Below are 44153 nucleotides of genomic sequence, written 5' to 3'. Positions count from 1 at the left end.
GGCGGCGTCCCGTACTTCACGGTGGCGGCGAAGAACGGCAGCCCGGTGCTGCGCGCCGCCTACAGCGAGGGGAAGCAGTTCATCAGCGCCAAGGGTGACGGCGGGCATGCCTTCAACGCGGGCGACCCGTCCAGGGCCGACAGCTACACCGTCGGCGCGGCCGGGACGATAACCAACCGCTACATCCAGGGCGGCGAGCGGTTCGAGGAGATCACGCTGACCTCCGCCGGCTCGGTCACGCTCAGCGCGGTCGGCATCCGGTTCAGCGCCTACCGCGCGACGGCAAACGAGTACCAGGGGTACTTCCTGTCCAGCTCCGACCAGCTGAACAAGATCTGGTACGCCGGCGCCTACACCACCCAGCTCAGCATGCTGCCCGCGGGGGTGGGGGCGTCAACCAGCTGCCGCTGATCCTGGACGGGGCCAAGCGGGATCGCAACGTCTGGATCGGTGACATCAACATCGAGGGCCCGACGGTCTACGACAGCCTGGGCGCCAACGGAAACGACTACCTCAAGCAATCCATCCGGCTGCTCGGCAGCTACCAGCTCAGCAGCGGCTTCGTCACCGGATGCCTGGCGCCGCAGTCCCCGGTGCATACCGGGCCGCCGATCCCTGGCACGACCGCGTGTTATTCGACCAGCTACTCCATGTACTTCACCCCCGACCTGGCCGACTACTACCGCGCCACCGGCGACCTCGCCTTCGCCCGGCAGGAGTTCCCGATCGTACAGCGGGAGCTCGCCTGGAACGCCTCGCGGGTCAACTCGCTGGGACTGCTGGTCACCGACACCAGCGACGGCCAGGATTGGGACTGGTACGACGGTATCAAGACCGGTGCCGTGACCGAGTACAACGCGCTGTACTACCTGAACCTGATCGAGGGTGCATACCTGGCGCGGGAGACGGGCCAGGCCGATCTCGCGACGCAGTACACGAACAAGGCGGCGGCCCTGCGCACTGCGATCAACACCAACCTTTTCAACTCCCGCACCGGCGTCTACGACCTCAGCGACAAAGTCCGCGGCACCGTCGCCCAGGACGCCAACGCCGACGCGGTCCTGTTCGGCGTCGCGCCCGCTGGCGCCGGTCCCGGCATCCTGGCCAAGCTGAAGTCCGCGCTGTGGGGCACGCACGGCCCGCGGCCCTTCACCGGCACCGGCTACTCCACGCTGATCAGCCCGTTCGTCTCCGGCTACGAACTGCGGGCGCGGCTGGCCGCTGGCGACGACACCGGCGCGATGCAGCTGTTGAGTGACGTCTGGGGTCAGATGGTCACGCCAGGTCCCGATTTCACCGGCGCGATGTGGGAGAACCTGAACTCCGACGGCAGCATCCAGAAGGGCAGCACGAGCCTGGCCCATGGCTGGTCGTCCGGTCCCACCTCGGCCCTGACCGGCTACGTGCTCGGCGCTCGGCCGGTTGGAGCCGGGTATGCGACCTGGATCGTCCAGCCGCAGCCCGGATCGTTGAGCTGGACCGTAGGGCAGGTCCCCACCCCACACGGGCCACTGGCGGTCAAGTGGGGCCGCGCGAGTGGCGGCGAGTTCGATGTGGACGTCACCGCCCCGGACGGGACCAGCGGCGCCATCGCCGTCCCGGCCTCCGGCCCGAACACGGCAATCACCGTGAACGGAACAACCGTCTGGGACCACGGCACATTCTCCGCCGGGGCCGGCGTCACCAGCGCGGACAGCGACGGGTCCTACGTCTACCTGTCCGTCAGCGCCTCAGGCGACTACCGCGTGGCGGCCCGATGACGGTTCAACCGGCGTACCTGGTGGCACGTCATCGCAGCAGGTACCAGCTGCCGCAACAACACTCTCGCCTGGGCATCCGCGAACCCTGGCTGCAAATCGGCGCCGTCCCCGTCATGGAGGAAAGATGAGATCAACCGGACGCCGGCCGTGGCCTGCCGCCTCGATCGGCCTGGTTCTCGCCCTGGTGCTGGGATGCCTCGGCATCCAGGCCGCCACCGGTCCGTCGGCGCACGCCGCCACCAACCAGTTCCACGGGGTGAACTGGGCCGACTACCGGGACAACTACCTGACCGACCCGAACGTCCCGATCGGACTGTCCACATCGGACAACTATTCGACCACCTATGCGAAGGCGACGTCCATTCTCACGGGCTTCCAGAGGCTGGGCGCCAACACGATCCGGGTCGGCATCAACCCGGAGACCACCTCGTCGTCCTGGTGGCGCAGCCTCGTGGCGGCCTACGACGCGGCCGACGCGCTGGGCATGAACGTCATGATCGCCCCCTGGACCCAGCCGGGCAGCGGCCGGATCACGAACATGAACGCGTTCTACACGATGTGGGACGCCGTCATCGCCACGTACGGCGCCAACAGCCACTTCTACTTCGACATGCTCAACGAGCCCTGGGGGTACAGCGCCACCGAACTGACCGACCTCGCCGCCGCCTGGCTGGGGCACTATCGCACCGTGCCCCGTGGCCGGATGGTCATTCCCGGCCTGTGGTCGGACATCGACCTGTGCGCGGTGGGCGCCGACTCGCGGCTCAACGGCACCCTGTTGTCGATCCACAGCTACACCCTGGGCGGGGAGACCCACCCCACCGAGGCCGACTGGATCGCCAGCTTCAAGGGGCGCCTGTGCGGCCACGCCGACCGGGCCGTGCTCACCGAGTTCGGCGTGCCGATGACCACCGGCGTCAACTACAACGGCCCCCGCGACGGCAACAACAACGTCTCCTACTACTACGCGCTCACCGACACCGTGCGCAGTCTGGGCATGGGGTCGTTGCTGTGGACGGGGGTCAAGCGGGCCGACCAGAAGACCGGCCCGGGCCCGTGTTTCAACGCCTCGTGCGCGATCACCTCGCTCACCGGCAGCGGCACCAACCTTTCGCTGACCGTCACCAACCAGTCCGGGCTCGACCGGCTCCGCCACGGCTGGGGACTGAATGCCACCCACGGCGGCAGCGCGCCCGCAGCACGGCCGCGTGCCACCTGAGAAGTACGAACTACCGGCTCTGCAACGTCATCAAGCCTGCTACTGCCTCCAGGCAGACATATCTCGACATCGAGTTCGCGATCACGCGATCGCACCGCGTGGTGAGCATTCCGGCGCACCGCTTCCGTCCAGATTCGCTCAACGACGCGCGGAGACGTACCCGTCGCCGTCCGCAAATCCGGGAGACCCATGAAATTCGGCCCACATATCTCGACCAGCGACACGCGCGCTCCGTCGCATTCGCTGTGCCGGCGGGCGACGTTGCTGATCGCCGCCACGCTGGCCGCCCTGACGGCCGCCGCCACGATGACGACTGTCCCGGCGTCCGCGGCCGCCTCCCAGGCCGCCCCGGCCGCCTCGACCACCGGATGCGGCAAGGCCCCGGGGCTGAGCAGTGGCACGCACACCATCCTCAGCGGCGGCACCAACCGTAGCTACATCCTGACCCTGCCCGGCAACTACGACCGCAACCACCCGTACCGGCTCGTCTTCGCCTTCCACTGGCTCGGCGGCACCGCCACTGACGTGGCCACCGGCCGCAGCGGGCGGCCCTACTACGGCCTGCAGGACCTGTCCAAAGACACGACGATCTTCGTCGCGCCGCAGGGCATCAGCAACGGCTGGGCCAACTCCAACGGCCGCGATGTGGCCTTCGTCGACGCCATGCTCAATCAGTTCGAGGCGGGGCTCTGCGTCGACACCACCCGGATCTTCTCCGCGGGCTTCAGCTACGGCGCCGCCATGACCTACGGGCTCGCGTGCTCGCGCGCCACGGTCTTCCGCGCCGTCGCTGCCTACTCCGCCGGGCTGCTGAGCGGATGCAGCGGCGGCACGCTGCCGATCGCTTACCTCGCTTCGCATGGCATCAGCGACCCGACGCTCAGTTACTCCGGCGGTCTGGCGCTGGCCGACCGCTTCGTGCGCAACAACGGCTGCACGATGCAGACCCCACCGGCGCCGGCGAAGGGCAGCGGCGCGCACACCGTGACCGACTTCAAGAACTGCTCGGCCGGGCACCCGGTCGAGTGGATCGCGTTCGACGGCCGGCACACCGAACTGCTGTCGTACCTTCCGGGCCTGACGTGGCGGTTCTTCACCCAGTTCTGAGTCGACGGCCGCTGGCCGGGTAGCGAACCATGCCGGAGCTGGGCTGACCAGACAGTCTCCGCAGATGTCCCACCATCAGCGAGCGAAGCATGGCATTCCATCTGAGCCGCCGTCAGTTGCTGAAAGCGGGTGCCGTGGGCGTGGCCGCCTCCTGCCGTTCACCTTGCCCGCCACGTCAGCGGCCGCGGACACCGTCCCGGCGAAGATGGACACCCTTCACCGGATGTCTCCGCGCGTGGCGTAGATCGGGCACGGTGGTGACCGGATGTGGTCCGTGGCCGAGGCCGATGGTGTCCGCTTTCGGTTCAACCGTGGGTAGTTATCCACACCTTGTCCCCAGATGCGGATAACTCGAACGTGTGTGCGAGCGCCTGCTAGGGTAGCGCGCCATGGACGACTTGGACGCCAGCCGCCAATCCGACGGCATCCTGCGTTACCGCCGTGACGCCAACGGCACCCACGTCGGGATCATGCCCGCGACCTGCAAGAGCTGTGGCGGTTCGCTTCACCAGGTCGGCTTCCGAGCGGCGGCCGCCCGGGCCACCCGATCGGCTGCGGTGGCCTTGCATTGGTAGAAGCTGGGCCGGGCGATACCGATGACCTGGCACAACCGCTTCACGCCGTAGCGGCGGTGGTGGTCGGCGACGAACTGGAAGCGGTTCACCAGCGCGTCTCCCCGGCGAAATACTTGGCCGCCTTGCGCAGGATCTCGCGTTCTCCTCCAACTCGCGGCGTCCCGGCCGATCCGGGTGTGTGTCAGGTGTCCAACATTCGGGGTCAAGTCAGAACGCCACGTAGTCACGAAGATGCTCGGGCTGGACGCGACGGGGGCAAACTGCGTCACACTGCCTCGGGTCGATCTCGACCAAGCTCAGCCGGTAGTCTCACCAGCCGGTTGTCGGCCGACCTCACCGTGGGGCGGAACGGCGCCGGTAGGAGCGTTTGGCATGGCGCAAGGCAGTGTGAAGTGGTTCAACGGTGAGAAGGGTTTCGGGTTCATCGCCCAGGATGGCGGCGGACCCGATGTCTTTGTCCACTACTCGGAGATCCAGGGCAGCGGCTTCAAGTCCCTCGACGAGGGTCAGCGGGTCGAGTTCGAGATCGGCCAAGGACAGAAGGGACCGCAGGCCCAGGGCGTGCGCGCCATCTGAGTCCTGAGGCAGCGGCGTACCCGTGCCCGTCATTCACGGGCACGGGTATGGCTACGTTTCGCCAGGAGGGCGGTACGGCTGCTTAGCAGCGGTCGGGCGAGCGTCTTGCCGGCGATCTCGACGACCATGCCGCGGCACCGGCCACGTGGTGTTCTCGCCCGCAGTGGCGCACAGCAGGACACTCCAGATCGAACCCGGCCGGTCCATTGCGGAAGGTTCGCCGCAGAGCGGTCACGGGGGTGATCCCAGCAGCGTGTAATCGGGTTGGTTCGACGACGGACGGGGCTGCCCGTGATGAGCGTCGAGATCACGGTGTGTCTCAATGCCACGTGAGGTTCGCCCCGACCATCAGCTTGGTGACCGCCTCGCTCAGGCGGCGGTGGCCGACGGCGTCGTGGTTCGAGTGCCGTGTGTTGCGGTCTGGGGGTCCCACCGGCAACCGGTGGTGATGACAGCATGCAGGTGGCGCAGGATGCTCGCGACGATCGCGGCTTGTGCCTGGGTCGGGGTGAGCGTGTTGTCGGCGCGGCTGGTCAGGTGCTGGTAGTGGGCGGCGTAGACGGCATTGGCGCGCTGGGCGCCCTAGACCGCGCGCCACGCCGCCAAGCGCAGACGAGGCCTACTTGCGTCCGTGGGCGACGTGTTCGCGTACTGCGGGGATCGTTTCAGCGGCGAAGCGTTCGAGTACATCCCGCTCGTCGCTGGCCAGGATGAAGATGCTGACGCCGTCCTCGAGCGTCATCTGGGCCAGGGCTTCCGCGGTCTGCTGGCCTGGGAAGATGTTGAGCAGACGGGCAATGTCGCGGGGGTCGCGGCCTGCAGCGCGTGCGGCGTCGTCGATGATGGCGTTTCCCTTGGGCAAGCCGCCAGATTCCATGACCGGCAGGGACGGCAGCCAGCCATCGGCCTTGCGTCCGACCAGGTCCTGCATCTTCGGCTTGTGGGCGCCGAGCCAGATCGGGATGTGGTGTGCGGGTGTGGGTCCCCGCTCGGCGCCGTGGACCTTGTAGAACTCGCCCTCGACAGTGAGCGCGCCGGGCACGTCGGCGTCCCAAACCCCGCGGATCACGTCGATTGCCTCGCTCAGGGCCGTCACGCCCTGCAGCGGGGTTAGCCGCCGCCCGCCGATCGCTTGCACGGCATCCCAGTAGAAGCCGGCCCCGAGCCCGAGGCTCGTTCGTCCACCGGAGAGCAGGTCCAGGCTGGCCATCGCGCGGGCGAGCACGGCAGGGGGGCGTAGCGGCAGGTTCAGCACGTTGCCGGACAGACCGATGCGCTCGGTCCGCGCGGCCGCCCAGCTCAGCAGAGTCCAGGTGTCGAGGAAGTCGGCCTTGTAGGGATGATCCTGGAAGGTGACGAAATCGAAACCGAGCCGCTCACTGAGCTGCGCTAATTCGACTGGAGCGTGAGTTGGGGAGTTGGCGGGAGAGATGAACGTGGCGAAACGCAGAGGATGACCATAGTCGGGCATCGGTGTCTCCTTCAGTCATTCGTGTGCGACCAGCCACGACAAACGTCGCCGACGACCTGGTCTCGGCTTGCCCGGCGGTTACGGTGCCGGGCGAGACGCGGCACGTGAATTCGAGGTCGTTCCCGGCTGGGGCGCGAATGAAGACCGGGTGAGTCAACCGTTCTTGACTAGGTCGTTGACAGCCTGGGTGTCTTTGTAGAAGGCGTCCGCGCCGTAGATCTTCCCGTCATGGACCCGATAGTGCTCCACAACTGTCATTGGCAGTTGTCGCCCGCTCTTGCGAGAGGTGAAAACGGCGTCGAGCCGCAACTCCACCACGTCGCCTGCCCGGACGATCTCGTGCCCGCGTGCGGTGAGCTCTGCCAGCACGTCGATCTCACGGGTCAGACGTGAGAACCCGTCCGGCCCTCGCCATTCCCCACCCCAGGGCAAGCTCTCCGCCTCCCGCCAGACGGCGTTCTCGTCGACCATCGCAAGAGCCCCCTCTCCGCCGCGGACGAAGTCCTCCAGCGTGGCCACGTCGTCGCGGACTGGCGCGGTGACGTCGGGGAAGTAGTGGCCGTTGTCCAGATCGGCGAGCAGGCCGGGCTGGTTGGGTTCCCAGCCCAAGGTGCGGCGGGTGATGAGGTTGGACGCCGGGTAGCTCTGGGTGGCGATGTTCGCGAGAAAGCCGAAGTATCCCGGCGTCATCAGTTCGTCCGCGGGGATGCTCACGACGGGCAGGTCCAAACGGCTGCCGATGGCCTCTGCGATCTCGCGGAAGGAAACACCCCCGTCCTCGACCGCGTGCCAGTAGCTGCCGGCCGGTCCTTTCTCCAGCGCCAGGCGGAATAGTGAGGCGAGATCGCGAACGTGTACCGCGTTCCACAGGTTCGCGCCGTCTCCGGGGTGACCGGCGAAACCCTTCTCCTTCGCCAGTGCGATGAGCAGGGGAAGGAATCCGGCACTATCGGTGGTGTCGTGCACGATGTTCGCGATCCGCACGACCGACGACCGGACCCCTCGTTCGGCGAGGTCGATCACGGCCCTTTCCACGGCGTTGCGAGCCCGCAAGGTGCCCATGTGCTCATCGCCGCTGGGCAGGGCCGGGTCCTGCTCGACGATCGGTCGTCCGAGGTTGCCGGGTGATCCGATGCTCCCGGCCACGACCAGCGGCTTGCCGGTGCCCGCGAGCGCCTCACCGTAGGCGTGCATGATCGGAAGCTCCGCCGCGGCCACGGCGCTCATCCCGCCGGTGGGCAGCAGGTCCTGCCGGTGGGCGACGTGGACGACGCCGTCGGAGTCCGCGGCCGCTTCCTTGAGCTCGTCGAGGTCCTCGAGGCCGCCGCGCCGCACCGTCGCGCCGAGCGCGGTCAACGCGGCGGCGGCCGTGTCCGATCGGGCCAAGCCCGTGACCTCGTGGCCGGCGGCGATCAGCTCGGGGATGATGAACGACCCAGAATGGCCGGTTCCGCCGGTGACGAAGACGCGCATCAGTACTCCCTGTCAGGGTAGGCGGATTTGCCGTTCTCCCCGAGCCGTCGACCGGCTGTGGTGATGTCGCCGGGGGAAGTGGGCAGTGTGGGCGCGGTCAGCCGAGGAGCTCGGCGCCGAGGGCGATGTCGAAACCAGCGCCGCTGCGGGCCAGGCCCATCATCAGCAGGCCCGCTCCTTCCAGCCAGTGCGCCATCTCCAGGCCACCGACATCCAGCGGCCGCAGGCCCAGACTCTCGATGAACGCCGCCACGCTCGCCTTGGCCGCCGGGTCGTCGCCGGCGAAGAACACATCCAGTTGGCCGCCCCGGGCCAGGACGTGCCCGAAGACGGTGTTGAACGCCTTGACCACGTGCGCGCTCGCCGGCAGGGCGGCAGCGATCTGTTGCGCGCCGGACGTGCCCTCCGGGGTGACCAGGTTGGTGTCATCAGCGCCGACGAACGTGTTGGAGATGTCGACGACGACCTTGCCGGCCAACGCGTCCCCGTACTGGCTGACGACCGCTACGCCGCCCCCGTGTGGCACAGCGAGGATGACGATGTCACCGGCAGGGGTGGCGCCGAAGGCCCCCGTTGTGGCGCCGAGCGCAGCGGCGACCTCCTCGGCCTTGGCCGGGTCGCGGCCGATGACCTCGACTGCGTGGCCGCCGGCGAGCGCCCGCTCGGCCAGAGCGCGGGCCATGCCCCCGAGACCGATGATGCTGATGCTGCTCATGGTGTGTCTGCTTTCTGCGCCAGGTGAGAGGCCCGTTTCCCATCGCGTCCGACGCGCGATGCAGGGCGTTCACCACCTGACGTTGCCACCGGCCCGGGTGGGAGTCCAAGACCTCTTTCGATCACGGCGATACCCTGGGAGCATCGCCGCACGAGGAGGCTCCATGGATCTGGACCTGCGTAAACTGCGCTACTTCGTCGCCGTGGCCAACCGGTTGCACTTCGGCCGTGCCGCCGACGACCTGCACATCGCCCAGCCGGTGCTCAGCAGGCAGATCCGCGCACTCGAGCACGACCTCGGAGCCGCTCTGCTGACGAGGGACAGCCACGGAGTGACCTTGACCGACGCCGGCGAGCAGCTACTGGCCGACGCCGGCCCGTTGCTGGCCTCCGCCGACGCGGCCCGCCGTCGGGTGACCCTCGCCGCCCGCGGCGGCCGGCGACTCATGGTCGGCTTCCGGGCCGGCGTCGCGGTCACCCCGGCGATCCAACAGTTCGCCGACCAGCACCCGGACGTGGTCGTGGACGTGCAACGGATCGAAGGCGACGATCAGGCCACGAAGCTGCTCGACGGCCGCATCGACATCGGCTACGTACGGCTGCCCATCGATGAGACCGGGCTGCGCGTGATCCCGGTGTACACCGAGCCGCGGGTAGCGGTCCTGCCCACCGGCCACCGGTTGGCCGGCAAGGAACAGATCACCGAAGCCGACCTGGCTGGCGAGCCTCTGTTGTGGGACTCCGACTCAAGCACACAACCCACGCGCCTCGCGCATCCCAACGCCGGATATCTGGTGCGCGGGGTGGACGAGACGCTCGAGCACGTCGCGGCCGGCCGCGGCATCTCGTTCCTGGCGCGTTCGGCGACCGTGTTCTACTCGCACCCGAACATCAGCTACGTACCCGTCTCGGACATCGCGCCCGACCAGGTGTGCCTGGCCGTGGCGGCATCGCGCGCCTCGACGGTGGTCGACGACTTCGTCGCCGCGGCCCAAGCCACGGCCGCGATCACCGCAGAGTGTGGCAACTATGAGATGTGGCAACGTCAAGGCCTGCGATAACACGTCTACGAGGCCGCCGCGGACCCTCACATCGCCCTCGCTGAGCCGGTGGGCGACGCCCGAGGCCGCTCCTTGGTCCGCAACCGACCGACCGAAGGATCCGGATGCAGGACGCCTCGACGAGATCGACGAGAAGCTTGCGGCGCGGGTGCGGGTGTTCGCCACCGGCCAGGGCCGCAAGACCGACCCGGTCGACGCCCACTCGGTAGCCGTGGTCGCATTACACACCAAGGATTTGCAGCACGTCCAGATCGATGACGCGACCGTGGCGTTGCGGTTGCTGGTCGATCACCGAGACGAACTGGGCCATGGCCGCACCCAGACGGTCAACCGCCTGCACAGCCTGCTGCTGGAACTACTTCCCGGCGGAGCGAAGTAGTTCCTGTCCGCCGCGCAGGCCCGCGCCCTGCTGGCGTCGGTGCGGCCGCGGGATGTCGTGGGCCGCACCCGCCGGCGGCTGGCCGCGGACCTGGTCACCGAACTGGACCGGATCGACACGCGGATCAAGGCCGCCAACGTCGAGCTGCGTGAGCTGGTCATCGCGAGTGGCAGCACGCTGATGGAGTTGACCGGGATCGGCCCGTCCAGCGCCGCCCGCCTGGTCGGTGACATCGGCGATATCGGCCGGTTCAGCGACAAGGGCCGGTTCGCGTCCTGGAACGGCACGGCGCCGCTTGAGGCGTCGTCTGGTGATCAACGCCGGCGCCGGCTGTCGCGGGCGGGCAACCGCAGGATCAACCGGGTGCTGCATGTGATGGCCATTGTCTGACTCCGTCGCGAGACGCCTGGTCGTGCCTACTACCGGCGGAGACTGGCTGACGGCAAGACCAGCATGGAGGCCATGCGCGTGGGGGCGACTCCTGACTCCAGCGCGGCTGACCTGGACCCCATGGCCAGCACTTCGGATCAGTCACTTCTCGAACCCGCCAAATCCCAAGGACAGAACGAGGCCTCCTCGACTGCTTGTCACAGAGGTAAGCCCCGTCATCCAGCAAATCCGTCCATAGTGGACCTGCCGCGATCGATCCCGACCGCGGCTGGTCGCACCGGGCCGTCACCCGTGTGCTGGCGCGCCAGTTCGTCACGGCGGAGGTGGATGTCCTCGCCTGCGCGGCGTAGCGCGGCGACCACGGCGGCGGCTTCGGCGCCAGGGGCCCGTGCGGTGAGGGCAACGACCATCCGGCCCAGCCAGCTCGGGTCGTCGACGCCGATGCTGACCACACCGGCCGGGATGGACAGGGCAGCGACCTCGGGCACCAGGCACAGGCCCAGTCCCGCGGCGACCAAGCCCAGCCGTGCGGGCCACCCACGCACGGCGTGGCCGATGACCGGATCGGCGAGTGTGGGCCAGGCCCCGAACTGCGGCTCCCCACCCAAGCCCTCGCCGGCGATCCAGATCTCGCCGGCCAGCTCGGCCACCGGGACGATGCCGGCGCCGGCCAGCCGGTGCTCGGCGGGCACCGCCACGCACAGGCCACCAGCGAACACGATCTGCCGGTCGAAGTCGGCCAGGTCGTAGTCCGGCAACCCCGCGCCGACCCCGATGACGGCCACCGCCAGCCGCCCTGCCCGCAACTGCCGCAGCAGGGTGGGTGTCGGCGCCTCGGCCAGGGACACCTCCAGGCGTGGATGATCGACACGCAGTCGGGCCAGCGCCCGAGGCGCCAGCACTGCGGTCGCCGATGGGAAGGCGCCCAGTGTGATCCGGCCGGCCAATCGGTCGCCCAGAGCGGCCAGGTCCTGCCGCAGCGTCTCCACCCCGGCCAGGATCCGGCCCGCGTGCTCCACCACGACGGCGCCGGCCGGACTGACCCGCACGCCGCGGCCCTCGCGAATGAACAGCGGGGACCCCGCCGCCGCCTCCATCGAGGCCACCTGGCGCGAGATCGTCGGCTGTGTGTAGCCCAGTAGCCGCGCCGCCGCGGTGAACGATCCAGTCAGCGCGATCTCCCGCACGACGCGCAGCCCGGTCAGGGTCAGCTCAGTCACGCGCGGATCATACCCATGCGGAACACGTATCACTGGGATCCAGAACTCTCATTGGACGTATGGATTCTTGGTGGCCAGTATGGAAGTTGCCGATAACAGATGAGCGGAAGGCATTCCGTACAGTGAGGAGAAACTGATCATGACGAGGACCTGGTTCGTGACCGGCGCTTCCCGTGGCATGGGTCGCGAACTCGTCGAGCAGGCACTCGCCCGCGGCGACCGGGCCGCGGCCACCCTGCGTCGTCCGGAGCAACTCGATGACCTGATGACGCGCTTCGGTGACCGGCTGTGGGTCCGCGCGCTGGACGTCACGGACACCGCGCGGCTACACGCCGTGGTCGGCGAGGCATTCGCCGCGCACGAACGCATCGATGTCGTCGTGTCCAACGCCGGCTACGGCGTGTTCGCCACCGCGGAAGACCTGACCGACACGCAGATCGACCAGATGATCGCGACTAATCTGACCGGCTCGATCCACCTCGCCCGCGCGGTGCTGCCGCACCTGCGGACCCAGGGCGGCGGGCTGCTGATGCAGATGTCGAGCATGGGCGGCCAGCTCACTTTTCCCGGGTTCTCGCTGTACCACGTGACCAAGTGGGGAATTGAGGGCTTCTTCGACGCGCTGGCCGCTGAGGTGGAGCCGTTCGGGGTCCGCACCACACTGATCGAACCGGGCATGGTCCGCACCGGTTTCTTCGACGCGGCCACCCGGGTGCCAGTCAGCGCTCCGTACCGGGGCGGGCCGGCCGACCAGGAGCCGATCCCGGTCGAGGAGATGCCCGACAGCCAGGAGAACACGGTCGCGGCCATCATCCGCGCCGCAGAGTCACCGAACCCGCCGCACCGCCTCGTACTGGGCTCGGACGCCTGGCAGTTGATGACTGACACCCTGCGCCGGCGACTGGCTGACATCGACGCCCAACGCGACAAGGCCGCCGCCGCCGACATTCGGCACGCAGCCAACCGGACCTGACCACTGGGCGCACCCGCGCGAGATCGCCGAGTACGGCCGAGGATCAGCGGGATACTTGAGTGGTGTCCGACGTCGGCCCGTTGTTGACACACTGGCGGAGCGCCCGGCGGCTGAGCCAACTGGCGCTGGCCGCCGAGGCGGCCGTCTCGATCCGCCACCTGTGCTTCCTGGAGACCGGTCGCGCGAAACCCAGCCGGGCCATGGTGCTCAAGCTCGCGGAGGTGCTCGATGTGCCCTTTCGTGAACGGAACACGATGCTGCTCAAGGCCGGCTTCGCACCGGAGTGCCCGGAGTCCGAACTGGACGCTGTCCGCCGGTTCCTCGCCCCGGACGGGCAGCCGAAAACCGCTCCCGGACCGGCGAACGTGCTGCGGCGGATGTTCCACCCCGACGGTGTCCGCCGGCACGTGACGAACTGGCCGGAGGTCGCCGAGGCCCTGGTCCGCCGCGCGCGTCGGGAGGCGATCGGACTCGTCACCGACGAGCGAGCCCAGCGGATCCTCGACGAGGTGCTGGCCTGTCCCGGCGTGCCCGCGTCGTTGCGGTCGCTCGACCCGGAGACGCCAGTGCCGCCGATCGTGCCGATCCGGCACGCGCGCGGCGACCGGCGGTTCGACTACTTCTCCACCGTGACCACCCTCGGCACACCGCAGGACGTGACCCAGCAGGAACTCCGCATCGAATGCTTCTTCCCGATAACAACGAAACCCGGGGCACGCGCGTCAGTTGGCCGAGACTGCGCGCTCCTGACCGGACCCACTGACTTCCGGGACCTACGGCCTGCCGAGTTCCTGCAAGGCACTGTGGACATGGTCTCGGAGCCAACGGTGCGCCTTGTCGTTCTCGTAGCGCTGATGCCAGCAACCCACGAGCGGCACCGGGGGAGTGGGCATCGGCAGCGGCACGGTCACCAGGCCCAGGGCCTCGATCATGCCCGCGCACATGTTTTCGGGCACGGCCGTGACGAACTTCCCCAGCCGGACAACGCTGAGCGCCGCCGTGCTGGTCGGTGTGGTCGCGACGACCTGGCGCTCAAGACCGTGCTCGGACAGCACATCATCCATCGGATCGTGGAGACGTCCCCTCCTCGTGATCCGGACGTGCGATGCGTCGGCGTACCGGCGCATGGTCGGTTTCCTGCTGGCAAAGGGATGGGTCGGTGCGACCGCGAGGACGAGCCGATCCTCGAAGAAGGTTTCCGACCGGATCTCGGGTGAATCCGGGGCGGCACTGCCGAATTCGAGATCGACCTGCCCTCGGCGCAGCTCGGGAGTGTCCACACTGGACTCCGCGAGCAGCCGCAACCGGACGTTCGGCGCCTCACGATGGACCGCCGCGATGAGCCGAGGGCCCAACGCCGTCGTGATCGCGTCGTGACAGATCAGCGTGAAGACGCGGTCGAGCGCGGCGAGGTTGAGTTCCCGCTCGGGAGCGAGCACGCTTTCGGCCTGCTCCACCAGGTCGTGGACCTGGGCCCGGATCGCGAGCGCGTACGGCGTCGGGGTCATCGTCCGGCCGGTCCGGACCAGGATCTGATCACCGGTGACCCGCCGGATCCGGCCGAGCGCCCGGCTCATCGCCGGCGAGGACAGGTGCAGGCGATCGGCGGCCGCGCCCACGCTGGCCTCCTCGAGCAACGCGTCCAGCGCCGTCAGGAGGTTCAGGTCCAGATGCATGCCGCGATCGTACGGGCGTCGGAGGCGTGACCGGGTGCCGAGGAGTTCTCCGGTGTGCCGTCCCCGTTGCGTCTGAGTAAATGAAGAAGTGCAAAGCGTTCATTTGAGTCAATCGGTATTGCTGTCTACGGTCGAAGGCACAGCAACTTCGCTTCACAGAACAGGAACACCATGAGCAGTGCGGTGCCTATTTCGCAGACGATGACCGAGGACGCCGCGGTGCTGACGGCTGTCGTGGACGCCGTGCGCGACGCCGGCCGTCGCCTGCTCGCCCGCTACTCCACCGACGCGCGGCCGGTCGACCGTGCCGATCTCCGCGCCGCGATCGACGAGAACGAAAGAAGCTCGGTCGACGACCTCCGCATCGCCCTCGCCGCGGCCCGGCCTGACGCGGGATGGGTGACCGAGGAGATGGAAACGGCCGTGTTGCCGCCGGGTGAGTGGTGGGCGGTGGACGCGGTCGAGGGCAACGTCAACCACGTGCACGGGCTGCCGGAGTGGTGTGTCGGCGCGACGCTGCTCCGGGACAACCTCCCGGTGCTGACGGCCGTGTACCAGCCGGTCGGCAACGTCGTGCACAGCGCGACCCGCGGTGGCGGCGCGTTCGCGGACGGCCGGCGCCTGCGCGTGTCCGCCAAGTCCGATCTCGGCGTCGCCATCGCCACCACCGGCCAGGCGGAGGCCGGCCAGAGCGACACCTACCGGCGCATCGGCGATTCGATCACGACGATGCTCGGCAGTGCCCTGCTGGTCCGTGCGACGGTGCCGTCGACGTTCCCGATGCTGCTCGTCGCCGCCGGACACGCTGACCTCTTCTGGCAGTACCGGCCCACGCTGCCCGCGGCCGCCGCCGGCGCGCTGCTCGTCGCCGAGGCAGGCGGGATCGTGACCGACCTCGCCGGCGAACCGTGGCGGCCCGGCAGCATCGACGTCATCGCCAGCGCCCCGGCACTCCACGCCGCGGCACTGGCCGCGTTGTCCACAGTGGACTAAAAGACTCGGGGAGATCAGTATGGACATCACCGTTCTCGGCGCCACCGGTGCCACCGGAGCCGAGATAACCCGCCAGGCGCTGGAGCGCGGGCACGCCGTCACCGCCGTCGCGCGCAACCCGGACCGGATCACGCCGCCGACGTCCGAGGGCCTGACGCGCGTGGCCGGCGACGTCCTCGACCCGGAGTCCATCGGCCGGGCGCTCAAAGGCGCGAGGATCGTCCTTTCCGGACTCGGGATCAGCGGCGGGGACGCTCCCGGTGCGCTCACCGCGGGCGCCCGTGCTGCGGTCGACGCCGAGCCGGACTTCATCGTCTGGCTTGCGGCCTTCGGCACCGGTGATTCGGCGCCGCACGCCGGTGTGTTCACCAGAGGGTTGCTGAAGATGTTCATGAAGAGTGAGATGGCGGACCGCACCACCGCGGACGCGATCGTTCGTGGCGATGGCGGCGCCGTCTTCCACGCCGGTCCGCTGTCCAACGGGGAACTCAGTCCGACCTGGCGCACGGTGCCGCTCGACTCGGCTCCGCGGCGGTTCTTCCCGGCCCGCGTCAGCCGGGCCACGGTGGCGGCGGCGATGCTCGACGAGGCCGAACAGCAGCAGTACGGCGGCCGCATCGCGGTCCCGCTCGAGCGATGACCGTTCGGTCGGGCGTCGAGTCGCGCCCTGCGCGGGCGCGCACGCCCCCGGTGGCCATTGACCCCCGCGTACCGCAAAACCGTCCTCACCCTGCACGTCCTCGCCGCCAGTGCCTGGATCGGGATCGACGTGCTCACCGCCGTGTTGGTCGGGACCGGGCTGCTGAGCGGTGACGGCATCCGCACAACCGCAGTGTACGGCGCCCTCGGTCGGTACGTCCTTGTCCCCGCCCTCGCCGCCGCCGTGGTAGCCGGGTTGGTCAGCCTGGCCAGCGGCGTCCTATTGGGTATGGGCACCAAATGGGGCCTGCTGCGGTACTGGTGGGTGGCGGTGAAGTTCGGCCTCAACGTGGTGCTCTGCGTGGCGGTTGTGGTCATCCTGATCCCGGTCGGCCAGATCGCGTCCGGCGAACGCGGCCCGGGCGACGTGATGCCGCTGTTCACCATCGCCCTGATCGCCTTGGTGTTGTTGGTCTTCGCCGACGTGCTGTCGGTCTTCAAACCCTGGGGACGCGTGCGGCGGTAGCGCCAGTATCCGGCTCGCGGCCGAATGCCGCCCTACCAGAAGGAATCCTTTGTGGACATCGAACTCTTCGACTACGACCCCATCATCGGCCGCGCGCCGGTGCGCTGGCCCGGTGGCGCTCGTGTGGCGTTCTACGTGGGGCTCAACATCGAGCACTTCTCCGTCGATCGGCCGACGCTGAGCTGGCACGAAGCGCTGGGCAAGCTGGTGCCGGACGTGACGAGCTACGGATGGCGTGACTACGGCCCCCGGGTCGGCATCTGGCGGCTCATCGACATCCTGGACCGGCAAGGAGTCCGGGCCACCGCCATGCTGAACTCGGACGCGGGCGAGCGTTATCCGCAGATCGTGGAAGCGGGCCGGAAACGGGATTGGGCCTGGCTGGCCCACGGGAGGTCGACGTCGATCCCGCAGGTGGGCATGAGCGAAGACGACGAGCGTGCCTATCTCACCGAAGTCTTCGACAGCATCGAGAAGACCACCGGGCAACGTCCGCGCGGGTGGCTCTCGCCGGGACTGACCGAGACGTTCAACACCCCGCGCCTGCTCGCCGAACTCGGCATCGACTACCTGCTCGACTGGGCCAACGACGACCAGCCGTACCGGCTGAAGGTCCCGGGCCTGCTCAGCGTGCCCTACACCCTCGAACTCGTGGACGTGCAGATCTTCCACATGAAGAGCTTCACGGGCGCGGACTACCTGCAGATGGTCAAGGACGCCTTCGACCAGCTCCACGAGGACTCGGCGGACAGTGGGCGCGTCATGAGCCTGTCGTTGCACCCCTTCATCGCGGGCCAGCCGTTCCGGGCGAAGTACGTCGAGAAAGCGATCGAGTACATCGTCAACCACCCGGGCGCCTGGGTGACCACCAGCGACGAGATCGCCGCGCACTCCAGGACGAGGGCCTACAGCGACTCGCTGTAGGACCTCGTGGCTGGAGCGCCGTTACCGAGGCACGGCCAGTGACAGTCCGAACGGCGCCATGCCGTGCTTGCGGGCGAGGAAAGGGACGTACAGCATGAATGACTCCGGGCCGCGGGCGGAGGCGATGCCGCCGAGGTCTTCGATCCACTCGTCCGGCCAGCCGAGGTCGTGGAGCAGTCCACGGGTGACCGTTTTGGCCGTGTCGTCGTCGCCGGAGAGGAAGGCGGTCGGCGGGTTCGCGGTGTCGGCGTCGGCCGGGTTGGTCATCAGCAGGAACAGCATGGTGTTGAGGGTCTTGACGACGTGGGTGTCCGGCAGCGCCTGCTGGAGGTGTTCCCCGAGGCTGCTTTCCGGGTAGAGCAGCCGGGTCGTCCCGTCCGGCGCGCGCTCGGTGGCATTGGCGACGTCCACGAGGACTCGTCCGGCCAGCTCCTCCCGTAACGGTGTCAGCAGTTCGAGCGTGGTCGTGCCCGGTGTCGTGTTGACGACCACGGCCGCGTCCCGCACGGCGTCGACCGTGGTGGTGAACCGCACCTCCGGGTCCACCCAGCGGCCGCGGACGGTCTCCGGGGCGCGGCTGCCGAAAGTGACGTAGTGGCCTTTGGCGCCCAGCTTAGCGCCCAAGGCGCTGCCCACCCGGCCGGTGCCGAGCACCGCGATTCGTGTCATTGTTCTGGCCCTTCCCTGTGTGGTGACTAGTTTGCGGACAGCGCGTCGAGTACGGCGGGGTGCAGGCCCGGCGGGGCCACGACCACGTCGGCGCTGTCGGCCTGCCACGGCTCCCCCAGGGAGTCGGTCGCGACCGCACCGGCCTCCGTGGCGAGCAGGACGCCGGGAGCCAGGGCGGGCAGGTCCGGGCCGAACCGCCAGTAGACGTCGAAATGCCCCGCGGCGACGGCCAGCAGCGGAAACGTGCTGGGCACCGTCTGACGCACGAGCAGCGCGCGCCCGAACATGACGTCGATGGACCCGGCCGTCCGGCGATTGAGCTCCGGGCCGCCGCCGGCCTGACTTGTCGTGGCGATCGCCGCGGAAAGCTCGACTTTGGCCGAGACTGTCAACGGCGTGCCGTTGAGGCTGGCGCCGCCCCCGCGGACAGCGGTGTAGGTGAGCTCGCCGATCGGCTGGTACACGACGGCGGCAACCGGGACGTTGTCGCGTACCAACGTGATGTTTATGGCCCATTCGGGCAGGCCGTGCAGGAAGTTCACGGCGCCTTCGACGCCGTCCACGACCCACCACTCGTCCGCCATGTGCTGGCGAGTGCGGTGCGCTTCGGGGTTGTCGTCGAGCCAGTGGGCCGCCGGACGCAGCACGGTCAGGGCCTCGCGCATGCCTTCGGCGCCGGCCTTCTCGACTCGCTGGTTGCCGGCGTACAGGTCATTCCGGCTGGCCGGCCGGGCGAAGGGGGAGAAGATCTCCCGGACGCGCCGGCCGGCCTGCTGCGCGACGTCGACGAGTTGGGGAAGCAGAGCCAGGTCTTCGGCAGTCACGGTGTCCATCGGATTTCCCTCGGTGGAAACGGATTGGTGATGACCATGCAACCCCGAGTGGAGAAGTGCGTCAAATGCACAGTAATCAAGCAACGATTTACCGGCACGCAATTGCCGTGAGTGGACCTGGCTTCGAACTGTTTACCGGCCGGGGTCCGCGTCGTCCAAGAAGTGCCGCACCGCGAGCACGCGTCGGTTGGCGCTGTCGGTCGGCGGGAGGCCGAGCTTGGCGAAGATCCGGTTGATGTACTTGTTGACCGCGCCTTCGGTGACGACGATTTCGCCGTCGATCGCGGAGTTGGATAGCCCACGAGCCATGAGCCCGAGGACGTCCCGCTCGCGCGGCGTCAGCCCGGCGAGCCGCTCCGTGCTGGCCAGGCGGCTCACCAACGAGGTAGTCACCTGCGGGTCGAGCTCGATGCCGCCGGTCGCGACGGTCCGCAGGGCGGTGCGGAACTCGATCGCGTCGTAGTGGTCGACGGCGGCCAGCACCGTGCAGTCAGCTCGGTCAGCAGCCGGATGAGCCCCTCTCACAACAACAGGTCCTCGGCGATCACGACGCGCATGGCAACTCCAGGTGCAGCACGGTAGGCCCGCCGTCCGAGCTGACGAGCGTCAGGCTGCCGTCGAGCGCCGCCGCAGGCCGGGAAGTCCGTCGCCGCGCATTTCGTCGGCGCCGCCGCGGCCGTCAGCTCGGACGTCGACGCGAATGTGCTCGCCGTCGACGCGCAAGTCCCTCCGCGACCACGAAGTACACAGTGGACTTCAGGGCTGCCGGCAACCGTTGCGGCACATCGACAGTGACCACGACGGTCGGCCCTGCCAGCTCGGCCAGTGACTCGATGGCGCGGGCCAGCCCCCGATCGGCCAGGATCGGCGGGTAGACACCGCGGACGGGATCCCACAGCTCCTGGAGCGCCACGCCGATGTCGGCACGTGCCTGCCCCAGCAGCCTGCGATTGTCGTCCGGCAGCCGGCCGACCTTCAACTCCAACAGGCCGAGCAGCATGCCGACCGACACGAGCCTGGCCTGTGCACCGTCGTGCAGATCCCGCTCGATCCGGCGCAGCTCGGCGGCCTGTACCTCGAGCGCGCCGGTTCGGGACGCGGTCAGCACGGCGATCCGCCGGTTCAGCCGGCTCGTGCCCGACCCCGCCAGCAGCATCCGGCTCGCGCGCAGGTGCCCGCGTGGCATTCCGTGGCCGCACCCGGCGGCGACCAACACGAGGAACAGGCCGCCCAGCACCCCGCCGAAGGAACTGCGGACGCCGGTGACCGGCACGAACACCAGACTCGGCGAATCCTGGGGCAGCAGCCACGACCACAGCGGCGTGCTGATCGCGATCGCCGCGATCAGCCACATCGCTGCGGTCGCGTCGTGGCTGTGCGCGGCGGCAAGGTCGTGCAGACGTTCACCATGCCCGAGCAGCCTGGCGGTATCGAGACGATCGGCGACACCGTGGCCATGGTCGATGTGCGCGACGCGACGTTGACGGCCTACGACGCCGACAAGCTCACGCAGCTCGGCTCCGTGCCGGCCGGCAACGGCCCCACCCACATCGTCGCCGACAACGAGGGCCGTTTTGTTGTCGTGGACACGCGGGGCAACGCGCTGCTGGCCTTCAAGGATCTCAAGCCGGCTGGCTCGCTTTTGTTGCCTGGCACCCCGTATGGCGCGGCTTTCGACCGGGCCCGTGACCGGATGTGGGTCACGCTGACCGGCGCCAACGAGGTGGTCGGCGTCGACCTGGCCGGCGCGCAGTTGAAGATCGCGGCCCGGTTTCCGACGGTCCGCCAGCCCAACACGGTCGCGGTGGACAGCGGCACCGGCCGGGTTTTCGTCGCTGGGGCCGCTGACGGTGTCGTGGAGATCATCGATCCGTGACAACCGCTCGCATGGGCGTGCTGGATGGCCGCGGCCGAGTCGTGGTCGGTCAACGACGTGGTGTCCTGGGCCGGTTTCCGGACCTACGGCTGGACGGGCGCGGTCGAGTTGCGTACCACCAGTTCGGTGGCGAGTTCGATGTGATGGGACTCGATTTTCTCGCCGTCGGCCAGGCGAAGCGCGGTCCGCAGGGCGACGCCGCCCATCTCCCGCAGCGGCTGTCGTACGGTGGTCAGCGGCGGTGAGGCCATCCGGGCGAGGAGCGTGTCGTCGAAGCCGACCACGCTCAGGTCTTCCGGAATGCGCAGGCCGCGGGTACGGGCGGTCTCGATTACGCCCAGCGCGATCTCGTCATTGCCGGCGAAGATCGCCGTCGGTGGCTCTGTGAGGTCCAGCAGCGCCTCGGTGCCGAGCAGACCGGTCTGGTAGGTGAATTCTCCCGGCCGGACGTAGGAGCGGGGCACCGGTGTCTTTTCCGCCTCCATGGCGGCCCGGTAGCCGTGCATGCGTGCCTGATTGCAGACGGCGCTCGCCGGCCCGCCAAGGTAGGCGACGCGGCGGTGGCCGAGGGACAGCAGGTGTCGAGTCGCGGCCAGGCCGCCGGCGAAGTTGGTCGACCCGACACTGTGGACGTCGCTGTGCGGCAGGTGCAGCGGGTCGAGAACGACCAACGGCAGCCCGGCCCGGGTCAAGGCGTCCAGGTGCGCGGCGGTGTACACGCTGGTGACCGCGATGACGGCGCGGCGGCCCGCGGCGACCAGGTCCCTGGCCCAGTGCGGGGCGCGGTCCGGCTTGCTGATCACGACCGAGACTGCATGCTCGGCGGCGGCGTCGACGATGCCGTCCAGGGCCTCGGCCGTGTATGACCTGAGGTCGCCGGCGAACTGCACCTCGATGGTCGGGCGCGCGCCGGCCTCGGTGCGGCGGAGCGCGGGCGCGACGTAGTCGTGCTGGTGTAGCAGTTCCTGCACCCGCGAGCGGGTCTGTGGCGCGACGTCGCTGCGTCCGTTGACCACTTTGGACACGGTCGCGACGGAGACCCCCGCCAGACGCGCGACGGTCGCCAACGTCGTACGGTTAGCGTTGACCGGCATCGGCCTCATCCTGCCGCACGTCCACCGGCGTGGTCAGCCGCCGGTCATGGCCCACCACGCGGGTGACACCGGTCAGCCGTACGGTGATCCGGCAGGGGAGTTCGGTCGACGAGGTGCCGACGAGCACCTCGATTTCCCCGGGCTCGACGATGCGCCGCAGATCCCGACCGGTGAATGCGGTCCGGTCGGCGTGCACGGTGAACCGGACCCGTGCGCTCGCGCCCGGCTCGAGTCGGACCTTGGCGAAACCGGCCAACTGTCGGACCGGTCGGGTCACCTGGGCGAGGATGTCGTGCAGGTACAGCTGGACGACCTCGTGGCCGGGCCGGCCGCCGGTGTTGCGCACCCGTACCGACACGGCGAACTCGCCGTCGGTGGCGATCTCGGTCGCGCTCGCGCGGAGGTCGTCGACCTCGAAGGCGGTGTACGACCTGCCGTACCCGAAGGGGAACAGCGGCGTCGGGTCGATGCTGCTGATGCCGTGGGTGTTCGCACCGAGTGGTGGCTGCAGGTACGTGCCCGGCTGACCGCCCGGCCGGCGGGGAACCTGAACCGGCAGCTTGCCCGCGGGCTGGACCCGGCCGGACAGCACACCGGCGATCGCCGCCGCGCCTTCCTGGCCGGGCATGAACGCCTGCACCAGACCGGCGGCGCGCGGCTGCACGTCGCCAAGAGCGTACGGACGACCGGAGACCACCACCACGACCACCGGTGTCCCGGTGGCGAAGAGCTCCGCGAGCAGATCTGCCTGCACGCCCGGCAACCGCAGATCCTCGGCGTCGCAACCTTCGCCGGAGGTGCCGTTGCCGAACATGCCAGCACGATCGCCCACCACGGCGACGCACAGGTCTGCCTCGCGGGCCGCGGCCGTCGCCGCCGCGAAGCCGGACCGGTCCTCGTCACGCACGTCGCATCCCGGCTCGTGGACGAGCACGGTGTCCGGCAGTTCGGCGCGCAGTGCGTCCACGACGGTCGGCACCGTCACGCCGAGGGCCATGCCGGGATGGCGGGGCATGACGTGGTTGGGAAAGGCGTAACAGCCCATCAGAGTGCGCGAGTCCGCGGCGCACGGCCCGACCACCGCTACTCGGCGCGGCGCGGGACGACCGGCGTCGAGCAGCGGCAGTGCGCTGCCCGCATCGAGCAGCACGACGGACTGCTCGGCCAGTTCCAGAGCCAGCGCCCGGTTGGCCGGTGAGTCCAGATCGACTTCGGCCGCGGCGGCGACCGACGCCTCGGGTGTCCAGTCGGGATCGAGCAGTCCACACTGAATCTTCTGGGTGAGGAGCCTGCGCGCCGCCTGGTCCACTGTGGACTCGGGTAGCTCGCCTCGGTGGACCCGTTGCGTGAGATGTTGGCCGAAGCCGAGCGTGTCGGGCAGCTCCACGTCGATGCCGGCGCTGAGCGCCTGCACGCCGGCCTGATCGGTGTCGGCCGCCACCCCATGCATGGTGGCGAGGAACGCGACCGCCCCGTAGTCGGAGACCACTGTGCCGGCGAACCCCCAGTCGTCGCGCAGCAGGTCGCTGAGCAACCACGAGTCGACGCCGGCCGGAACACCGTCCACATCGGAGTACGCGTTCATCACCGAACGAGCCCCGCCCACCGCGATCGCCGTCTCGAACGGCGGCAGGATGATGTCCATCAGCTCGCGACGACCGATCGGCGCCGGTGCGTGGTTTCGGGCGGCCCGCGATGCGGAGTACCCGGCGAAGTGCTTGACAGTGGCGATGACACCGGCGCCTTCCAGGCCGCGGACGTAGGCGGCACCGAGCATCGCGACCAGGCAGGGGTCCTCGCCCATGGTCTCCTCGACCCGGCCCCACCGGTAGTCTCGGACCACGTCGAGGACCGGGGCGAGCCCCTGGTGCACGCCGACCGCCCGCATGTCCCGCCCGATCGCGGCGCCCATCCGCCGCACCAGGTCCGGGTCGAAGGTCGCGGCCCAGGCGATGGCCGCGGGATAGACCGTGGCGCCGTATGCGGTGAACCCGGTCAGGCACTCCTCATGGACCAGCGCCGGGATGCCGAGTCGTGAGCCTCTCAGAACCGTGTGCTGCGAAGCGACCAGTTCGGCGGCGCCCTCCGCCACGGTCACCGGCCGGCTGCCGTACACCCGGGTCAGGTGGCCCAGCCCGTGCCGGCTGGCCTCCGCGAGCGGCACGCTCCCGGGTTGCGCGAACGCGTCCTGCATGGGCGCCACCTGTGGGCTCTCGGCCGGCTCGGCCATGTGGTTGCCGACCCAGCGGCTGCCGAGTTGCCCGACTTTCTCCGCCGGCGTCATCTCGGCCAGGAGGGCGTCGACCCGTTCCGGCACGGGCAGCGTCGGGTCCTGCCAGCGCCGCCTGACCCGGTCCGCCGACGGCGACCGATCGTCCGTCGTCATCGCGTCCTCCTCCATTCCGAAGCGATTCTTTTCGAAATGTTTCGATCTCGGCCAGCATACGTAGGACACGTTATTACAGCAACAGCCGCGGTCGGCCCTTGACATGAACCGGCGCGAATTCTAGCTTCGGTAGGCCTACTGCTTTCGAAAGTTTTCGAAGGCGGCTCGGGGAGCCGCGAGTCTCGGGAACGGAGAACTCAGCGTGGAAACTCCACTCTCTCGTCGTACCGTCCTGGGCCTCGCGCTCGGCGTGCCGGTCTCGATGGCCCTCGCCGCCTGTGGCACTGCCGGCCCCGGCACCGGCGGCGCCACGTACTGGTACCTGAACGGGCAGCCCCAGGAAGGCGTCCGGACCGGTGCCGTCGACCGGTTCAACAAGGCCAACCCCGACAGCCAGATCACCCCGACCACCTTCCAGAACGACGCCTACAAGACGAAGATCAAGACCGCCATCGGCGCCGGACAGGCCCCCACCGTCATCTGGGGGTGGGGCGGCGGGACGCTGCGCACCTACGTCAAGGCCGGCCAGGTCGAGGACCTCACCTCGTGGTTCGACCAGAACGCCGCTGTGAAGGACCGGCTGTTCCCGACCGCGTTCGACGCCGCGACCGTCGACGGCAGGATTTACGCGATGCCGTGCGAGGCCGTGCAGCCGATCGTCCTGTACTACAACAAGAAGGTCTTCGCGGCCGTCGGCGCGCAACCGCCGCAGAGCTGGGGCGACATCATGGCCCTGGTGCCCAAGTTCAACGCCAAGGGCATCGCGCCGTTCGCCCTCGGCGGCCAGTCCCGGTGGACGAACATGATGTGGCTGGAGTTCCTGTTCGATCGCCTCGGCGGCCCCGAGGTGTTCCAGGCCATTCTCGCCGGCGAGAAGAACGCCTGGTCCAACCCGGTCGCCATCGCCGCGCTGACCAGGGTGCAGGACCTGGTCAAGGCCGACGGGTTCATCAAGGGCTTCTCCTCGATCACCGCGGACTCCAACGCCGACCAGGCACTGCTGTACACCGGCCGGGCCGCCATGATGCTGCACGGCGCGTGGTCCTACGGCATCCAGCAGGCCAACGGCGGCGACTTCGTCCCGAGCGGCGGGCTCGGCTTCATGAACTTCCCACCGATCGAGGGCGGCAAGGGCGACCCGAGCGACACCGTGGGCAACCCGGCGCAGTACCTGTCCATCTCCTCGAAGGCCACCGCCGAGCAGAAGACGGTCGCCAAGAAGTTCTTCGCCACGGGCGTCCTCGACGACGAGGAGGTGAAGCAGTGGATCGGCACCGGCGGGGTCCCGGTGCTGAAGGGCACACAGAAGCTGCTGGCCGCCGACAAGAACGCCGAATTCCTCGGCTTCACCTACGACATCGCCAGCAAAGCCAAGAACTTCGCCCAGTCCTGGGACCAGGCGCTCAGCCCGACCGCGGCCGAGCCGCTGTTGGACAACATCGCGAAGCTGTTCCAGCTGTCCATCTCGCCGCAGCAGTTCGCCGACAACCTCAACGCGGTCATCGGCCAGTGACCACGTCCACCGGTCACCGGCAGCGGCGCGGCCAAGGCGGCAACCTGGTGTGGTTGGCCGCGCCGGCGCTGGTGTTCTTCGTCGGCTTCGCCGTCATCCCCGTCGTCGGCGTGTTCGCGCTGAGCTTCACGACCTGGGACGGAATCGGCGAGATCCAGTTCTCCGGACTGACCAGTTGGCGTGCCGTGCTCACCGACCCCGGGCTGCCGCACGCCATCTGGGTCACGTTCCTCGTGATGGTCGCGTCCTGGGCGGTCCAGACCCCGCTGAGCATCCTGCTCGGCACGTTCCTGGCCGGCCCGCAGCGCTACCGCGCGATGCTGTCGGTGGTGTACTTCATCCCGCTGCTGCTGAGCTCCGCGGCGATCGCGATCGCGTACAAGGCGTTGCTGGACCCGAACTTCGGGCTCGGCGCCGGGCTGGGCATCGCGTTTCTCAGCCAGGACTGGCTGGGCCGCCCAGGGCTCGCGTTCGGCCTCGTCATCTTCGTCGTCTCCTGGCAGTTCATCCCGTTCCACTCGTTGATCTACCAGGGCGGTGTCCGGCAGATTCCGCGGTCCATGTACGAAGCCGCGCAACTGGACGGCGCCGGGCGGGTCCGCCAGTTCTTCAGCGTCACGCTGCCCCAGCTGAAACACACTGTCATCACCTCGTCGACGCTCATGGTGGTCGGGTCGCTGACGTTCTTCGACCTCATCTTCGTGTTGACCGAGGGCGGTCCGGGGGATGCCACCCGGGTGCTCGCGCTGGACATGTACAAACGGGGTTTCCAGGCCAACCTGATGGGGCCGGCCAGCGTCATCGCCGTCACCCTCGTCCTGGTGGGCCTCGTTCTCGCCCTGCTGCTGCGCCGGCTCGGCGGCCGCGACGCCGGTGAGAGCCAGTTGGAGGGCGTCTGACATGAGCGCCACGCTGACCAAGCCACGGCATCAGGCGGATTCCCGCCGAGTGCGGCAACGCGGCACCGGCCCGGCCCATCGGCGCAATTGGCTCGGTGGCCTGGCCGGTTGGCTGTGGCTGGCCGTCGTCGTCGTGCCCGTCTACTGGGTTCTGATCACCAGTTTCAAGGCCCAGAGCGGCTACTACTCGAGCAACCCGATGGTCCCGCCGAGCAAGCCCACGCTGGACAACTACCTGTTCGTCATCCAGTCCGACTTCGTCACGTACTTCGTCAACAGTGTCGTGGTCACGGCCGGCGCGGTGGTGCCGGCCGTGACGTTCTCGTTCATGGCGGCCTACGCCATCGTGCGGGGCTGGCCCAGCCGGTTCCTGCGCATGGTGAACGGCCTGTTCCTGATGGGCCTCGCCATCCCGCTGCAGGCAACGGTCATCCCCATCTATCTGATCATCATCAGGCTGCGTCTCTACGACAGCCTGCTGGCGCTGATACTCCCGTCGATCGCGTTCGCCATCCCGCTGTCCGTGCTGGTGCTGGCCAACTTCATCCGTGACGTGCCCAAGGAACTGTTCGAGTCCATGCGAATCGACGGCGCCACCGAGTGGATGACGTTGTGGCGGCTGGCGGCGCCGCTCACCCGGCCGGCCATCGTGACCGTGACGATCTACAACGCGCTGACCATCTGGAACGGATTCCTGCTGCCGCTGATCCTCACCCAGAGCCCCACCCGGCGGACCCTGCCGCTGGCACTGTGGACCTTCCAGGGCCAGTTCAGCGTCAACGTCCCCGCCGTCGTCGCCGCCATCGTCCTCACCACGCTGCCCATACTGGCCCTGTACGTGTTCGGCCGCCGCCAACTGCTCGGCGGCCTCGCCGCCGGCTTCAGCCGGTGACTCGCCGGCGTCCCGGACCGGAGCCGAATGGTGGTGGAAACGCCGAACGGGTGGTCGATCTGGGCCGATTGCCGCCGTGAAGGTGTCAGGTCGCTAACGGCCGGACCCATTCCGGCGGGCGAGCCGCGGTATTCGACCGTAGCGTCATGCACCATGACGAACCCACAGGATCCGTATCCGGGACAACAACCCGGCCAGTTCGGCTCGTATCAGCCGAACCAGAACCCGATGGCCGCACCGCCGCTGAGCCAGAGCGAGCTGGGCGGCCCCCAGAACCTGCCGGCGCCGCAGCCGGTGCAGATCTCGTTCTGGATCTGGGTGGCCACCGCCGTGCTCGGCGTCATCGGCGCCGTGGTCGGATTCACCCAGCGCGATGCCGCCATCGCCGCGCTGCGCGGCTCCGCGAGCGTACGCGGCCTGACCGAGGCGCAGATCCAGGCCGCTGCCACGGTCGGTGTCGTCGTCGCCGCCGTCTTCGCGATCGTCTTCGCCGGCTTGTACGTGCTGTTCGCATTCAAGGCGCGGGCCGGGCGCAACTGGGCCCGCATCGTGCTGACGGTGCTGACCGTGCTCGATGTGCTGTCGCTGGCCACCGGGTTCTCGGTGCTCGCCGGCATCTCCGCGCTCGCCGCCGTCGTCGCCCTGGTGCTGCTCTACCTGCCCGCGTCGAGCCAGTTCTACGCCGCGTCGAAGCGGGTCCGGTAAGCACATTCGGTCGACCGTGAGGGGAGTGGCCGTGATCGAGGCAGTGCAACTCACCAAAAAGTAGAAACGGCGTTCGGGCTGCTCTACCCTGCCCGCGTCGAGCCAGTCCTACGCGCGTCGAAGCGGGTCCGGTAAGCACATTTCGGTCGACCGTGAGGGGAGTGGCCCGTGATCGAGGCAGTGCAACTCACCAAGCGCTACGGGCAGACGCTGGCCGTGGACAACCTGTCGTTCACCGTGCAACCCGGCCGGGTCACCGGGTTCCTCGGGCCGAACGGCGCGGGCAAGTCGACGACGATGAGGATGATCCTCGGCCTGGACAATCCGACCGCTGGCAGCGTGCGCATCGACGGCAGGACGTACCGGGAGCTCGACCGTCCACTACGGACGGTCGGCGCCCTGATGGACGCGAAGTGGTTGCACCCCAACAGGTCCGCCTATTCCCATCTGCTGTGGCTGGCCAGGTCCAACCGGCTGCCCGCGCGTCGGGTGAACGAGGTGCTGGACCTGGTCGGCCTGACCGCGGTCGCCAAGCGGCGGGCCGGCGGGTTCTCGCTGGGCATGTCGCAACGGCTGGGCATCGCGGCGGCGCTGCTGGGCGATCCCGGTGTGCTGCTGTTCGACGAGCCGGTGAACGGCCTTGACCCGGAGGGCATCGTCTGGATCCGCCGGTTCATGCAGAGCCTGGCCGCCGAGGGCCGCACGGTGCTGGTCTCCAGCCACCTGTTGTCCGAGATGGCGCTGACGGCGGAGGACCTCGTCGTGATCGGCCGCGGCAGGCTGATCTCACAGGGCAGCGCCGCCGAGTTCATCGAGCGGTCGTCGACCTCGACGGTGTTCGTCCGCAGCCCGCAGCTGGCCAAGCTGGAGGCCGCCTTGGTGGACAAGGGATTCCCGGTGGTGACCGAGGGGGAGGGGCTCCAGGTCAGCGGCGCGAGAACCGAGGTGATCGGTGACGTGGCCGCCGCCATCGGCGCCGTGGTGCACGAGCTGAGCCCGCAGCGCGGCTCGCTGGAACAGGCGTTCATGCGGCTGACCGAGGACTCGGTCGAGTACCACACCGGGCTCGGCGACGCCGTTGTGCCGGAAGGGAAGTGAACCGATGGCTCTGCTGGACGTCGAACGCATCAAGCTGTTCTCCACCCGCGCGCCGTGGTGGTGCATGGTGCTGGCCGCCGCGCTGACGGTCGGCTTCACGGTCCTGTTGGTGGCCAACGCGGGGACCACGTTCCCGCTCGCCGTGAGCACCACGCAGTTCGCCTACAACTTCGGCCTGATGGTCGTGATGGTGATGGCCGCGCTGGCGATCACCACCGAATACCGCTTCGGCACCATCAAGTCCACCTTCCAGGCGGTGCCCAACCGGACCGCCGTGCTGGTGTCCAAGACCGTTGTCGTCGCGCTGCTGGCCGGCGTCGTCGGCGAGATCATCGCTTTCGCCTGCTGGGGCGTGGCGCGGCTGATGAAGCCGGACGCCGACCTGGCGATCCGGACCGCGTCGGACTGGCGCAACGTCGCGGGCGTCGGGCCCGTCTACTTCGGCGGCGCGATTCTCGCCCTTGGCGTCGGCATGCTGATCCGGCAGACCGCCGGCGCGGTGTCGATCATCCTGGTCTGGTCGCTGCTGGCCGAGAGTCTCGTCGGGCTCGTTCCGACGATCGGCGTCAAGATCCAGGCCTGGCTGCCGTTCAACGTCGCCGGGCACTTCGTCAACGGGGACGAGCCGGCGACGGGCGGCGTGCAGGGACGCGGCGCAGGCATCGACTTCGCGATGAGCCCGTGGGTGTCCCTGCTCTACTTCATGGGCGTTGCGGTGGCCCTGCTCGTCATCGGCATAGTGGTGGTGAACAAGAGGGACGCGTGACGTGAGGATCTCGACGACCCTCTCGCGGTCGGTCATGCGCAATGGCCGCCAATTCTTTGACAAGAACCGTCGGATTCTGTGAATTGTTGGGAGGAGCTGTTATGTCTGGTGTGCATTTATCGTGCCGACGCGTAATTGCCGGCCTCGCCACGGTTTTCCTGTTCGGGGTGTTCGCCCTGGTGGCACCGGCCGCGCACGCGGTCACCACGACGGCCTGTGGGGCCGGGTTCCAGATCGGTGCGCCCGGAGAGATCAGGATGGGATCCAGCTGCGCCGGCTTCGTCGACAACGGTGGGCCATACGTGTTCACCATCGCCCGACTGACTGTTCTGGTGCCCAACCCCCTCGGCCTTCCGGAGTTCCGCACCTACGACCATGCCGTGGCGACGTGCGGCGGTTACGACTACTACGGCGGTGACGGTGAGCTTGCCGCTCTGCAGTGCCTGAACGTCCAGCACTGACGGTACGTCGCAGCGACCGGGCGCGCCCTGGGGAATGACATGTCGCGCCCGGCCTCGCGCTCTCAGCATGGTGACCGACACCTTTCATTCTGGACCTGTGACGCTCCCGTAGAGTCTCGCCTCTCCTGACATGTCGATCGTGCTTGACCGGGACGTTCTTGGTTGTCTCACTGTGACGTCACCATGATCGGTCTCAAGTACAAGGGCTGGTTCGGCGACGTGACGCTGGGCGGCGTGCAGTTCGGCTTCGAGATCGCCGCGACCGGCCAGGCGCTGGACTTCACCTCCAACAGCTTCTCCGTGTTGCCCTCGTGACGGTGTCGCCTTCCTGACCGGGGGTCGGCGGGGCATCCCGGCTCCCCGTCGGTGTTTCGATTGGATTTCGGATACTTGACGGGCTGGCTCTGACTGCGTAGACATGACTGCGCAGTCAGAGCCCTGAACTGCACAGACAGCAGTCGAGCCCGGTAGGAGATGTCATGGCCCGGAACGCGGACAGCCCCGCGCTCCCGCGCAGCGTGGACGTGGCGCGGCTGGCCGAGGTGTCGCAGAAGACGGTGTCTCGGGTCTTCAACAACGAGCCGTACGTCTCCGAGGAGGTGCGCCGCCGCGTCCTCGCCGCCGCCGACCAGCTCGGCTACCGGCTGAACAACGCGGCCCGGGTGCTGGCCTCCGGCCGGTCGCGCTCCATCGGCGTGGTGACCCTGGGGACCGCCCTGTACGGTCCCACCTCCCTGCTGATCGGCATCGAGCGCGCGGTCCGCGACGTCGGATACACGCTGCGCGTGGCCACCACGGTCGAGGGCGACACCGGGGGTGTCGCCGGCGCTGTGGAGTCGCTGCTGGACCAGGGCGTGGATGGCGTCATCATCTCCGAGCCGATCGACGACGGCGCCGGTCCCGTGCAGATCGGCGTGCCGGTGCTCGTGCTCGGCGCTCCGCCGGCGTTCGCCGGCCCGCACGTGGTCGCCACCGGCGTCCGGTCCGATCTGCTGGCGCGGGTGGCCACTGAGCACCTGCTCGACCTCGGCCACCGGACCGTCCATCACGTCGCCGGGCCGCAGCGGTGGTTCTCGGCCCGTGACCGGCTGGACGGTTGGCGGACCGCGCTGCGGGCCCGCGGCTGTCCGGAGCCGACGGTCGTGGAAGGCGACTGGTCGGCCGCGTCCGGCTACCTCGCCGGCCGGCAGCTGGCCACCGACGACACCGTCACCGCGGTGTTCGCCGCCAACGACGACATGGCCATCGGCCTGATCCGCGGGCTGATGGAAGCCGGCCTGCGCGTCCCCGAGGACGTCAGCGTGGTCGGCTTCGACGACATCCCGCTGGCCGGCTACGTGACGCCGCCGCTGACCACCGCGCGACAGCCGTTCGACGTCGTCGCCCGAGAGGGCCTCACATAGATGGTGCGGGCGATCGAGCAGCCCGACGCCCCCGTTGTCCCCGCGGCCGAGCCGCCGGTCGAGTTGGTCGTCCGGCGATCGACCGCGCCGCCGCGTGACCGCGGCGCCGCCACCCGAACCGAATAGCCCGACAAGCCGGCCGAGGACTTCGGGGCGCACCGGCTTTCTCCCTCGTCGCACGCCGCCGCCCGGTGTGTCGATCACACCTGCCCACCGACTGGAGATCCGCCATGTCCCAGTTCTCCCTGAGCCGTCGCTCCTTCCTCGCCGCCGCCGGTGCCGTGTCGCTGGGCACAGCGCTGGCCGCCTGCGGCGGTGACGGCGGCGGGTCCACCTCCGCCCAGGCCGTCGGCCAGTCCGATGTGGACAAGGCGATGGCCACGCCGACCGAGCTGACGTTCTGGACCTGGGTGCCCGACATCGACCAGGAAGTCGCGCTGTTCCGGAAGAAGTACCCGGCGATCAAGGTCAACGTGGTCAACGCCGGCCAGGGCACGCCGCAGTACACCAAGCTGCGGACGGCGTTGCAGGCCGGCACCGGCGCCCCGGACCTGGTGCAGATCGAGTACCAGTACATCCCGACCTTCACCATCACCGACAGCCTGCTCGACCTGCAGCCCTACGGCGCGTCGGCGCTCAAGAGCAGATTCGTGGACTGGACCTGGGGCCAGGTCACCGGGGCCGGCGGCGAGATCTGGGCCATGCCGCAGGACACCGGCCCGATGGGTCTGCTGTACCGGCAGGACATCTTCGACCAGCACGGGATCGCGGTGCCCAAGACGTGGGACGAGTTCGCCGACGCCGCGCACAAGCTGCACGCCGCCGACCCGAACGTCTACCTGACCAACATGGCCGCGAACCAGGCCGCGGCCTGGCACGGGCTGCTCTGGCAGGCCGGCGCCAAACCGTACGTCAGCTCGGGCAAGAGCGACATCGCCATTAGTGTTAGCGATAACATAGGCAAGAAGCTGGCGGCGTACTGGGGCGGGCTGGCCAAGGACGGCGTGATCGGCACCGAACCGGACTTCACCGACGCCTGGTACGGCGCGCTCAACAACGGCAAGTACGCCACCTGGATCACGGCCGCCTGGGGGCCCGTGTTCCTGTCCGGCTCGGCCAAGGCCACGGCCGGCAAGTGGCGCGCGGCCCCGCTGCCGCAGTGGGACTCCGGATCCCAGCACTCGGGCAACTGGGGCGGCTCCACCACGGCCGTGATCAAGACGTCCAAGAACCCGATCGCCGCGGCGACGTTCGCGCAGTTCCTCAACACCGACCCCGAGACCACGAAGCTGTTCGCCACCAAGCAGTTCCTCTTCCCGTCGTCCAAGGCGCTGCTGACCGACCCGTCGTTCGCCGGCGACAAGCCCGACTTCTACGGCGGCCAGCCGGTCAACCAGGTCTTCGCCGGCATCGGCGACACCATCGACCCGTCCTTCCAGTGGCCGCCGTTCCTGGACCAGGTGGTCACCGACTGGACCGAGACGGTCGGCAAGTCGTTGGCAGACAAGACCGACAGCGTCGCCGCGCTGGACCAGTGGCAGTCCCGGATCACGGCGTTCGCCAAGAACCAGGGCTTCACCGTCGGGGGACGGTGAGCGATGAGTGTCGTCTCCGCCGGACCGCGCCGGGCGGGCCTGCTGTTCGTCACCCCGTTCATGGTGCTGTTCCTGCTGCTCTTCCTGACCCCGCTCGGCTACGCCGCGTACCTCAGCCTGTTCCAGCACAAGCTGATCGGCGGCACGACGTTCGTAGGCCTGGACAACTACGCGAAGGCCGTCACCGATCCGCAGTTCCTGCGTGGAGTCCTGCGCGTGGCCACGTTCTTCGTCATCCAGGTGCCGCTGATGCTGGTGCTGGCGCTGCTGTTCGCGCTGGCGCTGGACTCCGGCCTGATGCGGCTGGCGCGCGTGGTCCGGCTGGGCATCTTCGTCCCGTACGCGGTGCCGAGCGTGGTGGCCGCGCTGATGTGGGGCTATCTCTACGGTCCCGACTACGGCCCGTTCGCCCAGCTGGGACGGCTCCTGCACGTGCCGGTGCCACGTTTCCTCAGTGAAACCTGGATGTTGGGCAGCCTGTCCAACGTCGTCAGCTGGGAGTTCGTCGGCTACAACATGATCATCCTGTACGCCGCGCTGCGCAGCGTCTCCCCGGAGCTGTACGAGGCGGCCGCGGTCGACGGGGCCGGGGCCTGGCGCATCGCCTGGTCGATCAAGCTGCCCGCGCTGCGCCCGGCGCTGGTGCTGACCCTGCTGTTCTCGGTGATCGGCAGCTTCCAGCTGTTCAACGAGCCGAAGCTGTTGCAGCCGCTGGCCCCGGACGTGATCGACAGCGGCTTCACGGCCAATCTCTACGCCTACTCGCTCGCCTTCACCGGCCAGCAGGTCAACTACGCGGCCACCGTGTCGTTCCTGCTGGGCCTGGTGATCGTGGCGGTGTCGTACGGCTTCCTGTTCGCCTCGAACCGCCGGAGGGCAGTGTGACCGTCACGATCCCGGCCGCGACGGCCGCCCCGGTCGCCGGCCCGCCGGCGCCGGTCCGCAGGCGGCGGCCCCGGCGCAGCACCCCGCTGACCATCGCCATGTTCGCGGCGCTGGCCTACTTCCTGCTGCCGCTGTTCTGGCTGCTCGTCTCGTCGACCAAGAACACCCAGGACCTGTTCACCACCTTCGGGCTCTGGTTCTCGCATTCGCCGCAGCTGCTGGCCAACATCGAGGCGGCGGTGACCTACGACGGCGGCGTGTTCGTGCGCTGGCTGCTCAACACGCTGCTGTACGCGGTGGTGAGCGCGGTCGGGGCGGCGCTGCTGGCCGCCGCGGCGGGCTACGGCTTCGCCAAGTTCCGGTTCCGCGGCAGCACCGCCTGGTTCAATCTGGTCATCGGCGCGGTGATGGTGCCGACCACGGCGCTGGCCATCCCGACCTACCTGCTGTTCGCACAGGTGGGCCTGGTCAACACGGCGTGGGCGGTCATCCTGCCCTCGCTGGTCAACCCGTTCGGCCTGTTCCTGATGAGGGTCTACGCCCAGGACGCGGTGCCCGACCAGGTGATCGAGGCGGCCCGCATCGACGGCGCGGGCGAGCTGCGGATCTTCGCCGGGATCGCGCTGCGCATGCTGGCCCCGGGCCTGGTCACGGTGGTGCTGTTCACGCTCGTCGCGACGTGGAACAACTACTTCCTGCCGTTGATCATGCTCAACGACCCGAAGCTGTACCCCGTGACGGTCGGGCTCGCCTCCTGGGCCGCCCAGGCCCAGAACGGCGGCGCCGGCGCCAGCAGCGAGATGCTGCCGCTGGTGGTCACCGGGTCCCTGCTCTCGATCGTGCCCCTCGTCATCGCTTTCCTGTTGCTGCAACGGTATTGGCAGAGCGGCCTGGCCGCCGGCAGCGTCAAGCAGTGACCCGTCCACTGGGAGGTTCGTCCATGGCGGTTCTGCCCGCCCGCGTGCTGTTCGGCGCCGCGTACTACCACGAGTACCAGCCGACCGACCGGATCAAGACCGACCTGGACCTGATGGTCGAGGCGCGGTTCACCGTGATCCGGGTCGGCGAGTCGGTCTGGTCGACGTGGGAGCCGGAGAACGGCCGGTTCGACCTGGACTGGCTCCAGCCGGTGCTGGACGGGGCGCACGAGCGCGGGCTGGCGGTCGTGCTGGGCACGCCGACCTACGCCGTGCCGCCGTGGCTGGCCCGCCAGTACCCGGAGATCGCGGGCGAGCGGGCCACCGGCAGGCGCATCGGCTGGGGCGCGCGCCAGGAGGTGGACTTCACCCATCCCGCGTTCCGCTTCCACGCCGAGCGGGTCATCCGGCGGATCGTCGGCCGCTACGCCGGGCACCCGGCGGTGATCGGGTTCCAGGTGGACAACGAGCCGGGCCTGGAACTGCTGCACAACCACGGCGTGTTCCAGCGCTTCGTGGACCACCTGCGCGCCACGTATGGCGATGTGGAGACGCTGAACCGGGAGTGGGGTCTGGTCTACTGGTCGCACCGGCTGTCCACGTGGGCCGATCTGTGGACGCCGGACGGCAACGCCCAGCCGCAGTACGACGTGGCCTGGCGGGCGTTCCAGGCCAGGCAGGTCAATGAGTTCATCGCCTGGCAGGCCGAGATCGTCCGGGAGTACGCGCGGCCCGAGCAGTTCGTCACCACGTGCATCTCCTACACGCGGCAGGCCGTCGAGGACGACCAGATGACCGACAGTCTGGACATCGCCGCCGGCAACCCGTACTACGACATGCAGGACGGCCTCGCGCTGCCCGACCCCACCCCGGACGACCACGAGCAGAAGTGGAAGACCACCGGGGTGTGGGCGCTGTACGAGACGGCCGACCAGATGTTCTCCTCGCTCCAGGCGCCGTTCCTGGTCACCGAGACCAATGCCGGCGGCATCGGCTTCGCGTGGGACAACCGGCCGGCCTTCGACGGCCAGTGGCGGCAGGCCGCGTGGGCACTGGTCGGCCGGGGCGCGCGGATGATCGAGTACTGGCAGTGGCAGACGCTGCACTTCGGCGCTGAGACCTACTGGGGCGGGATCCTCCCGCACAGCGGGCAGCCCGGCCGCACGTACGCCGAGCTGGCGCGGCTGGGGGCCGAGTTCGAGGCGGCCGGGTCGCTGGTAGCCGGCCTTGAGCCGGACGCCGACATCACGATGGTCTACTCGACGGCGAGCAAGTGGCTGATGCAGAAGTATCCGCCACTGTCCACTGCGGACGGTGAGCCCGACTATGCCGCGTACCACCGGATCTTCGACCCGTTCTACCGCGGCGCGTTCGACGCCCGGCGTCAGGTCCGCATCGTGCACGCCCGCCAGCTGCACGACCTGCCGCCCGAGGAAGCGTCGCGGCAGCGCCCGGTCCTGGTCGTGCCGGCGCTGTACGTCGTCGACGACGCCACCATCGACTGGCTCGCCGCCTACGCGCAGGCCGGCGGTCACCTCGTTCTCGGCGTGCGCACCGCGTACGCCGACCACGAGGCGCGAGCGCGCCGCGAGCCCGCGCCGGCCCGACTCGTCGACGCGGCCGGCGTCAGCTACGACGAGTTCAGCAACCTACGGCAGGACGTCCCGGTCCGCGCCGCCGACGGCGGGGCGCTGGACGTGCCGGCGGGGGCGACGGCGACGCGGTGGATCGACGGCCTGACCGCCACCGACGCCCAGACCCTGGTCGAGTACGACCACCCGCACTTCGGCCGCTGGCCGGCCGTCACGACCCGGCGGCACGGCGCCGGCCGGGTCACCTACGTCGGCACCGTGCCCGACCGCCAACTGGCCCGCGCCCTCGCGGCCTGGCTGGCGCCGCTGCCCCGCAGCGGCTGGCCCACCCCGCCCGAATCCGTCACGGTGACGACGGGGACCTCCCCGGACGGCCGGCGCGTCCACGTGGTGCACAACTGGAGCTGGGAGCCCACCAGCGTCTCCGCGCCCGTGGACCTGTCGGACGCCTTCGACGGCGCCGTTTTCCGCACCGGCCAGGCATTACGCCTCGGCGCGTGGGACGTTCGTGTTCTCGTCGGCGCGGCCCCTACACAGGAGTAGAGAGGCAACGATGTTCCCTGCCAAGACAGTCGCCCGGGTGGCGCTGATGGTCGCCGCCGCCCTGGCGCTCGGCGTCTGCGCGCCAGCCGAGGCCCAGACCAGCGGCGTGCAGACCGTGTTCACCCCGACCGCGAGCGCCGGCTACGTCAATCCGGGCGTCATGTACGCCCGGGCGGTCACCTTGCAGCACAGCGGTTCCGCCAACGGAACGATGCTGAGCACGTTCGAGGTCTACACGAACTCGACGCCGTACTTCCCGGTGTACCAGAGCACCGACGGCGGCCACAGCTGGTCGTACCTGTCGCGCGTCACCGACACCGTGAACGGCTTCGGGATGCGGTGGAACCCGCAGATCTACGAGCTGCCGGCGCGGCTGGGCGGCCTGCCGGCCGGCACGCTGCTGGAGGCGGGGCTGTCGGTGCCGGCCGACCGGTCGTCGACCGAGATCCTGCTGTACGCCAGCACCGACCACGGCAGGTCGTGGCGGCTGCTGAGCTCGGTGGCCAAGGGCGGCCCGGCGTGGGTGAACGACCCGAACACGCCGATCTGGGAGCCGTTCCTGCTGATGAACAACGGCAAGCTGATCGTGTACTACTCCGACCAGCGCCAGAACTCCGTGCACTCGCAGAAGCTGGTCCACCAGACCAGCACCGACGGCGTGCGCTGGCGGGCGGTCGTGGACGACGTCGCCTACGCGGCCCAGTCGGCCCGGCCCGGCATGGCCACCGTCGCCCCGATCGGCGGCGGCCGCTGGATCATGACCTACGAGTACTGCGGCGCCCCGGCCGGCAGCTGCCCGGCGTACTACCGGATCGCCACCGACCCGGAGAAGTTCGCCGCCGCCGACGACCACCAGATCGTGCTCAACGACGGCACGAAGCCGTGCTGCCAGCCGTACGTCGTCTGGACGCCCAGCGGCGGTCCCGACGGGACGATCGTCGTCACCACCGGCGGCCAGACCGTGCTGTCGATCAACACCGCCGGCGGCGACCCGACCGCCTGGCGCTCGCAGGCGTCCAACGCGCCCGGCGGCTACAGCCGGTCGCTGATGCTCATGCCCGACGGCAACACCGTGATGACGCTGACCGGCGGCTACCACGACAGCAACTACCTCAACCAGGTGCAGTACGCGTTCGACCACATCGCGCCGGGCATCTCCTCCGGCGCCACCTACACCCTCGGCAACGGCCGCGTCACCATGACCTCGCCGATCACCCGGCGGGCCGACGGCTACTTCACGCTGAAGGACACCCAGGAGTGGTCGATCGTCCAGCAGACCGACGGCTCCTACACGTTCACCAACCGCCGCACCGGCGACACCTCGCGCTGGACGCTCGCCCAGACCGCGCTGCCCGATCTCACCAACGGCGACTTCACCCTCCAGAACGACTTCGGCAAGTACCTGGAGATCCCGGGCGGCTCGACCGCGGCCGGCACGCAGGCCGACCAGTGGTGGTACGCGAACCAGCCGTGGCACCTGTGGCACTTCGTCGCGGCGACCGGCGGCTACCGGATCGTCAACGCCCAGTCCGGGCTGGCGCTGACCGACGAGGGCGGCATCACGCAAGCGGCCGTCGGGGACGACAACCAGGTCTGGACGCTGGTGCCGCACGGCGACCGGTACCTGATCAAGAACGTCGGCACCGGACGGTTCGTGACGATCGCCCAGGGCGTTCCGACCGATCTGGCCAAGGCCCTGTCGTGGTCGGAGATCGACACACCGGACCAGTACTGGACGGTCCGCCGCGTCAACAACTGAGTGCGACAGGCCACAGCGGACGGTCCTGGCCTGCAACGGTCGGTCGCCCGGTTGACGGGCGCCGACGCGTTGCGGGTACGCACCTTCTTCGCCACCGGCCTGGTCATGACGGTCTCCTTGGTCCTCGCACTGCCCGACCGGCGAGCCGACGGGGCGTGGAGCGCCTGGATCCTGGACCTCGTGGACCGGGCGGACGGACCGGAGATGAGCAAGGCTGCACATGCGAGCGGCGAGAGCCGGACGGACGAGAACTGACGGTGGGGCAGATGAACACTGGTGATCTGACGCGGACCGCGCTGGCGGGCATCCGGATCTTCAACGGCGTGGTGGGGCTGTTCGCGGCCCGGCGGATGGCCGCGCAGCTCGGGGGCGAGCTGGGGGAGGACAAGCGGTTCGTCGATCCGGCGCGGATGTTCGGGGTGCGGACGATCGTGCTGGGGCTCGATCTGCTGACGTTGCGCGCGGGTGACGCGTCCGCCCGTCGAGTCCTGTCCCAGGCCGTGTTGATTCACGCCTCCGACACCGCGGCGGCGGCGTATGCCGGGTGGCGGTGCGAGCTCCCGGCCAAGGCCGCGAAGTTCACCACGGCCATCTCGGCGGTGAACACCGCGCTGGCGGTGGTGTCGCTGGCCACCTGCCGGCGCGCTCCTCAGGTTCCGTCCGGACGCGCCGACTGAGCCGCGCTGACCGAACGCCGGAAGTCGACGGCGTCCCGTTCGTCTTCGAGGCCTACTCGGGTGGCGAGGCCGCTGACGAGCTGGTGGTCAAGCTGCCGCGGCGCGGTGGTGAGGCCGGGGCCAGGGATCCCGCAGCCAGATCCCCGGCCCGGCTGTCAGCCGTGCCGACGGGTCACGACAGGGCGATGACCGCGTTGTGGTCGCCGCCGGGTGTGACGCTGACGGTGAACAGGTGCGTGGTCGAGTTGTACGACACCGAGCCAACGGCGCCGTCGGTCGCCGTCGCCTTCGGAGTCGACGGGGCGTACCCGTGCAGTGTCACCGACTTCTCGTTGGCCGCGAACGTCACGGTGGCGTGCACAGCGCCGTTGTCGGACAGCTGGGCTATCCGCTTGCTGCCCAGCGACGCGAACTTGCCGGCGTCGCCGAGGAGCGCGATGCCGGACTGGCCGACCGGCGCGACCACGTAGTACGAGCCGGAGCTGACGGTGTCGATGAACGAGCCGCCCGCCGGCACGAGCTTGCCGGCCCCGGTGAAGTAGTCGTACACGTAGGCGGTGCCGCCCACACCGAGGCTGTTCGGCGTGAAGCTGATCGACTGGGAGCCGTTGTTGCGGGCGTACGCGAAGACGTACCCGTCACGCAGTCCGTTGTGGTCGGTGTAGGCGCCGGCCACCATGGGGGCACTGGAGTTCTGGGCGACCGCCGGGTAGACGGAGTCCAGCGGCACCAGCGAGGCGTCCGGCTTGACGATCACACCGTCCGCGCGCACGGACTGAGCCAGGTTCGCGGTGCTCTCCTTGCCGATCGCGTCGCCCACGCCGACCATGCCGCCGGACAGCGTGGACAGCACGAGGTTGTTGGTCTCGGTGCTCATGAACACGTCGCTCCACGGCCATTCGCCGAGCGCGCTGGCCATCCGCGAGTCGAACAGGAACGTGTCCCACTTGCTGCGGTCGAAGCGGTCCAGGCTCACCCGGGTGGTCTGCAGGTTCTGGTACTGCGTGCCCTGGAGCTCGCTCCACGGCAGGGCCATGCAGTACTGGAGGGTGACGCCGTCGGCGGCGGCCGAGTGCGCCATGTTGCCCAGGAAGGCGTTGGGGTCGTTGAGGTTGTAGTGCGGCTGGGCGTCGGCGGACAGCCAGTCCTGCTCGTAGGTCACGACGCCGGAGCCGGACAGGTAGCTCATCGTGCTGTTCCAGAAGTCAGGATCGGTGATCACGTCGCCGGACATCGAGTACTGCCCGCGGTAGGGGCTGGACGGGTCGATCCAGCGGGCGTGGGTGATCAGCGGCAGGCCGACCTGCTTCTGGAACGCGCTGAGCCCGTTGGGGAACAGGTCCGAGGCCGCGCGGTAGGTGTACTCGCCGCCGCGGTTGGTTCCGTTGCCCTGCCAGCTGTTCGACGAACCCTTCGGGTACCACCAGCTGTCCAGCTGCAGATAACCGACCGGCACGCCGCGGGCGGCGAAGTCCTTGGTCACGGCGGCCAGTGTGCCGGCATAGCCCTTGGACGTGTCGTACTTGTAGTAGTAGGTGGCGCCGTTGTCGGTCCAGTAGCCGAGCTTGTTCAGCGTGGCGTTGGCGTCGTTGGGAACCGGATGCTTGCCGCCCAGCGCCATCAGGGCCGAGCCCCACTTGGTGTAGGTGTCGTTGATGCCGTCGCCGAGGGTCAACACCGTGCGGTGGGTGAAGTTGGCCGGCAGCGTCGACACGCCGGACACGATGCCGGCGGACAGGGTGTTGCCGCCGCTGCGGGTCAGGTTGGCGACCGCGAAGTTGTCGGCCGCGGAGACCAGGTAGCCGTGGTTCTGGGCGTCGAAGGTCAGCAGCGGGCTGTCGTGGGCCACCGAGCCGTTGAACTGGTACGGCGCCCAGGCCGCGTCCTGGAAGGACTCGTGGTAGGACAGCGCCGGCGCGTTCAGTGTCGGGAACGCGGTGCCGGTGTTCGCGGTCGAGGACTGGTTGGTCGAGCTGAACAGCACCACCGGCGTGTTCTGGTAGACGCGGATGCTCGCCGTGCGGCGCACGCTGTCGGTGTAGGCGAAGTCCACCTCCTGGTACGCCCCGACGGCGTCGCTGCCGGAGGCGCTGCTCTGGCTGGTGACCGGGTGGCCGACGCTGCCGGTGAACGTCCAGGCGGCGGGCTGGGTGGTGTGGATCTGGTAGCTGCCGTCGGCGGCGACGGTCGCGGTGATCCCGGAGGCGGCGATCGCGGACGGCGGCGTCTGCGCGCTGGCGGTGCCGCCGGTCCACGCGACGCCGGCGACGAGCAATGCGGTCACCGGAAGGGCGATCCGCAGCGGTGGTCGTGCATTCATCTGGGGCGTCTCCGAACGGTGTGATGGGTGGCGGCGGATCAACCCGGGATCGGGCCGGAGAAGGTGAGCTTCACGACGTAGGCCAGGGCGCTGAACGGCGCGGTCGCGGACGGCATCCTGATGTGCATTCCCGCGCCGTCCTGCGTCGGCCTGGGCAGTGAGATGTAGCTGCCGGTGACATTGTTCAGCAGCTGCGCCGAGACCAGCGTGTTGAGGTTGAGGCGGCTGGACGTGAGTGTGCTGATGGTCGTGGTCGCGCCCTGCCAGCCCAGCGCGGTGGCGTACAGCACCTTGTTGTCCGGGCTGCGGGTGAACCTGATGTCCCGCGGCGTGCCGGGTTTCGGGCCGGTGAACGAGCCGCCGCCCATCTTGGTCGGGCCCTCGCCGAACGAGGACCAGGCCCGGGTGCCGTAGACGGACTCGCCGAACCGGCCGAGGTAGTCGCCGATGGTGAGCAGGATGCTCTGCTGTCCGGCCGGGATGGTGCCGTCGGCCATCGGCGCGATGTTCAGCAGCGTGGTGCCGCCCTTGCTGACCCGGTCGATGATCGAGTGCAGGATGGCCTTGGCCGAGTAGTAGCCGATGCCGTTGGTGTAGCACCAGCTGGAGCTGGAGATGCTGTCGTCGGTCTCCCAGTACGGCGAGAGCAGCCCGGCCGGGCCGCCGCGCTCGTAGTCGTAGACCTCGCCCCTGTTGTCCAAGCCGTCCTTGTAGGTGGCGACCACGTCCTTGTTCCAGGCCACGGCCTTGTTGTAGTAGTACGAAAGGAAGTTCAGCCGCTGTGACTCCTGGACCTTGCTCAGGTCGAAGTCCTGGTAGATCAGGTCGGGCTCGTAGCCGTCGACAACTTCGCGGAGCTTGTCGTACCAGAGCTGGTTCTCCGCGGTCGAGCCGAGCTGCCCGTACAGCTTCTTGAGCGTGGTCGTGGACTGCGCGGGCACGTGGTCGTAGTAGCCGTTGAAGTGGTAGGCGTGGTGCAGGGCGCACAGGAATTTCAGGCCCTGCCCGCGAATCGCCTGCCCGTGCAGCCCGACCAGGTCCAGCTTCGGGCCCCTGGCCACCGAGTTCCACTCGTTGGCCTTGCTGTTCCACATGGAGAATCCGTCGTGGTGTTCGGCCACCGGTCCGGCGAACCGGGCCCCGGCCGCCTTGAACAGCTGGGCCCACGCCACCGGGTCGAACTTGCCGCCGGCGGAGACGAGCTTGGGCGCGAACTGCGTGTAGTGGCCCGACTTGTCGTTGGCTCCGTTGATGAAGTTGTGGTAGGGCCAGGCCGTCGGGCTGCCGTAGGTGGCGACGTGGTGGGCGTTGCAGGAGTCGCCGGAGATGTACATCCGGCGCGGGTACCACTCGTTGCCGTAGGCCGGGACGCTGAACACGCCCCAGTGGTAGTAGATGCCGAACTTGGCGTCCTGGAACCAGGTCGGAGCCGGCGGGTGTTGGTCGACCGAGGACCAGGTCGGAGAGTAGCTGCTGGGGCCGGTGGTGGCGCCGGCCTCGGGGGGCGAACCGGAGCAGGCTGAAGGCCGTCGCCGTGCCGGCGGCGGCGAGCAGAGTGCGGCGGCTGAGCGGAACAGGAGGCATGGCGGGGACC

General features: G+C 69.0%; 43 protein-coding genes and 2 pseudogenes. 31 read left to right on the top strand and 14 right to left on the bottom strand.

The genetic code is table 11. The annotated features are described in order from the left end of the window. The 4 genes and pseudogenes from KUTG_RS52775 to KUTG_RS02015 form a co-directional block, all read left to right on the top strand. Positions 1-411: pseudogene (locus KUTG_RS52775) on the top strand (hypothetical protein); the annotation flags it as partial. Next, positions 336-1760, top strand: a complete 1425-nt coding sequence (locus KUTG_RS02025) for an alpha-L-rhamnosidase C-terminal domain-containing protein (RefSeq protein WP_084578786.1) — start codon at positions 336-338, stop codon at positions 1758-1760. The pseudogene KUTG_RS52775 and the gene KUTG_RS02025, both read left to right, overlap by 76 nt. Positions 1761-1884: 124 nt before the next feature. After that, on the top strand, positions 1885-2979 hold the full coding sequence (locus KUTG_RS02020; protein WP_063753468.1) for a cellulase family glycosylhydrolase: 1095 nt from the start codon (positions 1885-1887) through the stop codon (positions 2977-2979). Positions 2980-3168: 189 nt separating this feature from the next. Continuing rightward, complete coding sequence (locus KUTG_RS02015) at positions 3169-4086, top strand: CE1 family esterase (protein ID WP_052393747.1); 918 nt, start codon at positions 3169-3171, stop codon at positions 4084-4086. A 505-nt stretch (positions 4087-4591) separates the two neighbouring features. Here the strand turns inward: KUTG_RS02015 and KUTG_RS55810 are convergent. Beyond that, a complete protein-coding gene (locus KUTG_RS55810; RefSeq protein WP_157494243.1) occupies positions 4592-4750 on the bottom strand; it encodes a hypothetical protein in 159 nt (52 codons plus the stop codon). 283 nt (positions 4751-5033) lie between these two features. On the opposite strand from KUTG_RS55810, the gene KUTG_RS02010 reads away from it, so the two are divergent. After that, the gene (locus KUTG_RS02010; protein WP_043714464.1) at positions 5034-5237 is read left to right on the top strand and encodes a cold-shock protein; all 204 of its coding nucleotides are present in this window, start codon (positions 5034-5036) and stop codon (positions 5235-5237) included. 619 nt (positions 5238-5856) lie between these two features. Here the strand turns inward: KUTG_RS02010 and KUTG_RS02005 are convergent. The 3 genes from KUTG_RS02005 to KUTG_RS01995 all read right to left on the bottom strand — a co-directional run bounded on the left by KUTG_RS02005 (position 5857) and on the right by KUTG_RS01995 (position 8896). Next, positions 5857-6708 (bottom strand): LLM class flavin-dependent oxidoreductase, encoded by an 852-nt coding sequence (locus KUTG_RS02005; protein WP_043714461.1) that lies wholly within the window; start codon positions 6706-6708, stop codon positions 5857-5859. A gap of 153 nt (positions 6709-6861) precedes the next feature. Next, a complete protein-coding gene (locus KUTG_RS02000; RefSeq protein ID WP_084578785.1) occupies positions 6862-8181 on the bottom strand; it encodes an NAD-dependent epimerase/dehydratase family protein in 1320 nt (439 codons plus the stop codon). A gap of 97 nt (positions 8182-8278) precedes the next feature. Then, positions 8279-8896, bottom strand: coding sequence for an NADPH-dependent F420 reductase (locus KUTG_RS01995; protein ID WP_043714459.1), 618 nt, complete (start codon positions 8894-8896; stop codon positions 8279-8281). A 163-nt stretch (positions 8897-9059) separates the two neighbouring features. On the opposite strand from KUTG_RS01995, the gene KUTG_RS01990 reads away from it, so the two are divergent. The 3 genes from KUTG_RS01990 (at position 9060) to KUTG_RS52765 (ending at position 10725) form a co-directional block, all read left to right on the top strand. Continuing rightward, positions 9060-9956 carry a LysR family transcriptional regulator gene (locus tag KUTG_RS01990; RefSeq protein ID WP_043714456.1) on the top strand — a complete coding sequence of 299 codons (897 nt, stop codon included), beginning with the start codon at positions 9060-9062 and terminating at the stop codon, positions 9954-9956. Between the two features lie 148 nt (positions 9957-10104). Continuing rightward, positions 10105-10335, top strand: a complete 231-nt coding sequence (locus tag KUTG_RS60580) for an IS110 family transposase (protein WP_052393746.1) — start codon at positions 10105-10107, stop codon at positions 10333-10335. Positions 10336-10374: 39 nt separating this feature from the next. Then, positions 10375-10725: an IS110 family transposase gene (locus tag KUTG_RS52765; RefSeq protein ID WP_052393745.1), complete on the top strand. Its 351-nt coding sequence runs from the start codon at positions 10375-10377 to the stop codon at positions 10723-10725. A gap of 215 nt (positions 10726-10940) precedes the next feature. On the opposite strand, the gene KUTG_RS01980 is transcribed toward KUTG_RS52765, so the two are convergent. Beyond that, positions 10941-11945 carry a LysR family transcriptional regulator gene (locus KUTG_RS01980; RefSeq protein ID WP_063753467.1) on the bottom strand — a complete coding sequence of 335 codons (1005 nt, stop codon included), beginning with the start codon at positions 11943-11945 and terminating at the stop codon, positions 10941-10943. A gap of 139 nt (positions 11946-12084) precedes the next feature. Between KUTG_RS01980 and KUTG_RS01975 the strand changes: the two genes are divergently transcribed. Both KUTG_RS01975 and KUTG_RS55800 read left to right on the top strand, forming a co-directional pair. Continuing rightward, positions 12085-12918 carry an SDR family oxidoreductase gene (locus KUTG_RS01975; RefSeq protein WP_043714454.1) on the top strand — a complete coding sequence of 278 codons (834 nt, stop codon included), beginning with the start codon at positions 12085-12087 and terminating at the stop codon, positions 12916-12918. A 59-nt stretch (positions 12919-12977) separates the two neighbouring features. Further along, positions 12978-13562 (top strand): annotated as a pseudogene (locus tag KUTG_RS55800) (helix-turn-helix domain-containing protein); the annotation flags it as partial. 129 nt (positions 13563-13691) lie between these two features. Here KUTG_RS55800 and KUTG_RS01970 read toward each other — a convergent pair. Then, positions 13692-14594 carry a LysR family transcriptional regulator gene (locus tag KUTG_RS01970; RefSeq protein WP_043714451.1) on the bottom strand — a complete coding sequence of 301 codons (903 nt, stop codon included), beginning with the start codon at positions 14592-14594 and terminating at the stop codon, positions 13692-13694. A 171-nt stretch (positions 14595-14765) separates the two neighbouring features. On the opposite strand from KUTG_RS01970, the gene KUTG_RS01965 reads away from it, so the two are divergent. Genes KUTG_RS01965 through KUTG_RS01950 form a run of 4 tightly spaced genes read left to right on the top strand, consistent with a single transcriptional unit; the run spans position 14766 to position 17676 of the window. Continuing rightward, positions 14766-15587 (top strand): inositol monophosphatase family protein, encoded by an 822-nt coding sequence (locus KUTG_RS01965; RefSeq protein ID WP_063753466.1) that lies wholly within the window; start codon positions 14766-14768, stop codon positions 15585-15587. Between the two features lie 19 nt (positions 15588-15606). Further along, complete coding sequence (locus KUTG_RS01960) at positions 15607-16227, top strand: NAD(P)-dependent oxidoreductase (RefSeq protein WP_043714446.1); 621 nt, start codon at positions 15607-15609, stop codon at positions 16225-16227. A gap of 57 nt (positions 16228-16284) precedes the next feature. Further along, the gene (locus tag KUTG_RS01955) at positions 16285-16752 is read left to right on the top strand and encodes a hypothetical protein (RefSeq protein ID WP_043714443.1); all 468 of its coding nucleotides are present in this window, start codon (positions 16285-16287) and stop codon (positions 16750-16752) included. 51 nt (positions 16753-16803) lie between these two features. Further along, on the top strand, positions 16804-17676 hold the full coding sequence (locus tag KUTG_RS01950) for a polysaccharide deacetylase family protein (protein ID WP_043727954.1): 873 nt from the start codon (positions 16804-16806) through the stop codon (positions 17674-17676). Between the two features lie 21 nt (positions 17677-17697). Here KUTG_RS01950 and KUTG_RS01945 read toward each other — a convergent pair whose 3' ends face one another. The 4 genes from KUTG_RS01945 to KUTG_RS01930 all read right to left on the bottom strand — a co-directional run bounded on the left by KUTG_RS01945 (position 17698) and on the right by KUTG_RS01930 (position 20532). Next, positions 17698-18345 carry an NADPH-dependent F420 reductase gene (locus KUTG_RS01945; protein WP_043714440.1) on the bottom strand — a complete coding sequence of 216 codons (648 nt, stop codon included), beginning with the start codon at positions 18343-18345 and terminating at the stop codon, positions 17698-17700. Between the two features lie 26 nt (positions 18346-18371). Next, positions 18372-19178 (bottom strand): inositol monophosphatase family protein, encoded by an 807-nt coding sequence (locus tag KUTG_RS01940; protein WP_043714438.1) that lies wholly within the window; start codon positions 19176-19178, stop codon positions 18372-18374. A gap of 132 nt (positions 19179-19310) precedes the next feature. Continuing rightward, positions 19311-19661, bottom strand: a complete 351-nt coding sequence (locus tag KUTG_RS01935) for a helix-turn-helix domain-containing protein (RefSeq protein WP_052393742.1) — start codon at positions 19659-19661, stop codon at positions 19311-19313. Between the two features lie 196 nt (positions 19662-19857). Continuing rightward, positions 19858-20532 (bottom strand): sensor histidine kinase, encoded by a 675-nt coding sequence (locus tag KUTG_RS01930; RefSeq protein WP_052393741.1) that lies wholly within the window; start codon positions 20530-20532, stop codon positions 19858-19860. 15 nt (positions 20533-20547) lie between these two features. Between KUTG_RS01930 and KUTG_RS01925 the strand changes: the two genes are divergently transcribed. Then, entirely contained in the window at positions 20548-21054 is a 507-nt protein-coding gene (locus tag KUTG_RS01925; RefSeq protein ID WP_157494241.1) for a YncE family protein, read from the top strand. An 83-nt stretch (positions 21055-21137) separates the two neighbouring features. Here the strand turns inward: KUTG_RS01925 and KUTG_RS01920 are convergent, their stop codons facing one another. Continuing rightward, positions 21138-22148 (bottom strand): LacI family DNA-binding transcriptional regulator, encoded by a 1011-nt coding sequence (locus KUTG_RS01920; protein WP_198046966.1) that lies wholly within the window; start codon positions 22146-22148, stop codon positions 21138-21140. After that, positions 22132-24534 carry a glycoside hydrolase family 3 N-terminal domain-containing protein gene (locus KUTG_RS01915; protein ID WP_043727949.1) on the bottom strand — a complete coding sequence of 801 codons (2403 nt, stop codon included), beginning with the start codon at positions 24532-24534 and terminating at the stop codon, positions 22132-22134. The genes KUTG_RS01920 and KUTG_RS01915 overlap by 17 nt, the downstream gene beginning before the upstream one ends. Positions 24535-24736: 202 nt before the next feature. Here KUTG_RS01915 and KUTG_RS01910 point away from each other — a divergent pair, with 202 nt between their 5' ends. The 16 genes from KUTG_RS01910 (at position 24737) to KUTG_RS01840 (ending at position 40239) form a co-directional block, all read left to right on the top strand. Beyond that, positions 24737-26047: an extracellular solute-binding protein gene (locus KUTG_RS01910; RefSeq protein ID WP_043714431.1), complete on the top strand. Its 1311-nt coding sequence runs from the start codon at positions 24737-24739 to the stop codon at positions 26045-26047. Continuing rightward, positions 26044-26946 (top strand): carbohydrate ABC transporter permease, encoded by a 903-nt coding sequence (locus tag KUTG_RS01905; protein WP_043714429.1) that lies wholly within the window; start codon positions 26044-26046, stop codon positions 26944-26946. The genes KUTG_RS01910 and KUTG_RS01905 overlap by 4 nt, the downstream gene beginning before the upstream one ends. Before the next feature lies 1 nt (position 26947). After that, a complete protein-coding gene (locus KUTG_RS01900) occupies positions 26948-27838 on the top strand; it encodes a carbohydrate ABC transporter permease (RefSeq protein ID WP_043714427.1) in 891 nt (296 codons plus the stop codon). Between the two features lie 153 nt (positions 27839-27991). Beyond that, the gene (locus KUTG_RS01895; RefSeq protein ID WP_052393738.1) at positions 27992-28543 is read left to right on the top strand and encodes a hypothetical protein; all 552 of its coding nucleotides are present in this window, start codon (positions 27992-27994) and stop codon (positions 28541-28543) included. Positions 28544-28711: 168 nt separating this feature from the next. Further along, entirely contained in the window at positions 28712-29641 is a 930-nt protein-coding gene (locus KUTG_RS01890) for an ABC transporter ATP-binding protein (protein ID WP_043714424.1), read from the top strand. 4 nt (positions 29642-29645) lie between these two features. After that, positions 29646-30407: an ABC transporter permease gene (locus KUTG_RS01885; RefSeq protein WP_043714422.1), complete on the top strand. Its 762-nt coding sequence runs from the start codon at positions 29646-29648 to the stop codon at positions 30405-30407. 101 nt (positions 30408-30508) lie between these two features. After that, a complete protein-coding gene (locus KUTG_RS01880; RefSeq protein ID WP_157494238.1) occupies positions 30509-30868 on the top strand; it encodes a hypothetical protein in 360 nt (119 codons plus the stop codon). A gap of 183 nt (positions 30869-31051) precedes the next feature. Continuing rightward, positions 31052-31183 carry a hypothetical protein gene (locus tag KUTG_RS65045; RefSeq protein WP_255360841.1) on the top strand — a complete coding sequence of 44 codons (132 nt, stop codon included), beginning with the start codon at positions 31052-31054 and terminating at the stop codon, positions 31181-31183. Positions 31184-31347: 164 nt separating this feature from the next. Further along, on the top strand, positions 31348-32271 hold the full coding sequence (locus KUTG_RS01875) for a LacI family DNA-binding transcriptional regulator (protein ID WP_157494236.1): 924 nt from the start codon (positions 31348-31350) through the stop codon (positions 32269-32271). Positions 32272-32501: 230 nt separating this feature from the next. Next, positions 32502-33866, top strand: coding sequence for an ABC transporter substrate-binding protein (locus tag KUTG_RS01870; RefSeq protein WP_043714417.1), 1365 nt, complete (start codon positions 32502-32504; stop codon positions 33864-33866). A 3-nt stretch (positions 33867-33869) separates the two neighbouring features. After that, positions 33870-34751 (top strand): carbohydrate ABC transporter permease, encoded by an 882-nt coding sequence (locus tag KUTG_RS01865; RefSeq protein ID WP_043714415.1) that lies wholly within the window; start codon positions 33870-33872, stop codon positions 34749-34751. A 98-nt stretch (positions 34752-34849) separates the two neighbouring features. Further along, positions 34850-35668, top strand: a complete 819-nt coding sequence (locus KUTG_RS01860; protein ID WP_084580933.1) for a carbohydrate ABC transporter permease — start codon at positions 34850-34852, stop codon at positions 35666-35668. A 23-nt stretch (positions 35669-35691) separates the two neighbouring features. Continuing rightward, positions 35692-37803: a beta-galactosidase gene (locus KUTG_RS01855; protein ID WP_043714410.1), complete on the top strand. Its 2112-nt coding sequence runs from the start codon at positions 35692-35694 to the stop codon at positions 37801-37803. Between the two features lie 10 nt (positions 37804-37813). Next, the gene (locus tag KUTG_RS01850) at positions 37814-39562 is read left to right on the top strand and encodes an RICIN domain-containing protein (RefSeq protein ID WP_052393737.1); all 1749 of its coding nucleotides are present in this window, start codon (positions 37814-37816) and stop codon (positions 39560-39562) included. After that, positions 39563-39817: a hypothetical protein gene (locus KUTG_RS62990; protein WP_052393736.1), complete on the top strand. Its 255-nt coding sequence runs from the start codon at positions 39563-39565 to the stop codon at positions 39815-39817. 11 nt (positions 39818-39828) lie between these two features. Beyond that, on the top strand, positions 39829-40239 hold the full coding sequence (locus KUTG_RS01840) for a hypothetical protein (RefSeq protein WP_052393733.1): 411 nt from the start codon (positions 39829-39831) through the stop codon (positions 40237-40239). Positions 40240-40411: 172 nt separating this feature from the next. Here KUTG_RS01840 and KUTG_RS01835 read toward each other — a convergent pair whose 3' ends face one another. Together KUTG_RS01835 and KUTG_RS01830 are read right to left on the bottom strand one after the other, a co-directional pair. Next, entirely contained in the window at positions 40412-42559 is a 2148-nt protein-coding gene (locus KUTG_RS01835) for a hypothetical protein (RefSeq protein WP_157494234.1), read from the bottom strand. A 38-nt stretch (positions 42560-42597) separates the two neighbouring features. Beyond that, on the bottom strand, positions 42598-44153 hold a 1556-nt coding region (locus tag KUTG_RS01830; RefSeq protein ID WP_232240598.1), incomplete at its 5' end, for an alpha-L-fucosidase.

This window comes from Kutzneria sp. 744, assembly GCF_000568255.1.
Lineage (GTDB): Bacteria > Actinomycetota > Actinomycetes > Mycobacteriales > Pseudonocardiaceae > Kutzneria.
Note: the sequence above shows the minus strand (reverse complement) of the source record. Positions and strands in the feature narration are given on the sequence as shown.

Coding starts and splice junctions, on each gene's coding strand:
- KUTG_RS02020 (WP_063753468.1), top strand. CDS start 1,885: ATGAGATCAACCGGACGCCGGCCGTGGCCTGCCGCCTCGATCGGCCTG.
- KUTG_RS02015 (WP_052393747.1), top strand. CDS start 3,169: ATGAAATTCGGCCCACATATCTCGACCAGCGACACGCGCGCTCCGTCG.
- KUTG_RS02010 (WP_043714464.1), top strand. CDS start 5,034: ATGGCGCAAGGCAGTGTGAAGTGGTTCAACGGTGAGAAGGGTTTCGGG.
- KUTG_RS02005 (WP_043714461.1), bottom strand. CDS start 6,708: ATGCCCGACTATGGTCATCCTCTGCGTTTCGCCACGTTCATCTCTCCC.
- KUTG_RS02000 (WP_084578785.1), bottom strand. CDS start 8,181: ATGCGCGTCTTCGTCACCGGCGGAACCGGCCATTCTGGGTCGTTCATC.
- KUTG_RS01995 (WP_043714459.1), bottom strand. CDS start 8,896: ATGAGCAGCATCAGCATCATCGGTCTCGGGGGCATGGCCCGCGCTCTG.
- KUTG_RS01990 (WP_043714456.1), top strand. CDS start 9,060: ATGGATCTGGACCTGCGTAAACTGCGCTACTTCGTCGCCGTGGCCAAC.
- KUTG_RS01975 (WP_043714454.1), top strand. CDS start 12,085: ATGACGAGGACCTGGTTCGTGACCGGCGCTTCCCGTGGCATGGGTCGC.
- KUTG_RS01970 (WP_043714451.1), bottom strand. CDS start 14,594: ATGCATCTGGACCTGAACCTCCTGACGGCGCTGGACGCGTTGCTCGAG.
- KUTG_RS01965 (WP_063753466.1), top strand. CDS start 14,766: ATGAGCAGTGCGGTGCCTATTTCGCAGACGATGACCGAGGACGCCGCG.
- KUTG_RS01960 (WP_043714446.1), top strand. CDS start 15,607: ATGGACATCACCGTTCTCGGCGCCACCGGTGCCACCGGAGCCGAGATA.
- KUTG_RS01945 (WP_043714440.1), bottom strand. CDS start 18,345: ATGACACGAATCGCGGTGCTCGGCACCGGCCGGGTGGGCAGCGCCTTG.
- KUTG_RS01940 (WP_043714438.1), bottom strand. CDS start 19,178: ATGGACACCGTGACTGCCGAAGACCTGGCTCTGCTTCCCCAACTCGTC.
- KUTG_RS01930 (WP_052393741.1), bottom strand. CDS start 20,532: ATGTGGCTGATCGCGGCGATCGCGATCAGCACGCCGCTGTGGTCGTGG.
- KUTG_RS01920 (WP_198046966.1), bottom strand. CDS start 22,148: ATGCCGGTCAACGCTAACCGTACGACGTTGGCGACCGTCGCGCGTCTG.
- KUTG_RS01915 (WP_043727949.1), bottom strand. CDS start 24,534: ATGACGACGGACGATCGGTCGCCGTCGGCGGACCGGGTCAGGCGGCGC.
- KUTG_RS01900 (WP_043714427.1), top strand. CDS start 26,948: ATGAGCGCCACGCTGACCAAGCCACGGCATCAGGCGGATTCCCGCCGA.
- KUTG_RS01895 (WP_052393738.1), top strand. CDS start 27,992: ATGACGAACCCACAGGATCCGTATCCGGGACAACAACCCGGCCAGTTC.
- KUTG_RS01885 (WP_043714422.1), top strand. CDS start 29,646: ATGGCTCTGCTGGACGTCGAACGCATCAAGCTGTTCTCCACCCGCGCG.
- KUTG_RS01880 (WP_157494238.1), top strand. CDS start 30,509: ATGTCTGGTGTGCATTTATCGTGCCGACGCGTAATTGCCGGCCTCGCC.
- KUTG_RS65045 (WP_255360841.1), top strand. CDS start 31,052: ATGATCGGTCTCAAGTACAAGGGCTGGTTCGGCGACGTGACGCTGGGC.
- KUTG_RS01875 (WP_157494236.1), top strand. CDS start 31,348: ATGGCCCGGAACGCGGACAGCCCCGCGCTCCCGCGCAGCGTGGACGTG.
- KUTG_RS01870 (WP_043714417.1), top strand. CDS start 32,502: ATGTCCCAGTTCTCCCTGAGCCGTCGCTCCTTCCTCGCCGCCGCCGGT.
- KUTG_RS01865 (WP_043714415.1), top strand. CDS start 33,870: ATGAGTGTCGTCTCCGCCGGACCGCGCCGGGCGGGCCTGCTGTTCGTC.
- KUTG_RS01860 (WP_084580933.1), top strand. CDS start 34,850: ATGTTCGCGGCGCTGGCCTACTTCCTGCTGCCGCTGTTCTGGCTGCTC.
- KUTG_RS01855 (WP_043714410.1), top strand. CDS start 35,692: ATGGCGGTTCTGCCCGCCCGCGTGCTGTTCGGCGCCGCGTACTACCAC.
- KUTG_RS01850 (WP_052393737.1), top strand. CDS start 37,814: ATGTTCCCTGCCAAGACAGTCGCCCGGGTGGCGCTGATGGTCGCCGCC.
- KUTG_RS01840 (WP_052393733.1), top strand. CDS start 39,829: ATGAACACTGGTGATCTGACGCGGACCGCGCTGGCGGGCATCCGGATC.
- KUTG_RS01835 (WP_157494234.1), bottom strand. CDS start 42,559: ATGAATGCACGACCACCGCTGCGGATCGCCCTTCCGGTGACCGCATTG.